The organism is Microvirga aerophila, from assembly GCF_003332305.1.
Lineage (GTDB): Bacteria > Pseudomonadota > Alphaproteobacteria > Rhizobiales > Beijerinckiaceae > Microvirga > Microvirga aerophila.
Map to the genome: position 1 here is coordinate 1 of NZ_QOIO01000043.1, position 52,233 is coordinate 52,233.

Genomic DNA, 52,233 nt, shown 5'->3' on the forward strand with positions numbered 1-52,233 from the left:
ACGGATCGACCCTGGACGATCATGTCCCTCGGCCTGCGGGAGTGGGCGCACCGGTTCTGATCAGCGGGACTTGGTATAACTAGAGACCTGACGCGTAGCGTGGGCAGGGTGCGGACGGCCGGGATCAATCCCCAACCAACTCCGAAAGGCAGCCATGACGTGAGCTTGATAATGTCAAGCCGGTCTTTGCGGCTCGATGACTTTTCCGTCCTGAGTAAAGTCGTAGATTTTACCAGTCTCGGCCCAGGTGGGCAGGGCAAGTTTCACCACGTGGGGCGCGAGGTCTTCCGGTGTCTTGAGAGTCAGCGGGTCTTCGCCCGGCATGGCGGTGCGGCGCATGGCAGTGCGTAGGGGGCCGGGGTTGAGCAGCATGGCCTTGACGGGTGTCGTCGTCGTTTCGGCCGCGTAGGTGCGTACGAGGGCTTCCAAGGCAGCCTTCGAGACCGAATAGACGCCCCAGTAGGCGGTGCATTTGTGCGCGGCGCCAGAGGTTACGAAGATGGCCCGGCCGGCGTCGGAGGCGCGCAGGAGCGGGTCGAGGGAGCGGATGAGGCGGTAATTGGCGGTGACGTTTATGGCCATCACCTCGTCCCAGACCGGCTGGTCGATATGGGCGATGGGTGCGAGTTCGCCTAGGATACCCGCATTGCCGAACAGGATATCGAGCTTGCCCCAGCGCTCGTAGATTGCGCCGCCCAAACGGTCGAGGGCATCCAGATCTTTAAGGTTGACCGGGACCAGGGTCGCCGAGGAGCCCTTGGCGCGGATTTCGTCATCGAGGGACTCGAGCGCCCCTTGCGTCCTGGCTAGCGCGATGATGTGCGCGCCTGCTTCCGCGAGAGCCAGGGCGGCGGCGCGGCCGATGCCGCGCGATGCGCCGGTGACGACCGCGACGCGGTTCGAGAGAGGCTTGTCCATGGATCCTCAGTCAGCTTCGGCCAGCAGGGAGAGACGACGCGGGGTGGCGACGGTGAGGTCCGTCAGCGGCGTCGGGTAGTCGCCCGTGAAGCAATGGTCGGTGAATTGCGGTTGGTCCGGATTGCGGCCGATCTCGCCCATGGAGCGGTAGATGCCCTCGATGGACAGGAAGGCCAGCGAGTCGGCCCCAATGTACTGGCGCATCTGCTCTAGATCATGGGTGGCGGCGAGTAGCTTTTCCTTCTCGGGCGTGTCGATGCCGTAGAAGTCCGGATGGGTGATCGGCGGACTGGCGATGCGGAAGTGCACTTCCTTCGCGCCGGCCTCACGCATCATGCGCACGATCTTCACAGAGGTCGTGCCGCGCACCAGGCTGTCGTCCACAAGTACGATCCGCTTGCCGGCGATTGCTGCGCGGTTGGCGGAATGCTTCATGCGTACGCCGAGCTCGCGCACGGACTGGGTCGGCTGGATGAAGGTGCGGCCCACATAGTGGTTGCGGATGATGCCAAGCTCGTAGGGAAGCCCTGCGGTCTGGGCGTAACCGAGAGCCGCCGGGACGCCGGAATCCGGCACTGGGATGACCACATCGGCGTCTGCCGGGGCTTCCATGGCCAGTTCGCGGCCCATGCCCTTGCGGACGTCATAAACGCTGCGTCCATTCACGATAGAATCCGGACGGGCGAAGTAGATGTATTCGAAGATGCAGGGGCGGGGTGCCTGCTCAGGCGCGAAACGATAGGACTCGATCCCCTCGTCCGAAATCACGACGCATTCGCCGTTCTCGATATCGCGGATGAAGCGCGCGCCGATGATGTCGAGGGCGCAGGTCTCGGAGGTCAGGATGTAGCGGCCGTCGAGCTCGCCAAGCACGAGCGGACGAATGCCCAGAGGGTCGCGGGCGCCCATGAGCTTTTTGTTGGTCAGCGCCACGAGGGCATAGGCCCCTTCGATCTTCTGGATCGCCTCCAGAAATCGGTCGACCACCTTGTCCCTGCGGTTGCGGGCGACCAAGTGGACGATCACCTCGGTGTCGGTCGTGGACTGGCAGATAGCGCCGTCGCGAATGAGGTTGCGGCGAAGCGTGAGGCCGTTGGTGAGATTGCCGTTATGGGCAACGGCCAGGCCGCCGCCGTCGAGCTCCGCAAAGAGCGGCTGCACGTTGCGCAGCACCGTCTCGCCAGTGGTCGAGTAGCGAACGTGGCCGATGGCCGACAGACCTTCGAGGCGCTCGATGGTGGCCCGGTCCGAAAAGCTGTCGCCCACGAGGCCGAGCTTGCGCTCGGAGTGGAAAACGTGGCCGTCGAAGGAGACGATGCCGGCCGCCTCCTGGCCGCGATGCTGGAGGGCATGAAGGCCCAGCGCCGTAATGGCCGCCGAGTCCGGATGGCCGTAAATGCCGAAGACGCCGCATTCCTCACGCAGCGTGTCGCCATCGAGGTCGAGGTCTACCGCCTTGGGTTGGACCTGCCACGTCTCAGACCGAGCAGACATCATCGTTTCCTTGGGGTGCGCGCTAAACCAAAGGCGCGAGAGCCTTATTTAAGGAATCCCGCGCCGATCACAATGTCACTTCCTGCCACCCCTCATTGCGCTGGCCGAATGGCCTAACTGCGCCGTTGAGGGGGCTGAGCCGCCGGCGCGGCCGGCGCGCCTGGAGTTGCTGGAGCGGTGCCTCGCTGCGGATCGGGCTCCGCCGGCTCCGCCGGGTCGGGCGCCGCGTCGCGGTCGCGCAGCCGTTGGATCAGGGATTCGGCGTTCTCCGGCAGCATGGCGATGATGCTGTCGCGGGTGTTCTCCATGGCCGGGCGGGTGCGGGAGTTGGCGACCCATCCCGGTTCGGGGGTCTTGTCCTGCAGGAGCCAGCCCATGAAGGCCCAGCCGATCACGCAGATCAGGAAGCCCCGGGCGGCCCCAAAGACGAGGCCCAGCGTCCGGTCGAGGGCGCCGATCCGGGAATCGAGGATGAGGTCGGATATCTGGACCGTGATGATCGACACGATGATCAGGGTCACGACGAAGATGCCGCCGATGGACGCCACAAGCGCCACGGTATCGCTGTTGATGTACTGCTTCGCTAGGGGCAGGGCGGTCGGATGCAGGTACCAGGCAGCCGCGGCCGCGAGGACCCAGGCGACGATGGCGAGCACCTCGCGCGTAAAGCCGCGCACGGCAGCCAGGAGAGCTGAGATCAGAACAACGCCGATGACGACGAGATCCAGGACTGAAAAGGGCATGAGGCGAGCCTAACGCAGAAACAGGATGAGTGCCGCATTCGCGGGTTCAAAGCCTGGGCTGTATACCCTCAAGAAATCGTTTAGTCACCCCGCCGAAGCAGGCGGCCGTGTGAGGTCCGCAACCGGCTGGTCCGGGCATCGGTCGGACGGTCCCGGCCGGAAACGAAAACAAAAAGCCTTGGCGTGTTCCGCCAAGGCTTCTGAACGAGACAATGGAGTTCCTGTTCAGATGAACAGAAAGTCGTCTGCCAATACAGTTGTGCCGGGTTTCACCTTGAGAATTTCGATGCCCTTGGCTTTGCCCGAGCCATCGGCGTCGAGGTAAACGGTGCCGTTCTTCTTGTTGTAGTAAACGTAGTCGTTAGAGTCCTTCGGGTTTGTGATGCTGAAGAACTTCTTCTCCAGCTTGCCTTCCTTGAAGACCTTGTCGAGGCTGAAGGGCGACTTCTTATCGTCGGCCTTGCCCTTGTCTCCAGGCTTGCCCTTGTCGTCTGGTTTTCCCTTGGAAAAGATCGACACCAGGTCCTTCTTCGAAGCCTTGACCTTGAAGGCTTTCAGGGCCGCCAGGTCGAACTGGAAGGAGTCGTCCGCAGAGTTGAAGTCCCTGACCTGATCGAAATGACCCTTCTTGAAGGGGCTGTTGAACAGGAAGGTATCCTTACCCTCGCCGCCATAGAGGATGTCCTTGCCGGCGCCGCCATTGATGACGTCGTCGCCACCCATGCCCCAGATCCAGTCGTTTCCGGCGCCGCCATCGATCGACTCGGCCAAGTCGGTTCCCCGGAGCTTCTCATTCCGGCCGGTGCCGCTGACAGTCTCGAGCGCGTCCGAGACACTGACCGTCATGGTCTTCTGGAAGGTCAGACCGCTGACATCCGTGACCTTGATGGTGACCTGATGCGAGGGCGCGGTTTCGAAGTCGAACGTGGCGCCTTCCGCTACCACCAGCTTGTTGGCGACAATGCTGAAGCGACCGCCCGCGTTGTCCACAAGGGTGAAGGTCGGCATCACGGCGGCGGACACTTCCGGATTGTCGGGATCGACCGCCGTCAGGAGACCCACTTCGGCGCCTGCAACGGCATTCTCCAAGACCGTCGCCTTCGACAGGAGAATATCGGTCGGAGCCTCAGGCACATCGTTCAGGTTGATCCTGAAGGAGCCGTCCCTGACGCTGGTCCCGCCGGTCGTCTCCGTGCTCGTAACCGAGATGACAAAATCGAGAGCGCTAAAGGCCTCGAAGTTGAACAGGTTGCCGTTCTTGACGATCAGTTGATCGCCGCTGATCAGGAAGTAATTCGCCCAGCTTGCTGCAATCGAAAAATCGAAGTTTTCGCCGGTGCGGCCGCCTTCAACGCTCAGGGTGCCGATGACAGTCCCGTCTGCCGGGTTCTCGTTGAATGTCGTAAAACCCGTGAGAGAGATCGTTGCAGCCATAGTGGTTCCTCTTAAAGGGAAGTGATAAATCCCTGACTGGAGAGTGCATCCCCAATCAGGGTAGTCACAATGGGATAATTTGTCTCTCCGTGACCAAATCGCAAACGTAACTATGTGTCAATTAGGCCGAACGGCATAGACGCCAGCCGCAGGCGACGCTGGTTACGATGCCTTACGTCTGCGCGCTGCGACGCCTGCGACCAGATCGGTAATGTGGCCGATGGCTGATGTCGGGAGGGGAAGGCGCTCTTTGGCCTTTTTGTCTACTCTGGGAGCCGGCGATACGGCGTTGGAGAAGCCCAGCTTGGCTGCTTCCTTCAACCGCGCCTGCTCCTGAGCCACGGGGCGGATCGCCCCTGAGAGCCCTATTTCGCCGAAATAGACGGTGTCGGGCGGAAGCGGCGAGCCGGACAGGGAGGATATAAGGGCGGCAGCGGCCGCAAGATCGGCGGCGGGCTCGGTGATGCGCAGGCCGCCTGCCACGTTGAGGTAGACATCATGCATGCCGAGCTTCAGGCCTCCATGAGCCTCCAAGACGGCAAGAACCATTGAGAGCCGGTTTTGATCCCAGCCGACCACGGCACGGCGGGGATTGCCCAGGGAGGTGGGAGCCACGAGGGCCTGGATTTCCACCAGCAACGGACGCGTACCCTCCATTCCGGCGAACACGGCGGTGCCTGGCGTTGCCAGGTCGCGTCCGGCCAGGAAAAGTTCGGACGGGTTCGGCACCTCGCGTAGGCCCTGGTCCGACATTTCGAACACCCCGATCTCGTCGGTGGGGCCGAAGCGATTCTTGACCGCGCGCAGGATGCGGAAGTGGTGGCCCGTGTCTCCTTCGAACGACACGACCGCGTCAACCATATGCTCGACTACGCGGGGGCCAGCGATCTGGCCGTCCTTGGTAACGTGGCCCACAAGAATGACCGCCGTGCCGGAGGTCTTGGCGAAGCGGATCAGCGCCTGGGCGCTGCCACGCACCTGCGTCACGGTGCCTGGTGCCGATTCCACAGTCTCGGTCCACATGGTCTGGATCGAGTCGATAATGGCGAGCGCCGGGCGTGGTCCCTGGGTCAGGGTCGCGACAATATCCTCGACATTCGTCTCCGATGCGAGCTCGACCGGAGAGTTCGCAAGGCCGAGGCGCTCGGCCCGGAGGCGAACTTGCGCTACCGCCTCTTCGCCCGAGATATAAACAACCCTTTCGCCACGCTTGGCGAGGGCCGCCGTTGCCTGCATGAGCAGGGTCGATTTTCCGATTCCGGGATCGCCGCCGAGCAAGATCACGGAGCCGTGCACGAAGCCGCCGCCGGTGACCCGGTCGAGCTCTGCAATTCCGGACGGCGTGCGCGGCGCTTCCTTGGCCTCGCCCGCCAGACCCTCGAGCGGGAAGATCCGCCCTTTGGCGCGTGACGGGCGCGTGGCTACCGGCCCGACCATGGGGTTGGCCGAGCCCGTTTCCTCAACAATGCAGTTCCAGCCGCCGCAGGCCTCGCACTTGCCCTTCCAGCGGTTGTAGACCGCGCCGCAGCTCTGGCACGCGAAGGAGGGTTGACGCTTGGCCATCAGCCTTCGCCTCCGCGGTAGGTGCGGGCATACCGGGAGCCCAGGCTGGTCAGAACCTCGTAGCCAATAGTGCCGGCGCGGCGGCCGACCTCGTCCACCGTCAAGTCTCCGCCGATCAGCGTGACCGTATCACCGCGCTGTACCTGGTCCGCCGCTTCAGTCACGTCGACCGCAATAAGATCCATGGAAATGTTTCCGGCAAACGGGCATCGGCGCCCGTTCACCAGCGCCATCCCGGCCAGCACCGTCTCGCTGCTATTGCCTCTTGCGCTTGCTGAGCGCGGATAGCCGTCCGCGTAACCGACAGAGATCGTCGCAACCCGGCGTTGTTCGAGGGCGGTCCAGCGGCCATTGTAACCAACGGTCTGATCCGGCTCGATCCAGCGCAGCTGGACGATGCGACCTTCGAGCCCGACGACCGGGCTCATGGGATTGTCCCGGTCAGGCGTCGGGTTGCCCCCATAGAGAGCATAGCCGGGCCTGACGAGATCGAAATGGGGCTTCTGGGCAAGATAGATGCCTGACGAGTTCGCCAGCGAGGCCGGAATGCCCGGCAGCGATTGCCGCACGGCCTGAAAAGCTTCGATCTGCTGGCCGTTGAGGGGATTGCCGCCCTCCTCGGCGCTGACGAAATGGCTCATCAGGAGAGCGAGGTCGAAGTCTTGTAGGTCCGTCCGGTCCCTGAGGGCCAGCCCTTCTGGAACGGTCAGCCCAAGCCGGTTCATGCCTGTATCCACATGGACCGCCGCCTTGAACCTGCGCCCCTCAGAGCGGCTGAAGGCAGCCCATTCGTCGATTTCCTCCGAGGAGCCGAGGACGGGCCGCAGGTCGAAATCCGCATAGGTCGGGCCTGTGCCCGTCAGGAGCCCGTTGAGGACGTAGATTGCGGCGTCCGCAGCGACCGCGCGGGTGCAGATCGCTTCGTCCAGATGGGCCACGAAGAACGTGCGGCAGCCTGCCCGGAGGAGGGCAGGGACAGCCTGCTCGATTCCAGTCCCATAGGCGTTCGCCTTGACGACGGCCGCAGCCTCCGCGCCGCCTGCGTGATCGCGCAGATTACGCCAGTTGGACGCCAGTACGTCGAGGTCGATGTGAAGCAACCCGCCAGCCGCGTTGTCGGGAATGCGGCTGGGATCGCTGGTTCGTCGTAGAAGTTTGTTCAATCGCCGATCCGATCAGGGAGTTTGTCTTCGTCCGCCAGGTTGGTGAAGCGGGTGATGTCCGCCTGGAAGGCGAGCTGCACGGTGCCTGTGGGTCCGTGACGCTGCTTGCCGATGATCACCTCAGCCTTGCCGTGGACCTGGTCCATTTCAGTCTGCCACTTGAAGTATTCCTCAGTGCCGGGTTTCGGCTCCTTGTTCTTTAGATAGTATTCCTCTCGGTAAACGAACATGACCACGTCGGCGTCCTGCTCGATGGAGCCCGATTCACGCAGGTCCGAAAGCTGCGGTCGCTTGTCGTCGCGCGATTCCACCTGACGGGAGAGCTGCGAGAGGGCAATCAGAGGAACGGAAAGCTCTTTGGCGAGAGCCTTGAGGCCCGTGGTGATCTCGGTCAGCTCCTGCACCCGGTTTTCGCCTTTCTTGGACGAGCCCGAGAGAAGCTGAAGGTAGTCGACGATCAGCACGTCGAGGCCGCGCTGGCGCTTGAGACGACGGGCGCGGGCGGCAAGCTGCGCGATCGAGATGCCGCCGGTCTGGTCGATGTAGAACGGGATCGACTGCATCTCCCGGGCGGCTTCGGTGATCTTGTAGAAATCATCCTCCCGCATGTCGCCGCGACGAATCTTGTAAGACGGAACGCCCGACTGCTCGGCGATGATACGAGTGGCGAGCTGCTCGGCGGACATTTCGAGGGAGAAGAAGCCCACGATGCCGCCGTTGACGGTCTTCAAGGTGCCGTCCTGCTGCTTCTCGGCCTCGTAGGCCTTCGCGATATTGAACGCGATATTGGTCACCAGCGAGGTTTTACCCATCGCCGGTCGGCCTGCCAGGATGATCAAGTCCGAGGGCTGAAGACCGCCCAGCGTCCGGTCCATATCAATGAGGCCGGTGGAGATGCCCGAAAGCGCGCCCTCGCGCTTGTAGGCGGCGGCCGCCATGTCGATGGCCGCCGTCAGTGCGTCGGAGAAGCGCTGGAAGCCGCCATCGTAACGTCCGGTCTCGGCGAGTTCATAGAGACGCCGTTCCGCCTCCTCGATCTGCTCGCGCGGGGCGCTGTCTACCGGCGAATCGTAGGCGACGTTCACCATGTCCTCGCCGATGCCGATGAGCTGCCGGCGGATGGCGAGATCATAGACCGTGCGGCCGTAATCCTCGGCGTTGATGACCGTGGTGGCCTCGGCCGCGAGGCGGGCAAGGTATTGTGAGACTGTGACGCCGCCCAGATCCTGGTCCCCCAGGAAGGTTTTCATGGTGACGGGCGTTGCGACCTTGCCGGCTTTGATGAGGGTGGTGGCGACCTCGAAAATGCGCCGGTGCAGTTCTTCGAGGAAATGGCCCGCTTCAAGGAAGTCGGACACGCGGTAATACGCATCGTTGTTGACGAGGATCGCCCCGAGCAGCGCCTGTTCGGCGTCGATGTTGCTCGGCGGGGCGCGGTATTGCGGCTCGGCAGCCTCAATGCGGGCGATCAGGGCGTTGGCGGTGGCCATCTGGCGCTCCGTATACGAGGGAGGGGTTGCCGTACTCTTATCCGGATTCAGCTACCGAAAGGTGACCAGCCGGGCACAGATTAAGACTCTTTGCCGATAGGCTTCCCTTGTCCTCGCTGTCCTCGATTCTCACACGATGCACGTTTTCGCAGACGGCCCGGCTTGACTCGCGATCCCCAACGAAAAAGCGCCTCCCGACGAATCGTCAGGAGGCACTAATTTAGAACAAATCGTGAACTAAAACAAGCTTTGCCGATTAGAGCTCGACGTCGCCTGCCTCAGCCAGAGCCGCGCCGACCTCGAGTCCGAGATCGTCGAGGTTGGTCTCCTCGCGGGTGGTGACGGCTTCGCCGCGCGCCTGACGCTCAGCCTCTTCAGGGCTACGGGCGACGTTGATCGTCACCTGAACCTCGACCTCCGGATGGAGCGAGACCGGCACATTGTGCAGGCCGAGCGTCTTGATCGGCTGGTTGAGGACGACCTGGCTGCGGTCGACCGTGAAGCCGCCAGCCGTCATGATCTCGGCGAGGTCGCGGGTGGAGACCGAACCGTAGAGCACTCCGGACTCGCCAGCCTGGCGGATGATGCTGAAGCTCTGGCCGTTCAGCTTCTCGCCGACCGCTTCCGCTTCCTTACGGCGCTCGAGGTTGCGGGCCTCGAGCTGGGCGCGCTGGGTCTCGAAATGCTCCTTGTTGGCCTTGGTGGCGCGCAGCGCCTTACCGCGGGACAGAAGGAAGTTGCGGGCGTAGCCCGGACGAACCTTCACGGTTTCGCCCATTTGGCCGAGCTTCGCGACGCGCTCGAGAAGGATCACTTCCATTGGTTTTCTCCTTTAATGTTTGTGATCAGGTTGAAAGAGTTGGAGGTTGTTTTGGGCCTGATCGTCCAAAACGGCGGCGCAGCCCAAAGACCGTGTCGGCAATGCCGAACAACGAGAGGGCGACCACGAGGATGCCCTGAGTCATGAGGACGAGCAGGTACACGCCCGTCAGAAGGAACGGCCGTCCCGGCTTGCCCCGGGTCCGATCGTGAATGGCCGCCAGCCCCTGAAGGGCGAAGGCCGTGAAAAGCGCTCCGGCAAGTGCGGAGGCGAAAACGCTGATGAAGCCGTCGAAGAACGCTGCCAGAAGAACGGCGACGACCAGGAGAACGCTGATCGAGCGCGGCATCTGGAGTTCCGATACTGTGGGCCAGGGACGGGGCAGTCGCTTCGAAATGGAAACGATTCTCGCCGCAGCCCATAGATAGAGCGCCAGGACAGTGGTGAACCCCTGGGCGGACAGGAAGGGCGTGAAGCTCGCAACTACATCGATGAACCCGCTTCGGGTCTCTGCGTCGAGGCTGCTCTGGCTTGCGGGAAATTGCAGGTTGACGAACGCTTCCGCGATCTCGCGGGCATTCTGGTAATACGCCGCGTAGTCGCCACGCGTGGACATGATGGCGGTGGCCATGATGGTCAGCGCCGCCGTTCCGGCCACCCATGCCAGCAGCCGTCCTGTCGGATACCATTCGATGGCCCCATCCGGCTCCGGGCGTCCGAGCAGGGCCAGATAGGCGAGCCACCAGGCCGGCAATGCGGTGATCACCGCGAACGCCAAGCCGCTGAGGGGTGAAATGAAGGCCGCAATCGCGAGGCCGCCCACCACTGCCGCCACGAGGCCGGAACGATGGTTCCAGCCGAGCGAAACGATGAGGACCGGGATGGGGGCGAGCAGATACAGGATGGCGGCCAGCGGAGTCGCCTTGACGACCACTGCCGTGAGAAGGGCCGAGACGAGGCCCGCGCCTATGCCTGAAACAATAAAATTCATGGTCCCGCTGTCCCGCTGCTCTTCGCAGGGTTAGGGGCTTTTGCCCCAACTGACTCGGCGGGATTTCACCGCCGGGCGACGAAAAGTAGAGGACGGGCCGCGCGAGGCGGCCCGCCGAGGTCTTGGTCTTAGCGGATCACGTAGGGCAGGAGGCCCAGGAAGCGCGCGCGCTTGATCGCCTGGGCGAGCTCACGCTGCTTCTTGGCCGACACGGCCGTGATGCGCGAAGGAACGATCTTGCCGCGCTCCGAGATGTAGCGGGACAGAAGCTTCGTGTCCTTGTAGTCGATCTTCGGAGCGTTCGGGCCCGAGAACGGGCAGGTCTTGCGACGACGGAAGAAGGGGCGGCGACCGCCGCCTGCACCAGCACCAGCTGCCATGATTAAGCCTCCTCGCCTTCGTTGCCGTCAAAACCGGTGTCGCGTTCGCGACGCTCACGGTCCTTGCGCTCGTCACGATCGCGCTTCTGCATCATCACCGACGGCTCGGTCTCGAGCTCTTCGACGCGGATGGTCATGAAGCGCAGGATGTCTTCGCTGATGCTCATCTGACGCTCCATCTCGGCAAGAGCCGGGGCGGGAGCGTTGATGTTGAACATCGTGAAGTGAGCCTTGCGGTTCTTCTTGATGCGGTAGGCGAGGGACTTGACGCCCCACATCTCGGTCTTCTCGACCGTGCCACCGTTCTGCTCGATAACGCCCTTGTACTGGTCGACCATCGCTTCGACCTGCTGGGACGTGACGTCCTGGCGAGCCATAAAGATATGCTCATAGAGAGGCATAGTGGGCCTTTCTCACGTTTGGGTTCAGGCTTTGGCTTCTCAACGGATGCCTTGAGCCGGTTTCGCGCGTCCGATCGGCGCCAAGCCCTTCGAGCCTGCAAGGCCCGAGCGGTTGTCGAAGGCGGAGACACCGGACGACGGGACTTCGAAAAGCCCCTGCATGGAGAACATGCCGTCCGTTCAGCCCCCGGCCGGAGCGAACGCGAAGCGGCGGCTATAGTCGATTTCGCTCATAAGGGCAATACATAACGAGCTCCAAGGAAAGCTCACGAGCAAGCGCTCCGCGAAGATAAGTTTCGAGAGCGCTGATTTAGTGCGCTGCTCGCCCACAACTATTGGGCGGTGGACGCACCACTCCGACACAAATTATATGATACATTGTTGCAAACAAGGTTGTGCAAATCTGTAAGTCACAATAGGAAAACATTCATGACGATCTACAAAATTCATGCTGGCAACTCGATCGACAAGTATTCGACCGGCAGCAGTCCAGGCTTGACGCTGAAGCAGTACGATGTCCTTCGCGTTGAGGCCGATGGCTACATCATGGTCCGAGGAAAGTATGCGCCTGCGGTGAGCTCATCATGGAATCCCATGGGAATTGAGGTGTACATTAACGGCTCAGTCGTTAGTGCCCTTGGGCATGGCATTGACCTGGCTCCACCTCACGAAAGCCCGGGCACGAATTATGTAACCGTTGGAACGACCGGCTTCGTCCAAGGGGACCTTTCCAACGGCGGGATCGGCGTCAGGAATGCCTTTGGCACTATCACCAACCATGGTGTTATTGTTGGAGATATAGGTGTTCAATTTTCCCAAACCTTTTATAATGGCCCCAAGCTCCTTGTGAACACCGGCGAAATCAACGGCACTTCATTCGCTATCAGGGGCAGCTCCATATACGACTATGTCGAGAACGATGGCGGCGTTATCAACGGAACCGTCGATCTCAGGGACGGCAACGATACGTTCGTCATGAAGGGAGGGCGCAGCACCTCCACGGTCTTCCTCGGTCGCGGCAATGATATTGCTGCTGCTACGGCAAGTTATACGACCCCGGATACAGCTATAAAATCGACGGCGGTGAAGGGAACGATTCCCTCATGGGCGGCATAGGAAACGACACCTTGGTCGGTGGATCCGGTCAGGATTCGTTCTTTTTCGACGCTGTAGGCGGATCGAGCTCCGATGTCATTGCCGACTTCTACTCCCCAGAAGACAGCATCCGTTTGTATACATCGCGGTTCTCAAGTCTGACTCCGGGCGCACTCCAGTTTCTTGCCAGCAGTGAGGATGAGCTGAACGGGGCTGGGATCATCTATGATATGCAGCGGGGGGCACTCCTTTACGATACTGACGGAGCCGGCGGTTTGGCCGCTGAGATGTTTGCTCAGGTTGTCTACGGAACGCGAATAGCCGCGGACGATTTTCAGATCTTCTCTGGACTTGCCTATTAAGGATTGTTTGAGGCTAGGGTCGTTTTAGGCCTCAATCACTGGCGGCAGGGCTGATTGTCCTGCCGCGATTTATCGTGATGAACTATTGGATAGTTTTCTTGATTGAAGCTCGGGCGGAATGCGGTGAGCTCGTTTTGCCCATCCGACAGGCCGCCTAGCCCTTCGAGTCTGCGAGGCCGAGCGATTGTCGAGGGCTTAGATACCGAACGACGAGACTAATCGAGACCGTGGACGGAAGACTACGCCGTATGTTTCATCCCAGCCGGAGGGAGCACGACGGCTTGAGAAGGCAAGGGATTGGTTCGCTCCCCTTGGGTCAGCTAAAGCCTATGGCTACGAAAACTGGAATGACCGCAAGGACCAAGGCCAGCGGCAGCCACCGCCCCCTGTAGACAAAGATTCCGGCCGGTAAGGTGAAGATGCAAAAGAACAGCGTCGCCGTAAAACCGTATCCAAATGCCAGTGCTTCTCCCAAGGCGTCGGACGACGTCGCGATGGCGGCCACGAGCAGCCAAAGCCACAACAAGGTCCCGAGTCCAACGAGAATCGCCGCCAGTCCACGTAGTATGATCTGGATCATGAAAGCCCCTGACTGTTCGGTCGTGATTGATATAAAGTATCATTTAAGATGTCAAAGCTCGGCATTGCCGCCGAGCATATGTATGATCGGCACCAGGGAAGGCTGGTCAGAGCATGGCTTTAAGCTAAAACAAGCCTATGAAAGCCCAACCCCTGCGCCTCGGCGTCAACATCGACCACGTCGCCACCGTCCGGAATGCCCGCGGCGGGCCTCATCCCGATCCGATCCGGGCAGCCCATCTTGCTGTCCTGGCAGGCGCGGACGGCATTACGGCCCATCTGCGGGAGGATCGCCGTCATATCCGGGACCAGGACATGGAGCGGTTGAAGCGCCAGCTCTTCGTGCCGCTCAACTTCGAAATGGCCGCAACGCCCGAGATGATCTCCCTCGCAATTGCCCTTCATCCTCATGCGGCGTGCCTTGTGCCTGAAAAGCGCGAGGAGCGGACGACGGAAGGTGGTTTGGATATCATCGGCCAGCATGGGGCTCTGCGCCCGGCCATCCGGGAGCTCAAAGAAGCAGGCATCCGCGTCTCCCTCTTCGTCGAGCCCGAGACCGAGGTGATGGACGCTGCTTGCGAGCTCGGCGCGCCCGTGGTCGAGCTGCATACGGGGACCTATTGCGAGGCAAATGACGAGGAGGAGCAGGCTCACGAACTCGAGCGCCTGCGCCGCGCCGCCGAGCACGGGGCCAAGATCGGGCTCGAGATCCATGCAGGCCATGGCCTGAACCTCGACAACGTGCGCCCGGTAGCCGCCATCCCTCAGATCGTCGAGCTCAATATCGGCCATTTCCTCATCGGCGAGGCTATTTTCCTCGGGCTCGAGGAGGCGGTGCGCTGCATGAGGGTGGCGATGGACGAGGGGCGCGCCCAAATAGCTTAGGAAACAATCGTGTTGTCTCCGACGCCTCGCTTCGCCGGGAACGACAGCGAAATCGCCTCCAACAAGGACCTCCCATGATTCTCGGCATCGGGTCGGATCTCTGCGACATCCGTCGCATCGAGCGTTCCATCGAACGTTTCGGGGATCGCTTCACCCATCGCATCTTCACCGAGGGCGAACGCGCCCGGAGCGACCGGCGCGCCGCGCGGGCGCCGTCCTATGCCCGACGGTTCGCCGCCAAGGAAGCCTGCGCGAAGGCCCTTGGTACGGGCCTCAGTCATGGAGTCTTCTGGCGGGATATGGAAGTCGTCAATCTTCCCACCGGACAGCCGACCCTCCGCCTGTCGGGAGGGGCGCTGGAGCGTTTGCGGGGCATGACGCCCGCCGGCCATGAGGCCGTGCTCCACGTTTCCCTGACGGACGATCCGCCGCTGGCTCAGGCCTTCGTCATAATCGAGGCTCGCCCCAAAAAGTGAATAAGGCTGCGTTGCGGCAGGCCTCGGGTTGGGATAGACCCCCGCAACGACTTGAGACGGCTCCAAAGCCATCGCATCCCTCAAGCATGGATCGATTTACGTGAACGACAACGCCAAGAAATACGTGGGCGACGGCGTCAGGAAGGACGAGGGGGGGATTTGGGAGACCGTCAAGGTCATCATCCAGGCCCTCCTGATTGCTGTTGTTGTCCGCACCGTCCTGTTCCAGCCTTTCAACATCCCGTCGGGCTCCCTCATCCCGACATTGCTGATCGGCGATTACCTGTTCGTCTCCAAATACTCCTACGGATACTCGAAGCATTCGATCCCCTTCAGCCCACCCGTCTTCTCGGGCCGGATCTTCGGGTCCGAGCCGAAGCGCGGCGACATCGTGGTCTTCAAGCTGCCGAAGGACAATTCCACTGACTACATCAAGCGCGTAGTCGGGCTTCCGGGTGACAAGATCCAGGTGATCGGGGGCGTGGTCCAGATCAACGGCAAGCCCGTACAGCGCGAGCGCGTGACGGATTACCAGACAACCGATCTCTACGGTCGCCCGATCTCGGTGCCCCGGTACAAAGAGACCTTCCCGGAAGGTACGTCCCACTTCGTCATCGAACGGGACAACGACCGGGGCTACTGGGACAACACGAACGTCTACACGGTCCAGCCCGGTCATTATTTCATGATGGGGGACAACCGGGACAACTCCACCGACTCGCGGGACGAGGCCAGCGTCGGCGCGGTTCCGGCGGAAAACCTCGTCGGGCGGGCCGAAATCATCTTCTTCTCGATCGACGAGCGCGCGTCCCTGTGGCGTCCGTGGGAATGGCCGCAATATATCCGCTGGAACCGCATGTTCGAGCGGATCAAGTAATCCCGTGGCCAGACGTAAACCAAACCTCGACGAACTGCTCACAAGGCTCGAGTACCAATTCGAGCGTCCCGAACTTCTCGAAGAGGCGTTGACCCATGTCAGCGCCCCCAATGCGGGCGGGCAGAGCTACCAACGGCTGGAATTTCTCGGCGACCGTGTTCTCGGGCTTGCCATAGCTGAAATGCTCTACCGGGCCTTCCCGGGCGCGCCGGAGGGCGAACTTTCCCGGCGTCTGGCGGAACTCGTGCGGCGCGAGAGCTGCGCCGAGATTGCTCAGTCCTGGGATGTCGGTCCCCATGTGAAGCTCGGCGCTGGGGAGGCGCAGTCCGGGGAGCGGAAAAACGAGGCCATCCTTGCCGATGTCTGCGAAGCGATCATCGGTGCGGTCTTTCTCGATGGGGGCTATGATGCCGCCCAGAAGTTGATCGAGCGCTCCTTCAAGGACCTGCTGGCTGCCCCACGCCGTCCGCTGCGCGACCCGAAGAGCGCCTTGCAGGAATGGGCTCAAGCGCAGGGGCTCCCGCCGCCAACCTATACGATCGTTGAGCAGACAGGGCCGGACCATGCCCCGCGGTTCCGCGTGATGGTGAAGGTGAAGGGCCAGGAGAGCGATTTCGGGCTCGGCCCATCGAAACGCGTTGCGGAACAGGCCGCGGCCCGAAGCCTTCTCTTACGAGAGGGCATATGGACGGAGGAAGAGCATGGCGTCGCCTGAGGAAACCAACACAAAGGCCGGCTTCGTCGCCCTGATCGGCGCGCCCAATGCGGGCAAGTCCACGCTGCTCAACTCGCTCGTCGGCTCAAAAGTCTCCATCGTGTCGCGCAAGGTGCAGACCACCCGCGCGCTGGTGCGCGGCATCGCCATCGAGGGCAAAGCCCAGATCGTGTTCGTCGATACGCCCGGCATCTTCAAGCCCAAGCGTCGGCTCGACCGGGCCATGGTGACGTCCGCCTGGGGCGGGGCGGCGGATGCGGACGTGGTGGCCTTGCTGCTCGACGTGCGCAAAGGCATCGACGAAGAGGCCGAGGCGATCCTTGAAAAGATGCCGGAGCTGAAGCGGCCCAAGATCCTAATCCTCAACAAGATCGACCTGATCGAGCGTTCGAAGCTTCTCGAAATGGCCGCGACCCTGAACGAGAAGGTGCCCTTCGCCCACACCTTCATGATCTCCGCCCTCAAGGGCGACGGTCTCGAAGCCCTGAAGCGTCACTTGGCCGAGATGATGCCGGAAGGCCCATGGCTTTATCCAGAAGACCAGATCTCGGATGCGCCCCTGCGGATGCTGGCCGCCGAGATCACCCGCGAGAAGATCTACGAGCGCCTGCACGAGGAGTTGCCCTACCAGTCCACGGTCGAGACCGATCAATGGCAACCGAGGCCGGACGGATCGATCCGCATCGAGCAGACCGTGTTCGTGGAGCGGGACAGCCAGCGCAAGATCGTGCTCGGCAAGGGCGGACAGACCATCAAGGCCATCGGACAGGCCGCCCGCAAGGAGATCGCCGAGATCGCCGAAGCCCCGGTTCATCTGTTCCTGTTCGTGAAGGTTCGCGAAAACTGGAGCGACGACCCCGAACGCTACCGGGAAATGGGGCTTGAATTCCCGCGCGGGTGAACTCCCGCCCTCCAAGCTTGTTCTAACCTTTAGGTAAGGGTTTTAACCTTTGCCCCGTAAGGGTTTCGGTAGACGGATGGTCTCGGTGGCCGCCTGCCGGGTAGCGTTGTCTGTCCCAATGGCGTCGGCTGGAGATGGACATGACCAATCCTCCGGACCAGAAATCCCAGAGACGTCTTGCGACGATCCTTGCCGCCGATGTGCCGGGCTATTCCGAGCTGATGTCCGACGATGAGGAGGGCACCCTCGCGCGGCTGAGATACTTACGGGGAAATGTGGTCGTTCCGACGATGCTGGCTCACCAGGGACGTCTGGTGAAAACCGTCGGCGATGGGTTCCTCATGGAGTTTTCAAGTCCTGTAGAGGCCGTGCGGTGCGCCATCGAGATCCAAGCGGTGATTGCATCCTCTGAAAATCCGGACGGAGAGGCGCCCCTCCGTCTCCGTATCGGGATTAATCTGGGCGACATCATCATCGACGAGGACGGCGATATCTATGGCGACGGGGTGAATGTGGCGTCCCGGCTCGAACAAATCGCCACGACGGGTGGGATCTGCCTGTCGGCCAAGGTCTATGAGGAGGTCAGGGACAAGCTGCCCTATGACTTCATCGACCTGGGCGAGCAGGCCGTGAAAAACATCAGAAGGCCGATAAGGGTTTATTGCCTGGGGGCCTGCCATGAAACGCCCCAAACACGGCATCACCGCGTCCTGCCGTTGCCGGACAGGCCTTCAATCGTCGTTCTGCCGTTCAGCAATATCGGAGGCGACCCCGAGCAGGAACATTTTGCATACGGCATCGTCGAGGATATCACTGCGGCCTTGTCGCGGGTGCGTTCCTTCTTCGTCATCGCCCGAAACTCGTCTTTCGCTTATAAGGGGCGGGCGGTCAGTGTTCAGCAGATCAGCCGCGAGCTCGGCGTCCGGTACCTGCTCGAAGGCAGCGTGAGGCGCGCAGGCAACCGCCTTCGCATCACGGCCCAGTTGATCGACGGCACGAATGGCAACCATCTCTGGGCCGAGCACTATGACGGCGTTGCCGAGGATCTGTTCGATTTCCAGGACCAGATCACCGCCAGCGTCGTGGGCGCAATCCAGCCATCCATCCGGGCGGCCGAGATCGAACGGGCATTGCGCAAGCGACCAGACAGCCTCGATGCGTACGATCTCGTGATGCGTGCGCTTCCACTCGTGTGGTCGCTCGAGCGGGACAACAATCTAGAGGCCGGGCGACTGCTGGACGAAGCGCTCCAGCTTGATCCTAATTATCCGCTCGCCCTCTCCCTTGCGGCTTGGTGCAGTGGGCAGAGGCTTATCTACAACTGGTCCGAGGACATCGAGAAAGACACGCGCGAGGCGCTGCGGAAGGCCCACTTGGCTGCCACCATGGCGGCGGACGATTCCTTCACCCTGGCGGTGCTGGGGGCGGCGCTCACGATCACCCGCAACTTTCAGCGGGCGGCATCGCTTCTCGATCGGGCCCTGGCGCTCGATCCGAACTCAGCCTGGGCCTGGAACCGGAGGGGATGGCTGCACAACTACCAGGACGAGCCGGAGGCTGCGATCCCGCGCTTTGAAAGGTCGCTCCGGTTGAGCCCATTCGACCCCATGGCGTTCAACTGCGATATGGGAATCGGCTGCGCCCATTTCATCGCCGAGCGCTACGACCAGTCGATCTTGTGGCAGGAAAAGGCGCTGATGGCCCATCCAAGTTCGAGCTGGATCCATCGCAATTTGGCCCCGGCCTATGCATTGAGCGGCCAGACCTCCAAGGCTCAGGAGAGCGTGCGCGAGCTGCTCAAAGGCTATCCCGGCATTACGATCACGGACATCACCCGCGCACTGGTTTTCAGCCCTGGCGTGCTTGCCCGTATCGCCGAAGGGCTGCGCATGGCCGGACTTCCGGAATAGAGCATCGTCCAAAGATCGGCCCGGCGATCTCGAACCGCCGGGCCATGGGTGCAAGTGCCTATTGCGGGGCTTGGTTCTGGCCCTGAAGGAGAGGCGTGATCCGGCGGATCGTTACCCGGCGGTTCGCTCGCTCGGGAGCTTGCGAGTTCACCTTCAGGTATTGCTCGCCATAGCCCTGGGTGGTGAGGTTTTCGGCCGGGATGCCGAACCTCTGAGCCAGCGCGGTGGCGACCGTCTCGGCGCGTCTGTCGGACAGGGTCAGGTTATCGTCGTCAGCGCCCACCGCGTCCGTATGGCCCTCTACGAGGTAAATCTCGTTCGGGTTGGCGGACAGGGTGCGCTGGATCGCCTGGGCGATACCCGTCATTGCGCCGATCTGCTCCTCGGGCAGGGTCCAGGAGCCGAAATCGAAGTTCACCGTATCGAGATCGACCCGGCGCATGCGCTCGCGCAGCGGCTGGCTCTGGCGAACCTCGTCGAGGGTATAGGCCCGCTCGATGCGTTCCACCGGCGGAGCCGTGAAGGCCTCGACGATGTCCTCCTGAGAGGCGCCCTCCACGTCGACGATGTATTCCTCGCGCGGAATCCGTACGACGGGCGGCGGAAGGCGCACGACCTCCTCCTCGATGTAGGTGGAGCCCCGGCTAAGGCGGCGATCGCCGTGGCGGTTCTCGATGAGAACGACCTCGCGACCTGCGGACTCTCGCCGCACGCGCCGGATGAGGTTGCCGTCCTCATCCCGGATCGTGACGATTTCCGAGCCGTCCGGCCGGCGCACGATCGTGATATTCTCTTCGCCGCGCCGTTCGGTGCGAACATCCGCATCGCGATAGGTGCGGCGGAACCGCTCCGTTTCGTCGTGGCGGATGATGACCCGGTCGCCTTCGCGGATGATGGTCCGGTCGCCCGGCTCCTCGATGATGACCCGGCGCCCGCCTTCCTCGGTGCGCTGACGGCGCATTCCGCGGAGGTCGTCGATCCGACCATTGGCGATGCCCTCGAGCGGCTCAGGAGCACCGGCGGGCGCCCTACGGGTCGTGGCTGCCCCTGGGGCGGCGCCCGGCGCAACACCGGGTGCCGCTGTGGGAGCGGGCGGAGTCGCCTGAGCAGGCGAGCTGGGCCGGGGTTGCTGCGGAGCAGCCTGGGTCGGAGCAGGCGGAGCTGCCGGAGGAGCCGCGGTCGGCGCTGGAGGCTGCGCGGTCGTCGCGGGAGGAGCGGCGGCGGGAGCCGGGGGCTGGGCGGTCGTGGCCGGAGGAGCTGTGGTTGGCGCGGGTGGCTGCGCGGTCGCGGGACGAGGCGGAGCCTCACCCGGACGCGGAGCCTGGGTAGCCGATGGAGCCGCCCGCTGTGGCGCTCCGGGAGGCGGGGTCCTCGGCTCGGCGGTTGGAGCCGCTGGGATAGGCCTTGCGGCCGCAGGAGGAGCTCCGGCACCGTCAGGAGCCGTCCTGGTCGCTGGCTGTTGCGCATCCGGATTCCGGGGGCGGCGCTGTTCGGGTGCGCCTTCGCCTGGAGCTTGATCGGGGCGGCCCGGTCGCGGCTGAGCGCGTTCGGGGGCCTGGGGGCGCTCCTGGGCCTGGGTTGGACGTGCAGGCTGTTGAGCCGGTTCCGCGCCGGGAGGAGGGGCTGGCCTTTCGGCCGCGGGGGCAGCAGGGGCCGTGCGCTGGCGCGGAGCCTCCGGCGCATCGCCTGGCGCTCCGCCGCCGCGACGAGGGCCACGGCCCTCGGGCGGTTGCCCGTCCTGCCCTTGAGCGGTTGGTCGGTCTGGACGATCGGGCCGATCCGGCCTGTCGCTGCGCGGACCGCGAGGCGCATCCCCGTCCTGTCTCTGAGGACGGCCAGGGCGGGTGCCCGGAGGCACTTCCTCGGGGGAAGCCGGGCCGGCTTGTGCGAGAACGAACGGCTCGGCGATATTCCGTGGGTCTGCGGACGCTTGCGGCGAGTGCAGCATCAGCGGCAATGCGGTGCCGGCGAGAAGCAACGAGGTAATCTTCATGGTTCCTATTCGTCCTCTGGAGAACATGAGCATCAACAATGCCAAGCTCGGTGGTTGGTTCCGTCTAGGAAGGCTTCGAGAGCGCGGAATGTTCCTTGAAAAGTGCTCGATACCCTTGGAAAATATGGAAAATTGCGCTCCGAATGCTTACATCATGTATCCATTAGACCCCTGTTCCTGAGAGTAGCCTGAACGAATGCAATGGACCGATGAAGGCATCGTGGTCGGCGTCCGCAAGCACGGCGAATCGAGCGTGATCCTCGAGCTGATGACGCGCGAGCATGGCCGGCATCTGGGCCTGGTCCATGGCGGCCGCTCCAAGACGCTGCAGCCCGTTCTGCAACCTGGCAATAGCGTGCAGGCGACCTGGCGCGCTCGCCTTGATGAGCATCTTGGCACCTATCAGGTCGAGGGGCTCGGATTGCGGGCCGCCCACCTCATGGGTTCACCGCTGGCGCTCTATGGCCTGGCAACCCTGGCCCACCTGCTGCGATACCTGCCCGAGCGCGATCCTCACCCGGCGCTCTACGAAACCCTGGAGGTTCTGGTCGATCACCTGGACGACCCTGACCTGGCGCCAGCCCTGTTCGTGCGTTTCGAGCTGGCGATCCTGGCCGAGTTCGGCTTCGGCCTGGATCTGTCGTCCTGCGCCGCCACCGGAAGCCCGAACGATCTAACTTATGTTTCGCCGAAAAGCGGCCGGGCCGTCAGCACCGCAGCCGGGGAGCCCTATAAAGACCGGCTTCTCAAGCTCCCAGGCTTCCTGATCGGGCAATCGAAGGCCAATCGTCCTAGGGAAGAGGAAATCCGGGATGGATTTGCTCTGACGGATTTCTTCCTGCATCAGAATGTCTTCGAGCCACGGGGGCAGGCAGCCCCGGCGGAGCGGGCGCGTTTCGTCGCACTCGCCACAGCTGGGGACGACTGAAGTTTGTTTCTGTTATGTTCTCATGTGAAGTGATAAGAACCGATTCGCAATTAGGGATTTTGATTCATGGGTAAGCCGGTCAATCCACCGTCAGGCGGCGAGATTGAGTCCATCAATCTCAAGGACGCGCTGGAAGAGCGCTATCTCGCTTACGCCCTTTCCACCATCATGCATCGGGCGCTGCCCGATGCGCGGGACGGGCTGAAGCCGGTTCACCGCCGCATCCTGCACGCCATGCGCCTTCTCAGGCTTGATCCCCGGTCGGCCCCGAAGAAGTGCGCCCGCGTGGTCGGCGACGTGATGGGTCAGTACCATCCGCACGGCGACCAATCGATCTACGACGCCCTCGTGCGCATGGCCCAGGATTTCGCCCAACGTTACCCGCTCGTCGAGGGACAGGGCAATTTCGGCAACATCGACGGCGATAACGCCGCCGCCATGCGCTACACGGAAGCCCGCCTGACGGAGGTGGCGCGCCTGCTGCTGGACGGGATCGACGAGAACTCCGTCGATTTCCGCGAGACCTACGACCAGACGAACGAGGAGCCCATCGTCCTGCCGGCGGCGTTCCCGAACCTGCTGGCGAACGGCTCCCAGGGCATCGCGGTCGGCATGGCGACCTCGATCCCGTCGCATAACGCGGCGGAGCTTTGCGATGCGGCGCTCTACCTCATCGGCCACCCCAAGGCGACGTCCGACCAGCTTATGACCTTCGTGCCGGGACCCGATCTTCCGACCGGCGGCATCATCGTCGACAGCCAATCCTCCATCGCCGAGACCTACCGCACCGGCCGCGGCTCGTTCCGGGTGCGCGCGCGCTGGCACAAGGAAGATGCCGGTCGCGGGGTCTGGAACATCATCATCACGGAAATTCCGTATTCCGTGCCGAAGTCCCGCCTCATCGAGAAGATCGCGGAGCTGCTGCAGGAGAAGAAGCTGCCGCTGCTCGCGGACGTGCGCGACGAGTCGGCGGAGGACATTCGCATCGTGCTGGAGCCGCGCTCCAAGACCGTCGATCCGATCATTCTCATGGAATCGCTGTTCAAGCTGACCGAGCTTGAAAGCCGCATTCCCATGAACGTGAACGTGCTCGCCGGCGGCAAGGTGCCGAAGGTGCTGGGGCTGGTCGAGTGCCTGCGCGAATGGCTCGACCACCGCCGTGAGGTGCTGATCCGCCGCTCGGGCTTCCGGCTCGCCGCCATCGACAGGCGCCTGGAAATCCTGGGCGGCCTCCTGATCGTCTATCTCGACCTCGACCGGGTGATCAAAATCATCCGCGAGGAGGATGAGCCGCGCCAGGAGCTGATGCGCGTCTTCAAGCTCACCGAGATCCAGGCGAACGCCATCCTCGACACGCGCCTGCGTTCGCTGCGCAAGCTCGAGGAGATGGAGCTCAAGCGCGAGCAGAAGAACCTGCAGGACGAGAAGTCCTCTATCGAGAACCTGCTTGGCTCCGAGAAGGCGCAGTGGAAGGCCGTGACGGCGGAAATCCGCGAAGTCCGCAAGACCTTCGGGCCTGAGACGGCACTGGGCAAGCGCCGCACCACCTTCGCGGAAGCGCCGGATACGTCCGACATCGACTTCGCCGAGGCGATGGTCGAGCGCGAGCCGATCACGGTTATCGTGTCGGAAAAGGGCTGGATCCGCGCCATGAAGGGCCATCAGGCCGATCTTTCGGCCGTGCAATTCAAGGGCGATGACAGCTTAAAGACGGCGTTCTTCGCCGAAACCACGTCCAAGATCATCGTGGTGGCGAACAACGGACGCTTCTTCACCCTGGAAGCTTCCAAGCTTCCGGGCGGGCGCGGCTTCGGTGATCCGATCCGGCTGATGGTCGATCTGGAAGAGGGGGCCGATTTCATCTCGGCGTTCCCGTATAAGGCCGGATCGAAGCTGCTGGTGGTCGGCTCGGACGGCCGCGGCTTCGTGGCGCCGACCGACGACATCACCGCCAACACCCGCAAGGGCAAGCAGATCCTCAACCTCGATGCGCCGACCCAGATGGTCGTCTGCACGGAAGCCGAGGGAGACCATGTGGCGATCATCGGCGAAAACCGGAAGATGCTGATCTTCCCGGCCAAGCAGGTGCCGGAAATGACCCGCGGCAAGGGCGTGCGCCTCCAGCGCTACAAGGACGGCGGCGTTTCCGACGCCAAGGTCTTCAAGCTCAAGGAGGGCCTGACCTGGAAGGACACCTCCGGCCGCACCTGGACCGTCGCCAAGGAAGACCTGCGCGACTGGATGGGAGACCGCACCGAAGCCGGCCGCCTGCCGCCGAAGGGGTTCCCCAAGTCGAACAAGTTTGGGGAATAAGAACTGTACCAAGCGAAAAGCCCGCGCTTGCTTCCGACAGCAAGCGCGGGCTTTTTCCATTCTAGATGCCAGCGAGGGCGGCCGATCTCAGACGATGAAGAAATCGTCTTGGGTGAGCTTGAGGTTCCTGGCGAGCTTGGCGATCTCGACGGCTTTTCCTGCGTTTGAGCCATCGGCATCGTAGGACAGCACGCCGGTCTTCTTGTTGTAGACCACGTAGTCGTTCTTATCCTTGGCCTTGCCCATCTTGAAGAACGCCTTCTTGAGCGCCGCCGGTGAGACTTCGCTGCCGCTCTTGCCCAGCTTCTTGAACACCCGGTTCTCCAGCCAGATCGTGTCGTCAGCCACCGAGTAGTCGCTGATCCTGTCCAGGTTCGTTTTCTTGTTCGGCTTGGTGTCGAACACGAAGGTGTCCTGACCAGCTCCGCCGATCAGCATATCCTTGCCGCCCTTGCCATAGAGCCGGTCGTTACCAAAGTCGCCTATCAGCGTATTGGCTTTGCTGGTACCTGTCAGGACTAGATTCGGCGGTGTCGGATCGACTGGGCCGGTGACGTCGAGCAGGGAGATGGCAAAGGTGCGTTCGAGATTCAGCCCGTCTTTATCCTTCACCTGTACAGTGACATTGTGGGAGCGGGCGGTCTCATAGTTGAGCAGGCTGCCATTAGCCACCACGACCTTGTCGCCTTGGAGCGCAAAGCGGCCACCGGCATTGTCAAGGAGGGTGAAGGTCAGCGCGTCGCCGCCGGACAGGTTCACGTCCTGCGCCGAAAGCGTACCCACAACCGTGCCGGCGGTTGCGGCTTCCTGCACGGCGGCGGCGCTCAACGTCAGCTCGCTCGGAGCCTTGTTCGGCATGAAACGCTGCTGATAAACATCAAAAGTGCCGTCTTCAGTAGAGCTCCAGGTCACAATCCAACCGCCATCTGCGAGGGCGGTTACGCTGGGTGAATAAACATAGCCGGTTGATACCATATCGACGGTATCAACAGGTGAGACGGCATTGCCATTGCGGTCAAAAGCTTGCTGATAGATCCAGCTCTCAGTTGAGTCTTCGTCCCCTGAAAGCCATGTGACAACCCAACCACCGTCAGCCAAAGCTGTCACACTTGCGAAGCTGTGATTTCGATGTGTGTCGGCGTTCACGATGCGATCAGCAGACGAAGTGGCATTGCCGTTGTGATCGAAACGCCGCTGGAAGATATCCCCCTATTGTCCGGGCCGGTAGAAGTCCAAGTCACGACCCATCCGCCATCTGCAAGAGCCGTCACGTTGGAGTTATACTGATCGCCTGCCGTGGTGGTGTTGACGGAAAGATCAACAGGTGAGGATGCAATGCCGTTGCGGTCAAAGCGCTGCTGGAAAATGCCGCTAAGATCAGTGTCGTCGGACGTCCAAGTTACAACCCATCCACCGTCTGCAAGAGCCGCTATAGCTGGGATGCTCTGACTCTCTTCTATGTCGATATTGACACGAGACTCAAACCCGATTTTGTAAGTAGTCATAACTTGTCCCCAGATAATATTCCTAATTAACAGCGAGGGAATTTCGCGGGTTCCTCGAAAACCAACATAGCAGAAACTCGTAATATTACAACGTTATACTAAGAGATGATTATGTGCAATGGGAGAATGTTTGGAAACGCGCAAAAAAGACACTCTCGCTTAATCAGCACCAGCTGAGCGTTTTCCTATGAGCTTTGGTAATTGTACAGGACGTGAGGGTGGGGTTCTAAATTTCGTCCTGCATGGGAATGGCTGGGCTATAGGACGGCTAAAATCCATCTAATCAATCCACCCGCACCCAGCCGGGCGCCAGCAGGCGCTCCTGGGGGGTGAAGCGGGCCTTGTAGGCCATCTTCTTCGAGCCATCGACCCAGTAGCCGAGATAGAGGTAGGGCAGGCCCATGGCCTTGGCGCGGCGCAGGTGGTCGAGGATCATGAAGGTGCCGAGGCTGCGGTTCTGGTGCTCCGGGTCGTAGAACGAGTAGACCATCGACAGGCCGTCGCTCATCTGGTCAGTCAGGCATACGGCGATCAGGTCCCCCGCGCCCTTGCCGGTGATGTGGCTGTCGATGCCGCGGCGGCGGTACTCGATCACCCGCGTCTCCACATGGCTGTCCTCGACCATCATCGAATAGTCGAGCACCGTCATGTCGGCCATCCCGCCGTCGGCATGACGTGAGTCGAGGTAGCGGCGGAACAGGGAGTACTGTTCGGAGGAGGGACGGTTCGGCGTCTCGTTGCCGATCAGGTCCGCATTCGCCTTCAGGACGCGTCTCAGGTTCCCCGAAGGCTCGAACTCGTTGGCCAAGACCCGCACCGACACGCAGGCGCGGCAGGTGTCGCAGGCGGGCCGGTACGCAATGGTCTGCGAGCGCCGGAAGCCCCCTTGGGTCAGGATCTCGTTCAGCTCCCGCCCTCGCCGACCGACGATATGGGTGAAAACTTTGCGTTCTTCCCGATCCGGCAGATAGGGACAGACTGACGGTGAGGTGAGGTAGAACTGCGGTGCATCGCGCGGCTGGCTCGTCACGCTTTATCGCCTTTGAGAGAGACCTTGAGCGTCGACTCAACGCTTAAGAATAACATTGGTGCCCGGGGCGTCCAGGGAAAGGGTCTCAAAAGGGTTAGGACGCCGCAGGCGGCTTAGGCGCGCACCACCATCATGCCCGTCAGCAGGTCGCGCAGGAACCGGCGGTCGTCCCGGACGAAGCCCATGAACACGTCGCAGGCCCACAGCACGAAGGTGGAGATCGCCACGTAGAAGAACAGCGCATGCACTGCCGCCGCCAATGGGGAAACCGGCCCGCCGTTATGGGGATCGACGACGCGAAGACCCATCATGCGCATGCCCACAGTCGCCTGGGCCGATCCGCCGATCGTCACTGCGTTGTAGATGATGAACGTCAACGCCGTGAGCGGAAGTAGGAAGAACAGCCCCCAGCCGAGCCCGAGGGTCAGAAGCCCCAAGAAGAAGATGGCGATCGAAATCAACGTGACCCAAATCGCGATGACGAAGAGATCGATGAGATAGGCCCACAGCCGGCGGCTGATGACGCCTTCGGTCAGACGTTCGTCGACCGCGCGGGAATTGTAGTTGATCTGGGGCATGACTGGCCGGTTGGCCATGGCTTTCTCCATCAATAGGCGGTTTCGGACAACCCGTGCGAATCGATCCGCTTCGGCTCAAGGCCGTCGGCCGCCAGAGCGTCGAACACCTCTAATGTATGTTGTCTGTCCCGCGTTTCGATGGTGATGTCGATGGAAACTCCTTTGGCCGGCACATCGAGGAAGAGGCGGCCGTGCGATACCTCGAGAATGTTGGCTCCCAGGCCGCCGAGCCGGCTCGCTACTTGGCCCAGAAACCCTGGCCGGTCGTTCGACGTGATGCGGAACGAGGTGATCCGGTCGTCGCGCTCCAGCTCGCGCACCATGACGGAGGCCAGGATGCGGGCGTCGATGTTGCCGCCGCAGAGCACCAAGCCAACCCGCTTGCCCTTGAAGCGCTCCGGCTGGGCCATCATGGCGGCCAGGCCCGCCGCTCCCGCGCCCTCGGCCATGGTCCGCTGGAGGGTCGCATAAGCGTTCACAGCCCGCTCGATCACAGGCTCCTCCACCAGGATGATATCGGAGACGAGGTCGCGCACGATGGGAAGCGGCAGCTGCCCCACGGTCTTCACCGCGATGCCCTCGGCAAGGGTGGCGCCCCCGATCGGGCGATCCTCGTGCCGGATGGCGTTCTGGAAGGACGGGTAGAGGGCGGCCTCAACGCCGATGATTTCGATTGAGGGCTTGAGGGCCTTGGCGGCGACCGCGATGCCGGAGATCAGCCCGCCGCCGCCGATGGGCACTACGATCTGGTCGAGCTCGGGCGCATCGGTGAGCATTTCGAGCGCGATGGTGCCCTGGCCCGCCATGACCTTGGGATCGTCGTAAGGGTGAACGAAGACCAGGCCCTCCCGGGCGGCGATGGCCCGGGCGTGGTCGGCGGATTCGTAGAGGGTCTCGCCGTGCAGGATCACGCGTGCTCCATAGGCGCGGGTGTTCTCCGCTTTCACCAGAGGCGCGCTTTCCGGCATGACGATGGTGGCCGGAAGGCCGAGCCGCCGCGCGTGATAAGCCACCGCCTGCGCGTGATTGCCGGCCGACATGGCGATGACGCCTCGCTTGCGCTCCTCCGCCGTGAGGCTCTCCAGCTTCGTGACTGCCCCGCGCTCCTTGAAGGAGCCTGTCGGCTGCATGTTCTCGTGCTTCACGCAGACGGTGGCGCTGGTCAGGTGCGAAAGGCGCGGGGCCGGAACAAGGGGAGTCCGGAGGACCTGCCCCTGAATGATCTCAGCTGCCCGGTTCACGTCGTCGATGTTGATGGCGTAGTCGGCCATGTTGCCTCCGGTTCTTTGTTATCGACCCTTAGACGGGTCTTGGCGTTGGATCCCTCGTGCCGAGCAGCCCGCCCGGACGGAAGATCAGGAAGACGATCAGGGCAGCATAGAGCGCCATGTCGCGGACCTCGATGGGTAAATACGCCGACCAGGCCGTCTCGAACAATCCCACGGCAAAGCCTCCCAGGAGAGCGCCGGGGATCGAGCCGATCCCTCCGATGATTGCCGCGATGAGGGCCTTAAGGCCGTATTGAAACCCGCCAGCGAAGCCCAGGCCGCCGTACTGGGCCACGATCAACATGCCCGACAAGGCCGCCATGGCTCCCGCCAGCGCGAGGGTCTGCGTCAGAAGTCTCGGACCGTTGACGCCGAAGAGGGCAGCCGCCCGCGCGTCGTCCGCATAGGCCCGCCAGGCGCGCCCGAAGGCAGTGGCCTTCATCAGCCACAGCAGGCCGAGCGAGACCGAAAGCCCGATAAGGGCCGTAATCAGGGTGATAGGGGTCAGGCTGACGATGAAGTCTCCCGCCCGGGCGAGCAGCCAGGGATCGGACCAGATTGGGGGAAGCCACACGGTCACCGGGCTCTGGACGATGCGCAGATACTCCATAAGGAAGAGCGACAGGCCGACCGTGGCGATCAGGCTCGCTTGGTTGCTGGCGATGCGGCCAATGGTGAAATGTCCACCCACCGCGCTGTGGAAAGCCCCGGCGAACAAGGCGCCGAACAGGCCTGCGGCAAGGCCCAGCACCGGCGAGCTGAACCCGAATCCAATCACGATTGAGGCCCCTGCCACCGTGGCGGCGGAGCCCACGGCTGCAAGCTCGCCGAAGGCCAGGTTGATGCGTCCGCTCAGGCCGAACACCAGCGCATAGGCGACGGCCAAAAGGGCATAAATGGCCGTTCTCGGCAGGCTGACGAGAAGCTGCTGGAGCCAGTAGGCAGTGGCGTCCGGCACCTCGATGACGTCAGCGCCGACCTGGCTGCCGGGATCGCCCGCAACCCCTTCCGGTGTTTCAAGATAGTAGCGCTTCAGGAGATAGAGGTTCGCCCCCGCAAGGGGCCCCGTTTCCGTTTCAAGGCCCGTGAGCTCCGCCTTGTTGGGTGAAAGCCCCTCGGCCGCGAACTGGCAGATCGCGAACCGGTCGAGGGCAGGCCGTCCGGGCAGCTCGGCCACATATTCCACGCGCAGGCTCTGGGGCGTCGGCCCGGCCTGTATCCGCAGCACCGTCAGATGAGCGCCGGGGTTGAGGGCGGGCAGGGCGGAGCGGCAGACGCGGGCCTGCTCCGCATCGATGGACAATCCGCAAGCCGCTAGAGAGCAGAGAGCAGCAAGACCGGCGATGAGCCGCCAAGCCCATGACAGGTCGAAGCGGCTCATGAAAGTTGGGATCAGGCTTGCGCCTTCAGTTTCTCGGCGACCCGCGGCGCGAAGTAGGTCAGGACTCCGTCTGCGCCGGCGCGCTTGAAGGCGAGAAGGCTTTCCATCATGGCCCTTTCGCCGTCGATCCAGCCGTTTCTAGCCGCGCCTTCGATCATCGCGTACTCGCCGGACACCTGGTAGGCGAAGGTCGGCACCGCGAAGGTGTCCTTCACCCGGTGCACGATGTCGAGATACGGCAGGCCGGGCTTGACCATGATCATGTCCGCGCCCTCTTCGAGGTCGAGGGCGACCTCGCGGATGGCTTCGTCCGAATTGCCCGGGTCCATCTGATAGGTACGCTTGTCGCCCACGAGGGTGGCGTTGGTTCCGATGGCGTCCCGGAACGGGCCATAGAAAGCCGAGGCGTATTTGGCCGCATAAGCCATGATCTGCACGTCCAGGAAGCCGGCCTCGTCCAGGGCGCTGCGGATGGCGGCGACGCGTCCGTCCATCATGTCTGAGGGAGCAATGATGTCCGCGCCCGCCTCGGCCTGCAGAACGGCCTGCCGGGCGAGAAGCGCAACGGTCTCGTCGTTGAGGATGCGGTCGCCGTCCATCACGCCGTCATGACCGTGGCTGGTATACGGGTCGAGGGCCACGTCCGTGACGATCCCGAGCTCCGGCACGGCCCGCTTAATCTCCCGCACGGCGCAGCAAACCAGATTGCGGGCGTTCAGCGCTTCGGAGCCGTTCGGATCGCGAAGGGATGAATCGGTGTTGGGAAAAAGCGCGATCGCCGGAATGCGCAAGGACGCAGCGCGTTCTGCCTCCCGCACGGCCTCAGTGACCGTCAGGCGCTCGACACCGGGCATGGATGCAACAGCATGCCGCCCCTCTGTACCGTCGATGAGGAAAAGCGGCCAGATCAGATCATCGACGGTCAGCACGTTTTCCCGGACCAGACGCCTCGACCACTCCGCCTTGCGGTTGCGCCGCGGGCGGTGAGACAGTGCAAGAGCGGAGGAGGGGGCGTCCTGAACGGCGGGACGGGGAAACGGCGACAGCTTTGGCATAGGTCCTCATCCTAAGCCGGCCTCGACGCCGGCGGATGCCCAAAGAACTAGCACATTTAAATCGCTCTAAAAAAGGGTCCGAAGTCGCATGGCACCCATTCGGGTGAGGACGAGACGCTAGACTGCACATTGACGTTCGCAGGCTCGCCCTGTTTAAGCCGCACTGGGCATGGAGGAGGTTCGGATGGACGACAGCGCCGAAGTCATCTGCGAGAGGCGGGGGGAGGCGGGTGTCGTCACGCTCAACCGTCCCCGTGCCCTCAATGCCCTGAACTTGGCCATGGTACGCGAGATGCGCCGGGCTCTGGACGCTTGGGCGCAGGATCCTGGGGTCACGCGGATCATCGTGCAGGGCGCCGGCGAGAAAGCCTTCTGCGCGGGCGGCGATATCCGGCAGCTCACGGAGCTTGGCCAGGCTGGTCGGCGTGAGGAGGCCCTGAGTTTCTGGCGTGAGGAGTACCAGCTCAACGTTCGCAGCAAGCGCTACCCCAAGCCGTACGTGTCCCTGATTGACGGGATCGTCATGGGCGGAGGGGTGGGCGTGTCGCTCCATGCTCCGTATCGCGTGGCGGGAGAGCGTTACCTCTTCGCCATGCCCGAGGTCAGCATCGGGTTCTTCCCCGATGTGGGCGCGACTTATGCTCTGCCACGGCTCCCCGGGCAGACTGGAATGTATCTGGCCTTGACCGGTGAACGGCTGAAACGAGCGGACGCATTGCTGCTAGGTCTTGCTACCCACGCGGTCGCGAGCTCCCATATGGAGGCTTTGCGGGAGGCCCTTTTTGCGGGTGAGCCCGTGGATGAGGCGCTGTCTAGACTGTCCACCGAAGCCGGACCTGCGCCCTTGGCTGAGCAGAGGGCCGTCATCGACTCCTGCTTTTCGGCCGAAAGCGTTGTGGCTGTTTTGGACCGTCTCGACGAAGCCGCCCGGAACGGTTCCGACTTCGCGGTCAGAACCGCCGAGACCATCCGCACGAAGTCGCCCACGAGCCTCAACATCGCCTTCGAACAGGTCCGACGCGGCGGCGCGCTCACGTTCGAGGAAGCCATGAAGATGGAGTTCCGCATCGTATCCCGGGTCTCCCAGGGCCATGATTTCTATGAAGGCGTAAGGTCTGTCCTGATCGACAAGGACGGGCAGCCGAAATGGAATCCGGCCTCCCTCGACGCCATCGACAGGGCGGCCATCGAACGGAATTTCGCCGATCTTGGCGCGGATGAGCTGGAGATTGCCTGATGGGCCGCGCCCCGAACCATAGACAGTCTGCCGAAGCCGCACGCGACTATGCGTCGGACAGGATTGAGGAGCGCCCAGCCGAGCCCAGCAGCACCCGTTGGACGCTCATCCTCACCTGGTTCCTGCGCCTGCTGGCGATTTTCTGGATCATGAAAGGCTTGAGCGCCTGGGCCGTGATCCTGGGCGTCTGGACGCCCATTGGGCAATTCGAATCCCGCTCGTTGGGGTATCAGGCGACCATCGTCTATTTCGCCCTGATCGACCTCATCGCCGCCGTGGGCCTGTGGATGGCGAGCACCTGGGGTGGAATCATGTGGCTTCTGGCCGTGATGAGCCATCTGATCCTCGCGGCATTCTTCCCGGGGATCGTGGCGACGAGCATGATCACGATCGTGTTTTTCATCACTCTGATCGCAACGTACCTCGCGCTGGCATGGCTGGCTGCTCAGGAAAAATAGGATGCTTCGAAGATTTGGGCTCTCGTACCCCTCTGTACGGAGGGCGACCTAAGGGTAGGTTTCGCTGTAAGCGAAGGCTGTTCACTCGCCACGGGGTCTGAAACCAAAGGGCAGACCGCCACGCATCGGCAGTCCAACCATGCAGCGAAAGGTAGCCTTATGTTGATCCGCCCTCTTCCGTTCCTCCTCCTCCTCATGGCCTTCGCGTTTGGGTTGCCAGGAACCGCTGCCGCGCAATCGCTTCCAATCGGCTCGCTGATGAACGCCATTGGACGCTCCCAAAACGCCGCCCCGCCTCCTCCTGTGGCTATCGAGAACGGCCGTGGATACAACGAAAAGGCGCGGTCCGACGTGAATCGGGGAAAGCCGGGGCAAGTCATCCGGCGGGAACGTGGCCGGAATGGCAATGAAGCCATCGAAAATTACAATTACAGAGAGATTAATCGGACGAACCGCAGTCACCGCGGAAACGGCTAGGGGGCTATTTCCCACACGCCACTGTGATTTGCCATAAATTGGCCGCGATGATTTTAGTTCTGAACACCCTTCGTTAAGCGAACCTCTGCTTAAAGATCAATAACCGGAGCAGTCCTTTTCGGGGCTGTTCTTGTGTCCGATGCCAACAACAGACTGAGAGCCTGCGACCCATGATTTCTCGCCGCTTCCTCCTGACAGGATCGCTTGCCCTTGTTTTCACTCCGGCGACAGGGGCCCTGGCCCAGCAGTTCGCCGGTAGCCAAGCCGAGTGGTCGCAGAACTACGAAGCCGTGTCCCGCACCCGGGTTCAGCGCACATCAACCCCCATGTTGTCGGCGGACGCCCTTGCGGCGACCGAGCAGATGATCGACTACTACCGCAACATCTCGGCACGGGGCGGCTGGCAGCCTGTCCGCGGCGTCGACGGGCTGCGCGTCGGCTCAAAGAGCCCAGCGGTGGTTGCCTTGCGCCAGCGCCTGATCGTCACGGGTGACCTCGACCAAGCCGCGGGCGAATCGCCGATTTACGATTCTTACGTCGAGGCAGGCGTACGCCGGTTCCAGGCACGTCACGGCATCAGCTCCACGGGCACCGTTACGTCCGCGACGGTCGCGGCCATGAATGTCCCGGTCGATGTCCGCATCCGCCAGCTCGAGATCAATGTGAGCCGTTTGCGCACACTGGTCAGCAACCTGCCCAACAAATACGTTGTCGCGAACATTCCAGCCGCCCTGGTCGAGACGGTGGAGAACGGCGTCGTCCACACCCGCCACGCCGCCGGCGTCGGCAAGATCGACCGCCAGTCCCCGCTGCTGAACTCAAAGGTGGTGGAGGTCAACTTCAACCCGTTCTGGACGGCTCCTGCCTCCGTGGTCAAAAAAGACCTCATCCCCAAGATGCAGAAGGAGCCGAACTACCTCACCGAGAACCGGATCCGTATCTTCAACACGGCCGGCCAGGAAGTGCCCTCCAGCCAGATCAACTGGTTCTCGGACGAGGCGACCCGCTATCGCTTCCGCCAGGATCCGGGCGGCGACTTGAACTCCATGGGGTTCGTCCGCATCAACATCCCGAACCAGCATGGCGTCTACATGCATGATACGCCGTCCAAGGGCATCTTCGGCGACGATTTCCGCTTCGTCTCCTCGGGCTGCATCCGCATACAGAACGTGCGCGACTACATCGAGTGGCTCCTGAAGGACACGCCCGGCTGGAGCCGCGAGCAGATCGACGCCACCTTCAAGTCGGGCGAGCGGATCGACGCCCGCCTGGCGCAGGCGGTTCCGATCCATTGGGTCTATGTCACGGCCTGGGCGACCCCGGACGGTCTCGTTCAGTTCCGCGACGACATTTACAATAAGGACGGTCTCGGCAACTCGATCCCGGTCGCGAGCCGCACTCCGACTGCTCCGGATGAGGAAATGTTCCTCCAGAACTGAAGCCTCGGCAATTCAGCGTCCGTAACAGCCCGCCCCACGGCGGGCTGTTGCATTTCAGGGGTCGGGTCAACATTTCCATTGCGGGTTGGCGCGCTTTGCCTCCCCATGATAAAGGCCACGGATCAGTTCAGCTTGAGTTGCCGCCAGGTCCGGACGACGCGTCAGGAATTGCCGGAACGGCCGCTCACAAGAGGCGAGGGTTACCATGAGCGCGAGTGAAGCGGCACACAGCCACCTATCCAACAGCTTTTTCTCGGCGAGCCTCGCCGACAGCGATCCTGAAATCGCCCAGGCCATCGGCCTTGAGCTCGGTCGTCAGCGGGACGAGATCGAGCTTATCGCCTCGGAGAACATCGTCTCTCGCGCCGTGCTCGAAGCCCAGGGCTCGGTCATGACGAACAAGTACGCGGAGGGCTACCCGGGCCGCCGTTACTACGGCGGCTGCCAGTTTGTGGACATTGCCGAGAACCTAGCGATCGAGCGCGCCAAGCGCCTGTTCGACTGCAAGTTCGCCAACGTTCAGCCGAACTCAGGCAGCCAGGCCAACCAAGCCGTCTTCATGGCGCTCATGAAGCCCGGCGACACCTTCATGGGCCTTGACCTCGCCTGCGGTGGCCACCTGACCCACGGCTCTCCCGTCAACATGTCGGGCAAGTGGTTCAATGTCGTGAGCTACAAGGTCCGCGAGGAGGACCAGATCATCGACATGGACGAGGTGGCGCGCCTCGCCCGGGAGCACAAGCCCAAGGTCATCGTGGCCGGCGGCTCGGCCTATTCCCGCTTCTGGGACTTTGCCCGCTTCCGCGAGATCGCGGACGAGGTCGGGGCGTTCTTCATGGTGGATATCGCCCATTTCGCGGGCCTCGTGGCGGGTGGCGCTCATCCGTCACCGTTCCCCCACGCTCATGTGGCGACCACCACCACCCACAAGACCCTGCGCGGCCCGCGCGGGGGCATGATCCTCACCAACGACGAGGACATCGCCAAGAAGGTTAATTCGGCCATCTTCCCAGGGCTTCAGGGCGGTCCGCTCATGCACGTGATCGCTGCGAAAGCCGTTGCTTTCGGTGAGGCGCTGCGGCCTGAGTTCAAGCTCTATGCCCGTTCCGTCGTTGAGAACGCCAAGGTGCTGGCCGACACCATGCTGTCGGGCGGCTACGCCATCGTGGCGGGCGGCACGGACAACCACTTGATGCTGGTGGACCTGCGCCCGAAGAAGCTCACCGGTAAGGCGGCGGAAGCCGCGCTTGGTCGCGCCCACATCACCTGCAACAAGAACGGCGTTCCCTTCGATCCGGAAAAGCCGATGGTCACCTCGGGCGTCCGCCTCGGCACCCCTGCGGCGACGTCCCGTGGGTTCGGCGTGGCTGAGTTCCGCAAGGTCGGCGAGCTGATCGTCGAAACCCTCGATGGTCTCAGCAAATCAGGCGAGGACGGCAATGTCTCCGTGGAGGAATCGGTTCGGCAGCGGGTTCATGAACTCACCCGACGCTTCCCGGTTTACGCATAAGGCTGATCTGATCCCATGCGTTGTCCCTATTGCGGGAGTCTCGACACTCAGGTGAAGGATTCCCGGCCGACCGACGATTCCTCGGCCATCCGGCGTCGCCGCATCTGCCCCGATTGCGGCGGCCGCTTCACGACCTTCGAGCGTGTCCAGCTGCGCGAACTCACTGTGGTCAAACGCTCCGGCCGACGCGTCCCGTTCGACCGGGACAAGCTGCAGCAATCGGTCGAGGTCGCGTTGCGCAAGCGCCCAGTCGATCCCGACCGAGTGGAGCGGATGATCAACGGAATCGTGCGTCAGCTCGAGAGCATGGGCGACGGCGAGGTGCCGAGCGAGACCGTGGGCGAACTGGTCATGGAAGGACTCAAGGCCCTGGACGACGTCGCTTACGTGCGTTTTGCGTCGGTCTATAAAAACTTCCGCGAGGCCAGAGACTTCGAGGAAATCCTTGGCAAGCTGGCTGAAGAAGAATCAGACGATTCGCCACGGCTGAAAAAGCGCAATCCCGTGCAGTCGGACTGATGGTCTCCACGGTAAGAGAACTGTCGCCTGAACAAGCCCTTCAGGACGAACGTTACATGCGCCTGGCGCTTGCCCTTGGCGAGCGGAACCTCGGCCTCACCTGGCCCAACCCTTCGGTAGGCGCCGTTGTTGTTGGCCTTGCCGACGGCCAGCCGGTCGTCATCGCGCAAGGTGCCACCCAGGTAGGGGGCAGGCCGCATGCGGAGCGGGTGGCCCTCGCGGCGGCCGGCGAACGAGCCCGAGGCGCAACTCTCTATGTGTCCCTGGAGCCGTGCTCTCATCATGGCAGGACGCCCCCTTGCGCGGATGCGGTTATTGAATCCGGGATCACGCGGGTTGTATCGGCCGTGGAAGACCCGGATCCCCGCGTCGCGGGCGTCGGCCATGCCCGTCTTCGCGAGGCCGGAACCGATGTCGTGGTGGGCTGCCTGCGCCGGGAGGCTCTTCGCGCCCATCGGGGCCATATCACCCGGGTGACGAAGGCGCGTCCTGCCGTGACCGTGAAGCTTGCAAGGACCACGGAAGGTTTCGCGGGGTCTCGGACTGGGGCGCGCCTCATGATCACCGGCGAGGCCGCCAATGCCCGCGTCCACCTCATGCGCGCTCATGCGGATGCGGTCATGGTCGGCGTGGGAACGGTTCTTGCCGACGATCCCTTGCTCACCGTTCGGCTGCCGGGGCTCGAAAGCCGCTCGCCCGTCCGGATCGTGATCGACAGCCATTTGCGGACTCCCCCGACCTCCCGGCTCGTGGCGGGAGCCGGCGAGGTCCCGACCTGGATCGTTACGACGACCGGTGCGTCCGTCGAGGTTGAGAAAAATCTGGTCGAACGCGGCGCGCAGGTTCTGCGGGTGGCGTCCGATGAAGCTGGCCGGGTGGCTCTTTCCGAGGCGCTGCGGCTTCTCGGGTCGCGCGGCTTGACCCGGGTGTTCTGCGAGGGCGGTCCGGAGCTGGCGGATGCGTTGGCGCAGGCCGACTTGATCGACGATCTGATCCTCGTGACCGGGCGTTCGGCCCGGGGCGAGGGAGACGTGCCTGCGCTTGGGCCGGCGCTTCAGGACAGGATGGACGACCTGTTGTTGGCTGCCGACGAGCAGGCCGGAAAAGACCTATTCATGTTTTGGGAGAAACCCTGATGTTTACGGGTATCGTCACCGATATGGGCCGCGTCAGCGCCGTCGACGGCGGAGAGAGCCTGCGGCGTCTGCGCATCGAATCCGCCTACGATCCTACCACCATCGCGCTGGGCGCATCGATTGCCTGCGGTGGGCCATGCCTGACGGTGGTCGCCGTTGAGGCGCACGGGGACGGCTGCTGGTTCGACGTGGACGTGGCGGCCGAAACCCTGGCCCGCACGACCGTCAAGGATTGGCAGGTCGGGACGCGCATCAACCTCGAGCGATCCCTCAAGATCGGCGACGAGCTCGGAGGCCACATTGTCACGGGCCATGTGGACGGCGTCGCCGCGATCGTTGCCCGGGAGGCGATTACGGCGGGTGATGACCCATGGGGCCCTACGGCCCGCTTCATTATCAAGGCGCCGCCCTCGATTTCCCCGTTCATCGCCGAGAAGGGATCCGTCTGCCTCGATGGCACGTCGCTCACGGTCAACTCGGTGACCGATGACATCTTCTCGGTTCTCATCATTCCCCACACACTGGCGGTCACCACATGGGGCGAGCGTCAGGTGGGAGACTGCCTCAATATCGAGGTCGATCTGATGGCCCGGTACGCGGCACGGCTTGCGGAGGCGCGCCGGGCGGGGTAGGGGACGGCCAACACCTTTGCGCCCGCAAGGCAAAGCGTTCATTTGCGACGCCTTAGGATGAGGACGGGCGCCCTTATCAGGTCCGGAACGGTTTTACATGGTCTCGCATTCCGCCAAGCCTCTCAATCCACGCCCACCGGTTCCCGGAACCCGCATTCTCGTGGTTGAAGCGCGCTTCTACGACGACATCGCCGATGAGTTGTTGCGAGGCGCCCGCGACGCCGCTGAGGCGGCGCAGGCACAGGTGGAAGTGCTGACTGTCGACGGCGCGCTCGAAATTCCGGCCACTATCGCCATTGCGCTCGACGCCGCCCAAGCGGCTGGCAGGCCCTACCATGCCGTCGTGGCGCTCGGCTGCGTGATCCGCGGGGAGACTGGGCACTACGATATCGTGGCGGGCGAAAGTTCGCGCGCCCTCATGGATTTGTCAGTTGCCCGGCGCATTCCGCTGGCAAACGGCATCCTGACCGTCGAGAATGACGAGCAGGCCTGGACCCGCGCGCGCGTCAACGAATTGAATAAGGGTGGGGGAGCGGTGGAAGCGGCGCTCGCCGTTCTACGCATCAAGCAACACGTCGAGGAGGCCTGATCATCATGACGAAGCCCGCAGAGCGCTCGGCCGCTCGTTTGGCGGCTGTTCAGGCCCTCTATCAGATGGACATTTCCGGCAAGAGCGTGATCGACGCGCTTGCGGAGTTCGAAGCGTTCTGGATCGGCCGCGAGGTCGAAGGCATCGAGTTCAAGCCATCCGACACCAATTTCTTCCGCAGCATTCTGTCGGGAGTGGTCGAGAACCAGCGCGAGATCGACGTGAAGATCGACCGGGCGCTCGCCGCTGGTTGGCCTCTCGCGCGGATCGAGGCCGTCCTGCGCGCCATCCTGCGCGCGGGCACTTTTGAGCTGATGTACCGCAAGGATGTGCCCGCTCGCGTCGTGATCACGGAATATGTGGACGTGACGCAGAGTTTCTACGACGAGGACGAACCGGGGCTCGTCAACGCCGTCCTGGACAATCTCACCCGCGAGGTTCGGGCCGGGGAACTCGAGAAAAAAGCAGCCGGGCAGGGGAAGCGGTGACGTGAGCGAGTCGTTCCCGCCAGCCGACAGGGCGGGAGATGACAAGCAGGATCGACTCGGACAGCTTGAGGCCATGTCGTGCCACCGTCCCAATGAAGACAGTCTGATCGCCCGATTCTTCGCGCCCATCGCCGCCGCGGGGGGGCTTGGCCTCAAGGATGACGCGGCCTGCCTGACGCCGAAGGCGAACCATGACCTTGTCCTGACAACCGACGCCCTCGTCGAATCCGTCCACTTCCTGCCTGGTGATCCGCCCCGCTCCGTCGCCCGCAAGGCCCTCGGCGTCAACGTTTCGGATTTGACTGCCAAGGGAGCAGACCCAACCGGCTTCCTTCTGAGCCTGGCGTTGCCGGAGGATTGGACTGAGGCTTGGCTGGCCGACTTCGCAGACGGGCTCGGGCAGGCCGCCGGCGATTTCGGGTGTCCCCTTCTCGGCGGCGACACCGTAAAGGCGAGGGGAGCCCTCACCCTCTCGGTCACGGCGCTGGGACAGGTGCCCGCCGGACGCATGGTCCGCCGCACAACCGCCCAGATTGGTGACCTTATCTGCGTTACGGGCACAATCGGCGACAGCGCCCTTGGCCTTGCTCTTCGCTCGGATCCAGCTTGGGCCAAGATCCTGTCAGCGCCCCACAGGGCTTTCCTCGCCGACCGTTATCTCCACCCCCAACCTCGCTGGCGTCTGGCGGCGGCCGTGCGAGCCTGCGCACAGGCCGCCATGGATGTCTCGGACGGTCTTGCGGGCGACCTCGCCAAGATGATGCGGGTGAGCGGCGTCTCGGCCGAGATCGACGGCGACCATGTCCCTCTGTCGGATGCCGCCCGCGCGGCGGTCGAGGCCTCCCCCGGCCTGATCCATCAGGTGATGACCGGCGGAGACGACTACGAGATTCTTTGCACAGTTGCGGAAAAGAACCTCGACAGGTTCAGGAAAGAGGCCGATAGCGTGGATGTGAGGCTGTCCGTCATCGGTCGGGTGGTCGCCGGGACGAGCCTGCCGATCTTCCGGATGTCCGGCTCTGAAAGACGTTATGATGTCGGCTCCTTTTCCCACTTCTAGAGCCCCTGCCGCAGGCGACGCTCTAGCCAAGCGAAACGCCTTGGTGCTCGCGTGCGCCCAGGCCTTCGGTGGGGCGAACCCTGCCATCGTCGTGTCCCTGGGTGGATTGGTGGGGCAGGCCCTCGCGTCCAACAAGGAGTTGGCGACCCTTCCGGTCAGCCTTCTCAATCTCGGGCTCGCGCTCGGTACGATTCCGGCCGCCGTGCTGATGCGCCGAGCGGGGCGGCGCACGGGCTATGTGGTCGGGGCCGGGATCGGCGTGTTTGGAGGCTGCCTCGCGGCCTTCGGCATCGCATCCGCCAACTTCGTGCTGTTCTGCTTCGGTACCCTAATCGCCGGTTTGTATGGCTCTTTCGTCCAGAGCTATCGCTTTGCAGCGACCGATGCCGCCTCCGACAGATTCAAGGCCAGGGCGATATCCTGGGTCATGGCCGGAGGACTGGTCGCCGGGGTGATCGGTCCTCAGACGGTGATCTGGGCGAGGGACTTGATCGAGACGGCGCCCTTCGCCGGGGCGTTCATCGGGCAGGCTGCGCTTGCGCTGATCTCGATGGCGGTCGTATCCGCCCTGCGTCCGACCCCGGTTGTCGATGCACCGAAGGCCGGAGGGCGTCCCCTGAGCCAGATCGTGAGCCAGCCCCGCTTCATCGTGGCCGTGGTGGCCGGGCTCGTCTCATACGGACTCATGAGCTTCACCATGACGGCCGCGCCGCTCGCGATGATCGGGTGCGGGCACCCGGTAGGCGCGGCCGCGCTCGGCATTCAGTGGCATATCCTGGCCATGTTCGGACCAAGCTTCTTCACCGGCAGCCTGATCGCGCGGTTCGGCAAGGCTGCCGTAACGGCGGCGGGGCTTCTCCTGATCGCGCTCTCGGCGGTCGTGGGCCTTTCAGGGATCACCATCGGGCATTTCTGGATCACGCTGATTCTCTTAGGCATTGGATGGAACTTCGGTTTCATCGGCGCAACAGCCCTCGTGACCGAGTGCTACAGGCCCGAGGAGCGCACCAAAGTGCAGGCCGCGAACGATTTTATGGTGTTCGGTTCGGTGGCGATTGCGTCGTTCTCGTCGGGAAAACTGCTGAACGTCGGTGGCTGGGACAACGTGAATTGGGTTGTTTTCCCACCTGTTTTCGTCGCCTTGGGTCTTCTGGCTTGGCAGCGACAAGTAAAAGCTGTCGTACCGGCAGAATAGTTCCTTCCTGTGGAGTCATTCGGAAGTCGCGTTGCAGCTTGCATAGATTTTTGGCAGCGTTTGCGGACTTCGCTGGGGGTAGGGGCCGATCAAGGCTAAAATTCTGGCTTTGACGTGCGGTTTTCTGCTTGCCCATAACAAGGATGGCACAATGGCACTTACCCTAATTATCTTGGGCGGCCTTCTATCGATTGCGTACGGCCTATGGGCCATCAGTGACGTCATGAAGCGTGATGCCGGCTCGCAGCGCATGCAGGAAATCGCAGGAGCGATTGCCGAGGGCGCTAAGGCCTATCTTCGGCGGCAATACATTACGATCGCCATCGTGGGCGTGGTTCTGTTCGCCATTATTGCGTATTTCCTCGGCCTTCGCGTCGCCGTCGGCTTCGCCATTGGAGCGATTCTGTCCGGTGTTGCGGGCTTCATCGGCATGAACGTGTCGGTCCGAGCCAACGTTCGCACCGCGCAGGCGGCCACCCAGTCCCTCGGGGGAGGTCTCGACGTGGCCTTCAAGGCCGGCGCAGTGACCGGAATGCTGGTCGCAGGGCTCGCGCTTCTCGGCGTCGCCCTCTATTTCGGCTACCTGACCGAGATCACCGGGCTGAACCCGTCCGACCGTCAGGTCATCGACAGCCTTGTGGCCCTAGGCTTCGGCGCATCTCTCATCTCCATCTTCGCCCGACTCGGTGGCGGCATCTTCACCAAAGGCGCCGACGTGGGCGGCGACCTCGTGGGCAAGGTGGAAGCTGGAATTCCAGAGGACGACCCGCGCAATCCGGCCACCATTGCGGACAACGTGGGCGATAACGTCGGCGATTGCGCCGGCATGGCGGCCGACCTGTTCGAGACCTACGCGGTGACCATTGTGGCCACCATGGTGCTCGCGGCGATCTTCTTCGCCGGACAGCCCAATCTGGAATCGATGCTGCTCTATCCGCTCGCTATTGGAGCGGCCTGCATCGTGACCTCGATCATCGGCACCTTCTTCGTGAAGCTCGGCCAGAACGAGTCCATCATGGGAGCCCTTTATAAGGGCCTCATCGCGACCGGCGTCCTGTCCGCCGGCGCCATTGCGGCGGTCACCTACTTCATGCTCACCTTCGGTTCCATCCAAGGCGCGGACTTTACCGGCCTGGCATTGTTCTGGTGCGCGATCGTGGGACTTGGCGTGACAGCGCTCATCGTGGTGATCACGGAGTATTATACGGGCGTGGGCTTCCGCCCCGTGCGGTCCATTGCCCAGTCGTCCGTGACCGGTCATGGTACCAACGTGATCCAGGGACTTGCGGTCTCGCTCGAATCCACGGCGCTTCCAGCAATCGTGATCATTGCGGGCATCATCGTGTCGTTCAAGCTCGCAGGCCTCTTCGGCATCGCCATCGCGGTGACGGCGATGCTGGGCGTGGCCGGAATGATCGTGGCGCTGGACGCCTTCGGTCCGGTCACCGACAACGCGGGCGGCATCGCCGAGATGGCTGGCCTGCCGAAGGAGGTCCGCAAATCCACGGACGCTCTCGACGCGGTCGGCAATACCACCAAGGCGGTCACGAAGGGCTACGCGATCGGCTCGGCGGGCCTCGGCGCCCTTGTGCTTTTCGCGGCCTATACGTCGGACCTCAACTACTTCACCCAGAATGCGGCGCAGTACCCGTATTTCCAGGACGTGAGGCCCGACTTCTCCCTGGCGAATCCCTATGTGGTGGTGGGGCTTCTCTTCGGTGGCCTGATCCCGTTCCTGTTCGGCGGCATCGCCATGACGGCGGTGGGCCGTGCGGCGGGCGCCGTGGTCGAAGAGGTGCGCCGCCAGTTCAAGGAGAAGCCGGGCATCATGGCCGGCACCGACCGTCCCGACTATGGACGCGCCGTCGACATGCTGACCCGCGCGGCCATCAAGGAAATGATCATCCCGTCGCTCCTCCCGGTGCTGGCGCCGATCGTGACCTATTTCGTGGTCTACTGGATTGCCGGAAAGTCGCAGGCTTTCTCGGCAGTCGGCGCAATGCTCCTCGGCGTCATCGTCACCGGCCTCTTCGTGGCGATTTCGATGACCTCGGGCGGCGGCGCATGGGACAACGCCAAGAAGTCCTTTGAGGATGGCTTCACGGATTCGTCCGGCACCACCCATCACAAGGGGTCTGAAGCTCATAAGGCCTCAGTCACGGGCGACACCGTCGGCGACCCCTACAAGGACACCGCAGGTCCCGCGGTTAATCCGGCGATCAAGATCACCAACATCATCGCCCTCCTGCTCCTCGCGATCCTCGCACACTCGTAAGGTTCTTGCAGGTTGACATAGCGAACCCGCGGCGAAAGTCGCGGGTTTTCTGCTTTCAGCGGGTCGGGTGTCTCAGGCCTTTGGAAGCAGCCGACTAAGGCTGGACCGGAACTCAATGCATCATCCTGAGAGGCTAGCTCATAGCTCCGACCTCATCCTGAGGAGCCGCGAGAGCGGCGTCTCGAAGCATGCTTCGAGACGTGGTCTCTGGAGACGCCCTCGTCCTTCGAGACGCTTCGCTTCTCAAGATGAGGGCTGCGGAGAGATCGCCCTCTATCGGCTGGTCCCTCAAGTTGCAGCTGGATTGATAATCGGCTGTGCCGACCGCGCCGGGGCGGGGTTCTGACAAAGCAAAATGGCCGGGACAGAGCCCGGCCACCGCAACAGGAATTTTCTGGAAGGATTAAGCGCCGAACGGGTTGAAGTTGTTAGTTCCGCGCAGGATCTGCCCGAGGAAGCTCGATTCCTGGCCGCCCGCGGGGGTCGTGCGGCTGATGAAGTCGAAGACCTGGCCGTCCTGCAGGCCGTAAAGCGCAGTGCGCTCGACCCGCATGTTGTTGTTGAAATAGACCGCCGTGACGCGCTGATCCACCACCTGCTCAGGCATGAACTGGAAGGTGCGGCGTGATTTCTGGCTGATATAGTACCAGGTCTTATTGCCGACGGTGGACACGGTCGACGGCGTGCCGAGGCTCGTGAGTACCTGCTCTGCGTTCATGCCGTTTCTGACCTGGCTGACGGCACGTTCGTCCACCAGATATCCACGCTGGAATTCCTCTCCACCGACGCAGGCGGCAAGGGAGGAGGTGAGGACAGTGGCGGCCGCCAAACGTACGAAGAAAGTGTGATATCGACGCATCGTATGCTTCTTCCAGAATATGCGGCGCGGATAAGCTTGCGCCCGAGGACCGGGATGGCGTACCTCGGGGCTATGAATTTGACAAGGCAGGAAGGGTTAGCGCGTTGATTTTCCGTCTCTTCCGTAAGGACAATCGCCGCATCGCGATCGCGGCCCTTTATGAACGGATCGCCACCGCGTCCCGGGCTCCGGGCCTCTATGCGGGACTTGGGCTTCCGGACACGATCGAGGGGCGGTTCGAATCTCTGTCCCTTCACATGGTCTTGGCCCTGCGCTCCTTGCGCGGGAAGCCGCAACCCGCCGAGGAAGTCGCCCGCGACCTGACGGATGCTTTTTTCCGGGACATGGATGCCTCCTTGAGAGAGATGGGCGTGGGCGACACGGTGGTGCCGAAGCGGATGAAGAAGGTGGCGAGCTCCTTCTTTGGCCGCGCTCATGCCTATGACGCGCCCCTTGATGCCGCCGACCAGGGTGCGCTCGCAGAGGCGCTCGGCCGCAACGCCTATGGGACCGAGGCACCCGCCGCCGCCCTGGCGCGTTATGCTCTGGCGGCCGACCAGGGTCTCAGGATCATCGCGATCGAGACGCTTCTGGACACAGGTCCTGTTTTCCCAAGGCCTGAGGCCTTCGCAGAGGAGGGGAGCCATGACACCTGATACAGTGGGCCCGTTGTCGCGGCCATACGATGTGAAGAACCTCCCCGCAAAGGGAACCGAGGTTCATTTGGCGGCGACCGCCGCAGAATGTGCCGAGCTCGCGAAGGATTTCGGACTGCCCGCGATTCACAGCCTCTCGGCAGATTTCAACCTGCACAGCTCCGCCAAAGGCGTCCACGTGGCCGGTGTGGTGAGGGCAAGGATCACACAGATCTGCGTTGTCACACTCGAGTCCTTCGATTCCGACATCGAGGAGGAGGTCGAGGTCGATTTCGCCGAATCCTCGGGCATGCCGCCCGAACCGCCAACCGAAATGCACGAGTACGAGCCCCCGGACGAGATCGTCAACGGCGAGATCGACCTTGGCACTTTGGCGTCGGAATTCCTGGCGCTCGGTCTCGATCCCTACCCACGAAAGCCAGGGGTCGAGTTCGACTACCGCGACCCGGCCGACGCGGAGGATTCCCCGTTCGCGGCGTTGAATAAGCTGAAGGGTGAATGAGGCGGGAGCCAGATGCAACCGGGGCTGTTTCGGATCCTATAAGCCTGCGTGGCACACGATGCCACGTGGCACACCATGCCACCCCCTCGGGTGCAATGAGAATTCGGTTGCGATACCCCTGCAAACCGGTATTTTCCGCCCCCTGTCGAACGAACTGAAGAGAGAAACGTCCGCTCATGCCAAAGCCAGTGCGTATTTCGCTTGATGCGATGGGCGGCGATCATGGTCCGTCCGTCGTCATTCCGGGCGCGGCGCTGGCCCTGGAGCGCCATCCGGATATTCGCTTCCTGCTCTACGGGGACGAAGCGGTGATCGGTCCGCTGCTGAACACGCAGCCCAAGTTGAAGGAAGCAAGCGAGGTTCGCCATACGGACATCGCCATCAGCATGGACGAGAAGCCGAGCCAAGCCATCCGCATGGGCCGGGGTAAGTCTTCCATGTGGCGAGCCGTGCAGGCCATCCGCGACAAGGAGGCCGATGCCACGGTTTCGGCGGGCAATACCGGCGCGCTCATGGCAACCGCCAAGGTCTGCCTCAAGACCATGGCGCATATCGAGCGCCCAGCGATCGCCTGCATGTGGCCGACGCTGAGGGGTGAGAGCATCGTGCTCGATGTCGGGGCCACTATTGGGGCCGATGCGAGCCATCTGGTGGACATGGCCATCATGGGGGCCGCCATGGCCCGCATCGTGTTCGACCTTCAGCGACCGACCGTGGGCCTGCTCAACGTCGGCACCGAGGAGATCAAGGGGCTGGAGACCGTCAAGGAGGCCGCCCGGCTTCTGCGGGAGGTCAACCTGCCGCATCTCGACTACCGCGGCTTCGTGGAAGGTGATGATCTCGGCAAAGGCACGGTCGATGTGGTCGTCACCGAAGGCTTTACGGGAAATATTGCCCTTAAAACGGCGGAAGGCACCGCCAAGCAGATCGGCGAGTATCTGCGCTCGGCCATGAGCCGGACGCTGATGGCCAAGATCGGCTACCTGTTTGCAAAACAGGCCTTTAATGCTCTCAGGGAGAAGATGGACCCGCGCAAGGTCAACGGCGGCGTCTTTCTCGGCCTGGAAGGCGTCGTGGTCAAAAGCCATGGCGGCACCGACGCGCTCGGTTTCGCCAGCGCCATCGACGTAGCCTATGACATGGCGCACCATGAATTGATGAATACGATCAGGACCATGCTGGAGCATGAGCCGGTCGAGCAACCGGCCTGAGGGCAACAGCTTGAAACGCACCCGTTCCATCGTCCGCGGCGTCGGCTCCTACCTGCCGAAGCGCAAGGTCACGAACCACGATCTCGCCAGCATGGTGGAAACATCCCATGAATGGATCGTCCAGCGCACCGGAATCGAAGCGCGCCACATCGCGGCCGACGACGAAACCACCTCGGTGCTCGGCATCAAGGCAGCGGAGGCGGCCCTGGCCGATGCAGGCCTGACATCGGCCGATATCGACCTGATCATCTGCGCGACCTCGACGCCGGACTATACGTTCCCGTCCACCGCCACCATGATCCAGGCGGGTCTCGGCATGCACCATGGGGCGGCCTTCGACCTGCAGGCGGTCTGCACCGGTTTCGTCTATGCGGTAGCGACCGCCGACAAGTTCCTGGCGTCCGGAGCGCATAAGCGCGCTCTTGTCATCGGAGCGGAAACATTCTCGCGCATCCTGGACTGGGAAGACCGTACGACCTGCGTCCTGTTCGGCGATGGGGCCGGCGCCATCGTGCTCGAGGCGAAGGAAGGCGAGGGCGCCTCGACCGACCGCGGCGTGCTGACCTCCCAGCTGCGCTCAGACGGCCGCTATCGCGACAAGCTCTACGTCAACGGCGGTCCGGGCTCCACGAAGACGACCGGCGTTCTGAAGATGGAAGGCAAGGAAGTCTTCCGTTTCGCGGTCGGCTCAGTCACGGATGTGGTCCACGATGCGTTCGCAGCAACCGGCACGACCGCAGAGGAGCTGAACTGGTTCGTTCCGCATCAGGCGAACAAGCGCATCATCACGGCGAGCGCGGAAAAGCTCGGAATCGCTCCTGAAAAGGTGGTGATCACGGTTGATCAGCACGGCAACACCTCGGCCGCGTCCATTCCCCTCGCTCTGGATGCTGCGTGCAAGGATGGGCGCATCAAGCAGGGCGATCTGGTGATGATCGAGGCAATCGGCGGCGGCTTCACCTGGGGCAGCGCCCTGATCCGCTGGTAGACCGTAGGAAGATTCGACTCCGGGGGCGGCCTTCCACGGTTGACCATACGGAGCCATCTGCATAGCGTCTCCAGAGAAGTCGACAGCAGAAATCATCAACGGGGGCGGGGGAAACGTTCATGGCTGGCAAAACCGTAACGCGCGCGGATCTCAGCGAGGCCGTCTACCAGAAGGTTGGCCTGTCCCGTACCGAATCAGCCGAACTCGTCGAGCGGGTCCTGGGTGAAATCTGCGATACGTTAGCGGCCGGTGAGACCGTCAAGCTGTCCTCCTTTGGATCGTTCATCGTGCGGAGCAAGGGAGAGCGGGTCGGCCGCAATCCCAAGACCGGCGTCGAGGTGCCGATCGATCCCCGCCGTGTCATGGTGTTCAAGCCCTCGAACGTTCTAAAGGCGCACATCAACGGCGAAACCGCCGACTCCGAAGACTGATCCGGCAATGGCGAGCACCGTCATGGACAAGAGCCCTGACGCGTTTCGCACCATCAGCGAGGTGGCCGAGGATCTCGACCTGCCCCAGCACGTGCTGCGCTTCTGGGAAACGCGCTTTGCTCCGATCAAACCGCTGAAGCGTGGCGGCGGGCGTCGCTACTACAGACCCGACGACATCGATCTGCTCAAAGGCATTCGCCACCTGCTTTATGGTGAAGGCTATACGATCCGAGGCGTCCAGCGCATCCTCAAGGCGGAAGGCGTTCGATTCGTGCAGGCGATCGGCCGCGGAGAACAGAGCGTCGCTCCCCAGCAGGCCGACCCGTCCGAGGCCCCGGACGACGACCTCGGGGAGGAGGCTCTTGAAGAGCCATCCCGCTCGCACGGATCGCCTGCCTCCCTTTCGCTACCGGCCCTTCAGGTCTTGCAGGTGGCTCTCAGCGAGCTGTTGGAATGCGATCGGGTGCTCAGCTCGCTGCGCACAGCCATCGAGCCGACCAGCAACGAATAGAACATCACTTTCTGGCCGCGAGAGATTGCGTCCGGCGGCATGTCGGCGTATATGGCGGCTCAGTCGGAGCGTAGCGCAGCCCGGTTAGCGCACTAGTCTGGGGGACTAGGGGTCGGAGGTTCAAATCCTCTCGCTCCGACCATTAAAATCACAAGTATCTCCGTAGGTTAATTGGGCCGCCCATTGGGCGGCTTTTTGTTGTCTGAGCATAGGGGTTCACGGGGGGTTCAAAAGCTGAGTTGAAAGGCCACTGCAAAGCTCGACCATTGCCGAATCAAAGTGGAATTAGATGCCACGAACTTGGAACGGGAGGTGGCCGAGGTGTTCGCGACCGGGGCCAAAGGCGGCCAAGCGCTGGAGGTCGTAACTCGTGCGAAGCGGGATCGCCGATCTAGAGATCTGTGACCGGGGGTTCCTCTGATAATAGGTCAGGGAGTGTGGCCTTCCTCTAACGGCCTCTGAATCGAACCAAAAAACTCTATGCGGCCCTGACCGCCTGTTGCAGAGCATCCGGCGAAGCCAAGGGTCGGGTGAGGGCGGAGCGAAGTGAGATTCCGGCCAACAACGGAGAAGAGCATTGGCGATAGACAGGCCAGAGATCATCGGGGCCAGGTTGAAGGCTCTTCGCGAAGCGCTGGGACACACGAAAGCATCAACCTTCTGTCGATTGGTAGAGATCTCTGATCAAGCCTGGAACCATTATGAGCATGGCCGCCGTCGCATCGGCATTGACGAGGCTGCGAAGGTCATCGCGAAAACTGGTGTTTCACTCGATTGGATCTATCGCGGCGTGGAGCACACTCTGCCTCTGCACATCGCGGAGAAACTCCAACAGGTTAGGGCTCGATGACTCGCAATCCCCGCCGCGCCTACGACGAGCAGGGGAGGGAGATCCCGCCCATGACGCTCGGGAGCATGCGCGAGCAAGGGATCCGCTCGATCGATGCTTGGTGTCGGGCGATCGGCTGCGGGCATGCGTCGACGCTCAACGTCGGTGGCTTGCCCGACCCCCTGCCGGTGCCCGCCGTCAGTCTCAGGCTGCGGTGCTCGCGGTGCGGGAGCCGTGCGATCCGCACGCGGCCCAACTGAACGGAACTGCAAGCGGCTGGCATGGGACGTGATGCCTGACGAACTGGGATCCCCGATCAAGCACCACCCGGTGCTGCACCGGATCGACCCGGAGCAGGGCGTTCGGCGGATCTACAGCCTCATGATCGAGCGCGACCTGCTCGGCACGATTCGGCTCGTCCGCAACCGGGGCCGCATCGGCACCAACGGGCTGAAGCACGTTGAGGTGTTCGCCAGTGAGGCGGAGGCAGGCGATGCCCTAAAGGCGTTCGCCCGGACCAAGCGGCGGCGGGGCTACCAAGATTTGTGAGCCTGCTTTTCCAAAACAGCTCGGGCCTTCAACATGACTTTATAAGTTGAGCTAGGTCCCCACTCGGGAGCCCCCATCGCTTGGGGACTCCCTGTGCAGTAAGGCGAGCGCCAATTGCTCTGATTGTAAGATTAGGATCGGATTGAATCATGTCGATTACGGCTGAAATAGCTTCTTCCTGGGATTCAGGTAGGAATCTTGGGGCCCTGTTATCGTCCATTAAGGCAGGATCAGCCAATCCTTTGGATATGAAATGTTTGAGGGCGCGCCGCACGCTCTGAAGGGTCCACTCTTCAGAACCCGTCTTTGCATTGATCGCCTTGGCGATGTCTGACCACGTCTTGGCTGGACGCATCTGCTGGATGATGGGCAGCCGAATGTCAGCGGTTTCCATCATCCGGAGCAAATATGCTTCCGTTTTTTCTGCCCAAGTTCGCGGAGCAGATTGGGATCACGAGCCAGTAATCGAGGGTTCCCCGGTTTCTTACCATTGGCCTTTGCTCGAGCAATGCCTGCCGCTGTCAGCTTTCGAAAATCCCGGCGCACCATGCCATGAGCCTTCCCATGACGTGAATGACAGAGGGTGATCAGGTTCGTGGGATCATCGCTCCTGCCTGCTGATCTTGGAACAAGGTGGTGGTGCTCCAACCTATCGGTGTTTTCATCGCCACAGGCGACACTGAAATTCAGTATCATGGAGCCCCAATGGCTCAGTTTAGGCTTTTTGTCAGTCTAACTTGATCGACTCTATCGGCACGGAAAACTGACCCGCGATTTCGCATAATTGTCAGTATGGAACTCGCCACGCTGGAATGATTTGCCCGCGACCGCGTTATCTCAGCGGAGGAGGGTGTGGCCATGACCCACGCTCCGCAAGCAGAACACCGCACGAACTGGCTCCTGGCAGCCCTGGAGCCCGAGGACTTTGCGGCTCTGGAGCCCCACCTGGAGATGGTCGAGCTGACCCATAAGCAGGTGCTCTACGAAGCCGGTGATCCCATCCGCCACGCACACTTCCCTCACCACGCTGTCGTGTCGCTCGTGAATGTGCTGGAGGACGGCAACACGGTCGAGGTGGCTCTGTTCGGGCGCGGCGGTGTTGTGGGCCTGCTGAGCGCCCTCGTGAGCCGAGAGGCCTTTGGGCGCTACGTCGTGCAGATGGCCGGCACCGCCTCGCGCATTGCGGTTGAGGCCCAGAATGAGGTGCGCAACGCTCACCCCAAGCTGTTAGGGTGGACGGCCCCCTTACGGCATCGCTGTGCCAGAATGAGGTCGTTGCAGATCTCACACACAGGAGACCGTCCGTGGACCAGATTATTCGCATCGGAATGGACACGTCAAAGCACGTCTTCCAGCTGCACGGCGTGAACGCTGCTGAAGAGCCGATCCTGCGCAAGAAGCTGCGGCGCCAGGACATGGTGACGTTCTTCACCA

General features: G+C 62.6%; 55 protein-coding genes, 1 tRNA gene and 1 pseudogene. 34 read left to right on the plus strand and 23 right to left on the minus strand.

Going from position 1 to position 52,233, the window contains the following annotated elements:
* Positions 1-174: 174 nt before the first annotated feature.
* The 12 genes from DRB19_RS20465 to DRB19_RS31550 all read right to left on the minus strand — a co-directional run bounded on the left by DRB19_RS20465 (position 175) and on the right by DRB19_RS31550 (position 11,568).
* Complete coding sequence (locus tag DRB19_RS20465; protein ID WP_114187885.1) at positions 175-918, minus strand: SDR family NAD(P)-dependent oxidoreductase; 744 nt, start codon at positions 916-918, stop codon at positions 175-177.
* Between the two features lie 6 nt (positions 919-924).
* Positions 925-2,412: an amidophosphoribosyltransferase gene (gene purF, locus DRB19_RS20470; RefSeq protein WP_114187886.1), complete on the minus strand. Its 1,488-nt coding sequence runs from the start codon at positions 2,410-2,412 to the stop codon at positions 925-927.
* A 113-nt stretch (positions 2,413-2,525) separates the two neighbouring features.
* A complete protein-coding gene (locus tag DRB19_RS20475) occupies positions 2,526-3,155 on the minus strand; it encodes a CvpA family protein (protein WP_114187887.1) in 630 nt (209 codons plus the stop codon).
* A gap of 225 nt (positions 3,156-3,380) precedes the next feature.
* Positions 3,381-4,589, minus strand: coding sequence for a cadherin domain-containing protein (locus DRB19_RS20480; RefSeq protein WP_114187888.1), 1,209 nt, complete (start codon positions 4,587-4,589; stop codon positions 3,381-3,383).
* 162 nt (positions 4,590-4,751) lie between these two features.
* Positions 4,752-6,152 (minus strand): DNA repair protein RadA, encoded by a 1,401-nt coding sequence (radA, locus tag DRB19_RS20485; RefSeq protein WP_114187889.1) that lies wholly within the window; start codon positions 6,150-6,152, stop codon positions 4,752-4,754.
* Positions 6,152-7,315 (minus strand): alanine racemase, encoded by a 1,164-nt coding sequence (alr, locus tag DRB19_RS20490; RefSeq protein WP_245439700.1) that lies wholly within the window; start codon positions 7,313-7,315, stop codon positions 6,152-6,154. The genes radA and alr overlap by 1 nt, the downstream gene beginning before the upstream one ends.
* Positions 7,312-8,805 (minus strand): replicative DNA helicase, encoded by a 1,494-nt coding sequence (locus DRB19_RS20495; protein WP_114187890.1) that lies wholly within the window; start codon positions 8,803-8,805, stop codon positions 7,312-7,314. The genes alr and DRB19_RS20495 overlap by 4 nt, the downstream gene beginning before the upstream one ends.
* A 256-nt stretch (positions 8,806-9,061) precedes the next feature.
* Complete coding sequence (gene rplI / locus DRB19_RS20500; RefSeq protein ID WP_114187891.1) at positions 9,062-9,625, minus strand: 50S ribosomal protein L9; 564 nt, start codon at positions 9,623-9,625, stop codon at positions 9,062-9,064.
* Positions 9,626-9,650: 25 nt separating this feature from the next.
* Positions 9,651-10,616: a DUF2232 domain-containing protein gene (locus DRB19_RS20505; RefSeq protein ID WP_114187892.1), complete on the minus strand. Its 966-nt coding sequence runs from the start codon at positions 10,614-10,616 to the stop codon at positions 9,651-9,653.
* Positions 10,617-10,744: 128 nt separating this feature from the next.
* Positions 10,745-10,996, minus strand: coding sequence for a 30S ribosomal protein S18 (gene rpsR / locus DRB19_RS20510; RefSeq protein WP_114187893.1), 252 nt, complete (start codon positions 10,994-10,996; stop codon positions 10,745-10,747).
* 2 nt (positions 10,997-10,998) lie between these two features.
* Entirely contained in the window at positions 10,999-11,397 is a 399-nt protein-coding gene (gene rpsF / locus DRB19_RS20515; protein WP_114187894.1) for a 30S ribosomal protein S6, read from the minus strand.
* Between the two features lie 39 nt (positions 11,398-11,436).
* A complete protein-coding gene (locus tag DRB19_RS31550; protein WP_276330622.1) occupies positions 11,437-11,568 on the minus strand; it encodes a hypothetical protein in 132 nt (43 codons plus the stop codon).
* A 258-nt stretch (positions 11,569-11,826) separates the two neighbouring features.
* Here DRB19_RS31550 and DRB19_RS20520 point away from each other — a divergent pair, with 258 nt between their 5' ends.
* Positions 11,827-12,513, plus strand: coding sequence for a hypothetical protein (locus DRB19_RS20520; protein WP_114187895.1), 687 nt, complete (start codon positions 11,827-11,829; stop codon positions 12,511-12,513).
* Positions 12,501-12,854: a M10 family metallopeptidase C-terminal domain-containing protein gene (locus tag DRB19_RS20525; protein WP_114187896.1), complete on the plus strand. Its 354-nt coding sequence runs from the start codon at positions 12,501-12,503 to the stop codon at positions 12,852-12,854. Before DRB19_RS20520 ends, DRB19_RS20525 begins: the two co-directional genes overlap by 13 nt.
* A gap of 316 nt (positions 12,855-13,170) precedes the next feature.
* Here DRB19_RS20525 and DRB19_RS20530 read toward each other — a convergent pair whose 3' ends face one another.
* Entirely contained in the window at positions 13,171-13,434 is a 264-nt protein-coding gene (locus DRB19_RS20530; protein ID WP_114187897.1) for a hypothetical protein, read from the minus strand.
* 137 nt (positions 13,435-13,571) lie between these two features.
* On the opposite strand from DRB19_RS20530, the gene DRB19_RS20535 reads away from it, so the two are divergent.
* The 6 genes from DRB19_RS20535 to DRB19_RS20560 all read left to right on the plus strand — a co-directional run bounded on the left by DRB19_RS20535 (position 13,572) and on the right by DRB19_RS20560 (position 19,197).
* Entirely contained in the window at positions 13,572-14,318 is a 747-nt protein-coding gene (locus DRB19_RS20535; protein WP_114187898.1) for a pyridoxine 5'-phosphate synthase, read from the plus strand.
* 74 nt (positions 14,319-14,392) lie between these two features.
* Positions 14,393-14,794: a holo-ACP synthase gene (acpS, locus tag DRB19_RS20540; RefSeq protein WP_114187899.1), complete on the plus strand. Its 402-nt coding sequence runs from the start codon at positions 14,393-14,395 to the stop codon at positions 14,792-14,794.
* A gap of 100 nt (positions 14,795-14,894) precedes the next feature.
* Positions 14,895-15,671, plus strand: a complete 777-nt coding sequence (lepB, locus tag DRB19_RS20545; protein WP_373867396.1) for a signal peptidase I — start codon at positions 14,895-14,897, stop codon at positions 15,669-15,671.
* A gap of 4 nt (positions 15,672-15,675) precedes the next feature.
* Positions 15,676-16,386 carry a ribonuclease III gene (gene rnc / locus DRB19_RS20550; protein WP_114187901.1) on the plus strand — a complete coding sequence of 237 codons (711 nt, stop codon included), beginning with the start codon at positions 15,676-15,678 and terminating at the stop codon, positions 16,384-16,386.
* Positions 16,373-17,287: a GTPase Era gene (gene era, locus DRB19_RS20555; RefSeq protein ID WP_114187902.1), complete on the plus strand. Its 915-nt coding sequence runs from the start codon at positions 16,373-16,375 to the stop codon at positions 17,285-17,287. Before rnc ends, era begins: the two co-directional genes overlap by 14 nt.
* A 140-nt stretch (positions 17,288-17,427) precedes the next feature.
* Entirely contained in the window at positions 17,428-19,197 is a 1,770-nt protein-coding gene (locus DRB19_RS20560; RefSeq protein WP_114187903.1) for an adenylate/guanylate cyclase domain-containing protein, read from the plus strand.
* A 58-nt stretch (positions 19,198-19,255) separates the two neighbouring features.
* Here DRB19_RS20560 and DRB19_RS31225 read toward each other — a convergent pair whose 3' ends face one another.
* Entirely contained in the window at positions 19,256-21,190 is a 1,935-nt protein-coding gene (locus DRB19_RS31225) for an OmpA family protein (protein WP_245439702.1), read from the minus strand.
* A 196-nt stretch (positions 21,191-21,386) separates the two neighbouring features.
* Between DRB19_RS31225 and recO the strand changes: the two genes are divergently transcribed.
* Positions 21,387-22,118 carry a DNA repair protein RecO gene (gene recO / locus DRB19_RS20580; protein WP_114187907.1) on the plus strand — a complete coding sequence of 244 codons (732 nt, stop codon included), beginning with the start codon at positions 21,387-21,389 and terminating at the stop codon, positions 22,116-22,118.
* 66 nt (positions 22,119-22,184) lie between these two features.
* Positions 22,185-24,431, plus strand: coding sequence for a DNA topoisomerase IV subunit A (gene parC, locus DRB19_RS20585; protein ID WP_114187908.1), 2,247 nt, complete (start codon positions 22,185-22,187; stop codon positions 24,429-24,431).
* Between the two features lie 87 nt (positions 24,432-24,518).
* Here parC and DRB19_RS31555 read toward each other — a convergent pair whose 3' ends face one another.
* The 7 genes from DRB19_RS31555 to hemB all read right to left on the minus strand — a co-directional run bounded on the left by DRB19_RS31555 (position 24,519) and on the right by hemB (position 31,248).
* Positions 24,519-25,577, minus strand: coding sequence for a hypothetical protein (locus DRB19_RS31555; protein ID WP_276330623.1), 1,059 nt, complete (start codon positions 25,575-25,577; stop codon positions 24,519-24,521).
* Entirely contained in the window at positions 25,574-25,936 is a 363-nt protein-coding gene (locus DRB19_RS30075; RefSeq protein ID WP_147022190.1) for a hypothetical protein, read from the minus strand. Before DRB19_RS30075 ends, DRB19_RS31555 begins: the two co-directional genes overlap by 4 nt.
* 283 nt (positions 25,937-26,219) lie before the next feature.
* A complete protein-coding gene (locus DRB19_RS20595) occupies positions 26,220-26,966 on the minus strand; it encodes an arginyltransferase (protein ID WP_114187910.1) in 747 nt (248 codons plus the stop codon).
* A 113-nt stretch (positions 26,967-27,079) separates the two neighbouring features.
* On the minus strand, positions 27,080-27,562 hold the full coding sequence (locus tag DRB19_RS20600; RefSeq protein ID WP_162815785.1) for an RDD family protein: 483 nt from the start codon (positions 27,560-27,562) through the stop codon (positions 27,080-27,082).
* Positions 27,563-27,573: 11 nt separating this feature from the next.
* Positions 27,574-28,815: a threonine ammonia-lyase gene (locus DRB19_RS20605; protein ID WP_114187912.1), complete on the minus strand. Its 1,242-nt coding sequence runs from the start codon at positions 28,813-28,815 to the stop codon at positions 27,574-27,576.
* A gap of 28 nt (positions 28,816-28,843) precedes the next feature.
* Entirely contained in the window at positions 28,844-30,193 is a 1,350-nt protein-coding gene (locus tag DRB19_RS20610) for a branched-chain amino acid ABC transporter permease (protein WP_114187913.1), read from the minus strand.
* 11 nt (positions 30,194-30,204) lie between these two features.
* Complete coding sequence (hemB, locus tag DRB19_RS20615; RefSeq protein WP_114187914.1) at positions 30,205-31,248, minus strand: porphobilinogen synthase; 1,044 nt, start codon at positions 31,246-31,248, stop codon at positions 30,205-30,207.
* Between the two features lie 184 nt (positions 31,249-31,432).
* On the opposite strand from hemB, the gene DRB19_RS20620 reads away from it, so the two are divergent.
* The 12 genes from DRB19_RS20620 (at position 31,433) to DRB19_RS20680 (ending at position 44,263) form a co-directional block, all read left to right on the plus strand.
* On the plus strand, positions 31,433-32,485 hold the full coding sequence (locus tag DRB19_RS20620; protein ID WP_114187915.1) for an enoyl-CoA hydratase/isomerase family protein: 1,053 nt from the start codon (positions 31,433-31,435) through the stop codon (positions 32,483-32,485).
* Positions 32,485-32,943 carry a DUF6163 family protein gene (locus DRB19_RS20625; RefSeq protein ID WP_114187916.1) on the plus strand — a complete coding sequence of 153 codons (459 nt, stop codon included), beginning with the start codon at positions 32,485-32,487 and terminating at the stop codon, positions 32,941-32,943. The genes DRB19_RS20620 and DRB19_RS20625 overlap by 1 nt, the downstream gene beginning before the upstream one ends.
* A 647-nt stretch (positions 32,944-33,590) precedes the next feature.
* Positions 33,591-34,859, plus strand: coding sequence for a L,D-transpeptidase family protein (locus tag DRB19_RS20635; protein WP_114187918.1), 1,269 nt, complete (start codon positions 33,591-33,593; stop codon positions 34,857-34,859).
* Positions 34,860-35,064: 205 nt separating this feature from the next.
* A complete protein-coding gene (gene glyA, locus DRB19_RS20640; protein WP_114187919.1) occupies positions 35,065-36,369 on the plus strand; it encodes a serine hydroxymethyltransferase in 1,305 nt (434 codons plus the stop codon).
* Positions 36,370-36,384: 15 nt separating this feature from the next.
* Positions 36,385-36,888: a transcriptional regulator NrdR gene (gene nrdR / locus DRB19_RS20645; RefSeq protein WP_114187920.1), complete on the plus strand. Its 504-nt coding sequence runs from the start codon at positions 36,385-36,387 to the stop codon at positions 36,886-36,888.
* Positions 36,888-38,024 (plus strand): bifunctional diaminohydroxyphosphoribosylaminopyrimidine deaminase/5-amino-6-(5-phosphoribosylamino)uracil reductase RibD, encoded by a 1,137-nt coding sequence (gene ribD / locus DRB19_RS20650; protein WP_246690479.1) that lies wholly within the window; start codon positions 36,888-36,890, stop codon positions 38,022-38,024. The genes nrdR and ribD overlap by 1 nt, the downstream gene beginning before the upstream one ends.
* Complete coding sequence (locus tag DRB19_RS20655; protein ID WP_114187921.1) at positions 38,024-38,656, plus strand: riboflavin synthase; 633 nt, start codon at positions 38,024-38,026, stop codon at positions 38,654-38,656. The genes ribD and DRB19_RS20655 overlap by 1 nt, the downstream gene beginning before the upstream one ends.
* 97 nt (positions 38,657-38,753) lie before the next feature.
* A complete protein-coding gene (ribH, locus tag DRB19_RS20660) occupies positions 38,754-39,245 on the plus strand; it encodes a 6,7-dimethyl-8-ribityllumazine synthase (protein ID WP_114187922.1) in 492 nt (163 codons plus the stop codon).
* Positions 39,246-39,250: 5 nt separating this feature from the next.
* Positions 39,251-39,733, plus strand: coding sequence for a transcription antitermination factor NusB (gene nusB / locus DRB19_RS20665; protein WP_114187923.1), 483 nt, complete (start codon positions 39,251-39,253; stop codon positions 39,731-39,733).
* Between the two features lie 73 nt (positions 39,734-39,806).
* Positions 39,807-40,793 (plus strand): thiamine-phosphate kinase, encoded by a 987-nt coding sequence (thiL, locus tag DRB19_RS20670; protein ID WP_114187938.1) that lies wholly within the window; start codon positions 39,807-39,809, stop codon positions 40,791-40,793.
* Positions 40,768-41,988 carry an MFS transporter gene (locus DRB19_RS20675; protein ID WP_114187939.1) on the plus strand — a complete coding sequence of 407 codons (1,221 nt, stop codon included), beginning with the start codon at positions 40,768-40,770 and terminating at the stop codon, positions 41,986-41,988. Before thiL ends, DRB19_RS20675 begins: the two co-directional genes overlap by 26 nt.
* Positions 41,989-42,139: 151 nt before the next feature.
* Entirely contained in the window at positions 42,140-44,263 is a 2,124-nt protein-coding gene (locus DRB19_RS20680) for a sodium-translocating pyrophosphatase (RefSeq protein WP_114187924.1), read from the plus strand.
* 403 nt (positions 44,264-44,666) lie between these two features.
* On the opposite strand, the gene DRB19_RS20685 is transcribed toward DRB19_RS20680, so the two are convergent.
* Positions 44,667-45,122 (minus strand): outer membrane protein assembly factor BamE, encoded by a 456-nt coding sequence (locus DRB19_RS20685; protein WP_114187925.1) that lies wholly within the window; start codon positions 45,120-45,122, stop codon positions 44,667-44,669.
* A gap of 104 nt (positions 45,123-45,226) precedes the next feature.
* On the opposite strand from DRB19_RS20685, the gene DRB19_RS20690 reads away from it, so the two are divergent.
* The 10 genes from DRB19_RS20690 to DRB19_RS20735 all read left to right on the plus strand — a co-directional run bounded on the left by DRB19_RS20690 (position 45,227) and on the right by DRB19_RS20735 (position 50,799).
* The gene (locus DRB19_RS20690) at positions 45,227-45,778 is read left to right on the plus strand and encodes a ubiquinol-cytochrome C chaperone family protein (RefSeq protein ID WP_114187926.1); all 552 of its coding nucleotides are present in this window, start codon (positions 45,227-45,229) and stop codon (positions 45,776-45,778) included.
* Complete coding sequence (locus tag DRB19_RS20695) at positions 45,768-46,280, plus strand: YceD family protein (protein WP_114187927.1); 513 nt, start codon at positions 45,768-45,770, stop codon at positions 46,278-46,280. Before DRB19_RS20690 ends, DRB19_RS20695 begins: the two co-directional genes overlap by 11 nt.
* A 176-nt stretch (positions 46,281-46,456) precedes the next feature.
* Positions 46,457-47,491, plus strand: a complete 1,035-nt coding sequence (gene plsX, locus DRB19_RS20700) for a phosphate acyltransferase PlsX (protein WP_114187928.1) — start codon at positions 46,457-46,459, stop codon at positions 47,489-47,491.
* Positions 47,466-48,479, plus strand: coding sequence for a beta-ketoacyl-ACP synthase III (locus tag DRB19_RS20705; RefSeq protein ID WP_373867395.1), 1,014 nt, complete (start codon positions 47,466-47,468; stop codon positions 48,477-48,479). The genes plsX and DRB19_RS20705 overlap by 26 nt, the downstream gene beginning before the upstream one ends.
* Before the next feature lie 119 nt (positions 48,480-48,598).
* Entirely contained in the window at positions 48,599-48,910 is a 312-nt protein-coding gene (locus tag DRB19_RS20710) for an integration host factor subunit alpha (RefSeq protein WP_114187929.1), read from the plus strand.
* Between the two features lie 22 nt (positions 48,911-48,932).
* The gene (locus tag DRB19_RS20715; RefSeq protein ID WP_114187941.1) at positions 48,933-49,421 is read left to right on the plus strand and encodes a MerR family transcriptional regulator; all 489 of its coding nucleotides are present in this window, start codon (positions 48,933-48,935) and stop codon (positions 49,419-49,421) included.
* A gap of 64 nt (positions 49,422-49,485) precedes the next feature.
* Positions 49,486-49,563 (plus strand) — tRNA-Pro (locus DRB19_RS20720).
* Between the two features lie 471 nt (positions 49,564-50,034).
* Complete coding sequence (locus DRB19_RS31925) at positions 50,035-50,271, plus strand: helix-turn-helix domain-containing protein (RefSeq protein ID WP_162815786.1); 237 nt, start codon at positions 50,035-50,037, stop codon at positions 50,269-50,271.
* Positions 50,268-50,510 carry a hypothetical protein gene (locus DRB19_RS20730; RefSeq protein ID WP_114187931.1) on the plus strand — a complete coding sequence of 81 codons (243 nt, stop codon included), beginning with the start codon at positions 50,268-50,270 and terminating at the stop codon, positions 50,508-50,510. Before DRB19_RS31925 ends, DRB19_RS20730 begins: the two co-directional genes overlap by 4 nt.
* Before the next feature lie 31 nt (positions 50,511-50,541).
* Positions 50,542-50,799, plus strand: coding sequence for a WGR domain-containing protein (locus tag DRB19_RS20735; RefSeq protein WP_114187932.1), 258 nt, complete (start codon positions 50,542-50,544; stop codon positions 50,797-50,799).
* Positions 50,800-51,192: 393 nt separating this feature from the next.
* On the opposite strand, the gene DRB19_RS31930 is transcribed toward DRB19_RS20735, so the two are convergent.
* Positions 51,193-51,495: an HNH endonuclease gene (locus DRB19_RS31930; RefSeq protein WP_114187934.1), complete on the minus strand. Its 303-nt coding sequence runs from the start codon at positions 51,493-51,495 to the stop codon at positions 51,193-51,195.
* Positions 51,496-51,750: 255 nt separating this feature from the next.
* Between DRB19_RS31930 and DRB19_RS31935 the strand changes: the two genes are divergently transcribed.
* Together DRB19_RS31935 and DRB19_RS20755 are read left to right on the plus strand one after the other, a co-directional pair.
* Positions 51,751-52,167, plus strand: coding sequence for a cyclic nucleotide-binding domain-containing protein (locus tag DRB19_RS31935; protein ID WP_420870168.1), 417 nt, complete (start codon positions 51,751-51,753; stop codon positions 52,165-52,167).
* Positions 52,104-52,233, plus strand: a pseudogene (locus DRB19_RS20755) (IS110 family transposase); the annotation flags it as partial. The gene DRB19_RS31935 and the pseudogene DRB19_RS20755, both read left to right, overlap by 64 nt.

Coding starts and splice junctions, on each gene's coding strand:
- DRB19_RS20465 (WP_114187885.1), bottom strand. CDS start 918: ATGGACAAGCCTCTCTCGAACCGCGTCGCGGTCGTCACCGGCGCATCG.
- purF (WP_114187886.1), bottom strand. CDS start 2,412: ATGTCTGCTCGGTCTGAGACGTGGCAGGTCCAACCCAAGGCGGTAGAC.
- DRB19_RS20475 (WP_114187887.1), bottom strand. CDS start 3,155: ATGCCCTTTTCAGTCCTGGATCTCGTCGTCATCGGCGTTGTTCTGATC.
- DRB19_RS20480 (WP_114187888.1), bottom strand. CDS start 4,589: ATGGCTGCAACGATCTCTCTCACGGGTTTTACGACATTCAACGAGAAC.
- radA (WP_114187889.1), bottom strand. CDS start 6,152: ATGGCCAAGCGTCAACCCTCCTTCGCGTGCCAGAGCTGCGGCGCGGTC.
- DRB19_RS20495 (WP_114187890.1), bottom strand. CDS start 8,805: ATGGCCACCGCCAACGCCCTGATCGCCCGCATTGAGGCTGCCGAGCCG.
- rplI (WP_114187891.1), bottom strand. CDS start 9,625: ATGGAAGTGATCCTTCTCGAGCGCGTCGCGAAGCTCGGCCAAATGGGC.
- DRB19_RS20505 (WP_114187892.1), bottom strand. CDS start 10,616: ATGAATTTTATTGTTTCAGGCATAGGCGCGGGCCTCGTCTCGGCCCTT.
- rpsR (WP_114187893.1), bottom strand. CDS start 10,996: ATGGCAGCTGGTGCTGGTGCAGGCGGCGGTCGCCGCCCCTTCTTCCGT.
- rpsF (WP_114187894.1), bottom strand. CDS start 11,397: ATGCCTCTCTATGAGCATATCTTTATGGCTCGCCAGGACGTCACGTCC.
- DRB19_RS31550 (WP_276330622.1), bottom strand. CDS start 11,568: ATGTTCTCCATGCAGGGGCTTTTCGAAGTCCCGTCGTCCGGTGTCTCC.
- DRB19_RS20520 (WP_114187895.1), top strand. CDS start 11,827: ATGACGATCTACAAAATTCATGCTGGCAACTCGATCGACAAGTATTCG.
- DRB19_RS20525 (WP_114187896.1), top strand. CDS start 12,501: ATGGGCGGCATAGGAAACGACACCTTGGTCGGTGGATCCGGTCAGGAT.
- DRB19_RS20530 (WP_114187897.1), bottom strand. CDS start 13,434: ATGATCCAGATCATACTACGTGGACTGGCGGCGATTCTCGTTGGACTC.
- DRB19_RS20535 (WP_114187898.1), top strand. CDS start 13,572: ATGAAAGCCCAACCCCTGCGCCTCGGCGTCAACATCGACCACGTCGCC.
- acpS (WP_114187899.1), top strand. CDS start 14,393: ATGATTCTCGGCATCGGGTCGGATCTCTGCGACATCCGTCGCATCGAG.
- era (WP_114187902.1), top strand. CDS start 16,373: ATGGCGTCGCCTGAGGAAACCAACACAAAGGCCGGCTTCGTCGCCCTG.
- DRB19_RS20560 (WP_114187903.1), top strand. CDS start 17,428: ATGACCAATCCTCCGGACCAGAAATCCCAGAGACGTCTTGCGACGATC.
- DRB19_RS31225 (WP_245439702.1), bottom strand. CDS start 21,190: ATGAAGATTACCTCGTTGCTTCTCGCCGGCACCGCATTGCCGCTGATG.
- recO (WP_114187907.1), top strand. CDS start 21,387: ATGCAATGGACCGATGAAGGCATCGTGGTCGGCGTCCGCAAGCACGGC.
- parC (WP_114187908.1), top strand. CDS start 22,185: ATGGGTAAGCCGGTCAATCCACCGTCAGGCGGCGAGATTGAGTCCATC.
- DRB19_RS30075 (WP_147022190.1), bottom strand. CDS start 25,936: ATGACTACTTACAAAATCGGGTTTGAGTCTCGTGTCAATATCGACATA.
- DRB19_RS20600 (WP_162815785.1), bottom strand. CDS start 27,562: ATGGCCAACCGGCCAGTCATGCCCCAGATCAACTACAATTCCCGCGCG.
- DRB19_RS20605 (WP_114187912.1), bottom strand. CDS start 28,815: ATGGCCGACTACGCCATCAACATCGACGACGTGAACCGGGCAGCTGAG.
- DRB19_RS20610 (WP_114187913.1), bottom strand. CDS start 30,193: ATGAGCCGCTTCGACCTGTCATGGGCTTGGCGGCTCATCGCCGGTCTT.
- hemB (WP_114187914.1), bottom strand. CDS start 31,248: ATGCCAAAGCTGTCGCCGTTTCCCCGTCCCGCCGTTCAGGACGCCCCC.
- DRB19_RS20620 (WP_114187915.1), top strand. CDS start 31,433: ATGGACGACAGCGCCGAAGTCATCTGCGAGAGGCGGGGGGAGGCGGGT.
- DRB19_RS20625 (WP_114187916.1), top strand. CDS start 32,485: ATGGGCCGCGCCCCGAACCATAGACAGTCTGCCGAAGCCGCACGCGAC.
- DRB19_RS20635 (WP_114187918.1), top strand. CDS start 33,591: ATGATTTCTCGCCGCTTCCTCCTGACAGGATCGCTTGCCCTTGTTTTC.
- glyA (WP_114187919.1), top strand. CDS start 35,065: ATGAGCGCGAGTGAAGCGGCACACAGCCACCTATCCAACAGCTTTTTC.
- nrdR (WP_114187920.1), top strand. CDS start 36,385: ATGCGTTGTCCCTATTGCGGGAGTCTCGACACTCAGGTGAAGGATTCC.
- ribD (WP_246690479.1), top strand. CDS start 36,888: ATGGTCTCCACGGTAAGAGAACTGTCGCCTGAACAAGCCCTTCAGGAC.
- DRB19_RS20655 (WP_114187921.1), top strand. CDS start 38,024: ATGTTTACGGGTATCGTCACCGATATGGGCCGCGTCAGCGCCGTCGAC.
- ribH (WP_114187922.1), top strand. CDS start 38,754: ATGGTCTCGCATTCCGCCAAGCCTCTCAATCCACGCCCACCGGTTCCC.
- nusB (WP_114187923.1), top strand. CDS start 39,251: ATGACGAAGCCCGCAGAGCGCTCGGCCGCTCGTTTGGCGGCTGTTCAG.
- thiL (WP_114187938.1), top strand. CDS start 39,807: ATGTCGTGCCACCGTCCCAATGAAGACAGTCTGATCGCCCGATTCTTC.
- DRB19_RS20675 (WP_114187939.1), top strand. CDS start 40,768: ATGTCGGCTCCTTTTCCCACTTCTAGAGCCCCTGCCGCAGGCGACGCT.
- DRB19_RS20680 (WP_114187924.1), top strand. CDS start 42,140: ATGGCACTTACCCTAATTATCTTGGGCGGCCTTCTATCGATTGCGTAC.
- DRB19_RS20685 (WP_114187925.1), bottom strand. CDS start 45,122: ATGCGTCGATATCACACTTTCTTCGTACGTTTGGCGGCCGCCACTGTC.
- DRB19_RS20695 (WP_114187927.1), top strand. CDS start 45,768: ATGACACCTGATACAGTGGGCCCGTTGTCGCGGCCATACGATGTGAAG.
- plsX (WP_114187928.1), top strand. CDS start 46,457: ATGCCAAAGCCAGTGCGTATTTCGCTTGATGCGATGGGCGGCGATCAT.
- DRB19_RS20705 (WP_373867395.1), top strand. CDS start 47,466: ATGAGCCGGTCGAGCAACCGGCCTGAGGGCAACAGCTTGAAACGCACC.
- DRB19_RS20710 (WP_114187929.1), top strand. CDS start 48,599: ATGGCTGGCAAAACCGTAACGCGCGCGGATCTCAGCGAGGCCGTCTAC.
- DRB19_RS20715 (WP_114187941.1), top strand. CDS start 48,933: ATGGACAAGAGCCCTGACGCGTTTCGCACCATCAGCGAGGTGGCCGAG.
- DRB19_RS20730 (WP_114187931.1), top strand. CDS start 50,268: ATGACTCGCAATCCCCGCCGCGCCTACGACGAGCAGGGGAGGGAGATC.
- DRB19_RS20735 (WP_114187932.1), top strand. CDS start 50,542: ATGCCTGACGAACTGGGATCCCCGATCAAGCACCACCCGGTGCTGCAC.
- DRB19_RS31930 (WP_114187934.1), bottom strand. CDS start 51,495: ATGATACTGAATTTCAGTGTCGCCTGTGGCGATGAAAACACCGATAGG.
- DRB19_RS31935 (WP_420870168.1), top strand. CDS start 51,751: ATGGTCGAGCTGACCCATAAGCAGGTGCTCTACGAAGCCGGTGATCCC.